This window comes from Nitratidesulfovibrio sp. SRB-5, assembly GCF_019931275.1.
GTDB lineage: Bacteria > Desulfobacterota > Desulfovibrionia > Desulfovibrionales > Desulfovibrionaceae > Cupidesulfovibrio.
In genome coordinates, this window is the sequence record NZ_JAIOTY010000002.1 from 115,344 (window position 1) to 173,014 (window position 57,671).

The 57,671-nt window shown below is 68.1% G+C and carries 45 protein-coding genes (2 of these 45 cut by a window edge); 11 read left to right on the forward strand and 34 right to left on the reverse strand.

Annotated features, from left to right (window positions below):
- On the reverse strand, window positions 1-703 hold the 5' portion of the coding sequence (locus K6142_RS07980) for an ABC transporter substrate binding protein (protein ID WP_190243530.1). It extends 2,873 nt beyond the left edge of the window; 703 of the gene's 3,576 nt are visible here — the first part of the coding sequence; its start codon is at window positions 701-703; the stop codon falls past the left edge of the window.
- 637 nt (window positions 704-1,340) lie between these two features.
- Here K6142_RS07980 and K6142_RS07985 point away from each other — a divergent pair.
- From K6142_RS07985 to K6142_RS08005, 5 genes are all read left to right on the forward strand, one after another.
- Window positions 1,341-1,973, forward strand: coding sequence for a cytochrome b/b6 domain-containing protein (locus tag K6142_RS07985; protein ID WP_190243478.1), 633 nt, complete (start codon window positions 1,341-1,343; stop codon window positions 1,971-1,973).
- Window positions 1,974-2,276: 303 nt separating this feature from the next.
- Complete coding sequence (locus K6142_RS07990) at window positions 2,277-2,654, forward strand: hypothetical protein (protein ID WP_190243477.1); 378 nt, start codon at window positions 2,277-2,279, stop codon at window positions 2,652-2,654.
- 56 nt (window positions 2,655-2,710) lie between these two features.
- Window positions 2,711-3,487, forward strand: a complete 777-nt coding sequence (locus K6142_RS07995; protein WP_190243476.1) for a class I SAM-dependent methyltransferase — start codon at window positions 2,711-2,713, stop codon at window positions 3,485-3,487.
- A 2-nt stretch (window positions 3,488-3,489) separates the two neighbouring features.
- Window positions 3,490-4,422: an NAD-dependent epimerase/dehydratase family protein gene (locus tag K6142_RS08000; RefSeq protein WP_190243475.1), complete on the forward strand. Its 933-nt coding sequence runs from the start codon at window positions 3,490-3,492 to the stop codon at window positions 4,420-4,422.
- Between the two features lie 108 nt (window positions 4,423-4,530).
- Complete coding sequence (locus K6142_RS08005; RefSeq protein ID WP_190243474.1) at window positions 4,531-5,688, forward strand: glycosyltransferase family 4 protein; 1,158 nt, start codon at window positions 4,531-4,533, stop codon at window positions 5,686-5,688.
- A 191-nt stretch (window positions 5,689-5,879) separates the two neighbouring features.
- Here the strand turns inward: K6142_RS08005 and K6142_RS08010 are convergent, their stop codons facing one another.
- From K6142_RS08010 to K6142_RS08145, 28 genes are all read right to left on the reverse strand, one after another.
- On the reverse strand, window positions 5,880-8,366 hold the full coding sequence (locus tag K6142_RS08010; protein WP_190243473.1) for a glycosyltransferase: 2,487 nt from the start codon (window positions 8,364-8,366) through the stop codon (window positions 5,880-5,882).
- A 63-nt stretch (window positions 8,367-8,429) separates the two neighbouring features.
- Window positions 8,430-9,884 (reverse strand): GSCFA domain-containing protein, encoded by a 1,455-nt coding sequence (locus K6142_RS08015; RefSeq protein WP_190243472.1) that lies wholly within the window; start codon window positions 9,882-9,884, stop codon window positions 8,430-8,432.
- Window positions 9,885-9,912: 28 nt separating this feature from the next.
- Window positions 9,913-11,031, reverse strand: a complete 1,119-nt coding sequence (locus tag K6142_RS08020) for a hypothetical protein (protein ID WP_190243471.1) — start codon at window positions 11,029-11,031, stop codon at window positions 9,913-9,915.
- 159 nt (window positions 11,032-11,190) lie between these two features.
- Window positions 11,191-12,222, reverse strand: coding sequence for a hypothetical protein (locus tag K6142_RS08025; RefSeq protein WP_190243470.1), 1,032 nt, complete (start codon window positions 12,220-12,222; stop codon window positions 11,191-11,193).
- Window positions 12,182-12,862, reverse strand: coding sequence for a cytidylyltransferase domain-containing protein (locus tag K6142_RS08030; RefSeq protein ID WP_190243469.1), 681 nt, complete (start codon window positions 12,860-12,862; stop codon window positions 12,182-12,184). The genes K6142_RS08025 and K6142_RS08030 overlap by 41 nt, the downstream gene beginning before the upstream one ends.
- Window positions 12,863-12,872: 10 nt before the next feature.
- Window positions 12,873-13,877, reverse strand: coding sequence for an N-acetylneuraminate synthase family protein (locus tag K6142_RS08035; protein ID WP_190243468.1), 1,005 nt, complete (start codon window positions 13,875-13,877; stop codon window positions 12,873-12,875).
- A gap of 17 nt (window positions 13,878-13,894) precedes the next feature.
- Window positions 13,895-14,680, reverse strand: a complete 786-nt coding sequence (locus K6142_RS08040; protein ID WP_190243467.1) for a class I SAM-dependent methyltransferase — start codon at window positions 14,678-14,680, stop codon at window positions 13,895-13,897.
- A gap of 1 nt (window position 14,681) precedes the next feature.
- Window positions 14,682-15,713: a radical SAM/SPASM domain-containing protein gene (locus K6142_RS08045; RefSeq protein WP_190243466.1), complete on the reverse strand. Its 1,032-nt coding sequence runs from the start codon at window positions 15,711-15,713 to the stop codon at window positions 14,682-14,684.
- Complete coding sequence (locus K6142_RS08050) at window positions 15,710-16,348, reverse strand: methionyl-tRNA formyltransferase (protein ID WP_190243465.1); 639 nt, start codon at window positions 16,346-16,348, stop codon at window positions 15,710-15,712. The genes K6142_RS08045 and K6142_RS08050 overlap by 4 nt, the downstream gene beginning before the upstream one ends.
- Complete coding sequence (locus K6142_RS08055; protein ID WP_190243464.1) at window positions 16,342-17,616, reverse strand: radical SAM/SPASM domain-containing protein; 1,275 nt, start codon at window positions 17,614-17,616, stop codon at window positions 16,342-16,344. Before K6142_RS08055 ends, K6142_RS08050 begins: the two co-directional genes overlap by 7 nt.
- A gap of 13 nt (window positions 17,617-17,629) precedes the next feature.
- Complete coding sequence (locus tag K6142_RS08060) at window positions 17,630-18,433, reverse strand: GNAT family N-acetyltransferase (protein WP_190243463.1); 804 nt, start codon at window positions 18,431-18,433, stop codon at window positions 17,630-17,632.
- Window positions 18,430-19,110: a WbqC family protein gene (locus tag K6142_RS08065; RefSeq protein WP_190243462.1), complete on the reverse strand. Its 681-nt coding sequence runs from the start codon at window positions 19,108-19,110 to the stop codon at window positions 18,430-18,432. The genes K6142_RS08060 and K6142_RS08065 overlap by 4 nt, the downstream gene beginning before the upstream one ends.
- Window positions 19,111-19,115: 5 nt before the next feature.
- Window positions 19,116-19,742, reverse strand: a complete 627-nt coding sequence (locus K6142_RS08070; protein ID WP_190243461.1) for a PIG-L deacetylase family protein — start codon at window positions 19,740-19,742, stop codon at window positions 19,116-19,118.
- Window positions 19,739-20,875: a DegT/DnrJ/EryC1/StrS family aminotransferase gene (locus K6142_RS08075; RefSeq protein ID WP_223290197.1), complete on the reverse strand. Its 1,137-nt coding sequence runs from the start codon at window positions 20,873-20,875 to the stop codon at window positions 19,739-19,741. Before K6142_RS08075 ends, K6142_RS08070 begins: the two co-directional genes overlap by 4 nt.
- Window positions 20,862-21,605 carry an NDP-sugar synthase gene (locus K6142_RS08080; RefSeq protein ID WP_190243459.1) on the reverse strand — a complete coding sequence of 248 codons (744 nt, stop codon included), beginning with the start codon at window positions 21,603-21,605 and terminating at the stop codon, window positions 20,862-20,864. The genes K6142_RS08075 and K6142_RS08080 overlap by 14 nt, the downstream gene beginning before the upstream one ends.
- A complete protein-coding gene (locus K6142_RS08085; RefSeq protein ID WP_190243458.1) occupies window positions 21,598-22,623 on the reverse strand; it encodes an NAD-dependent 4,6-dehydratase LegB in 1,026 nt (341 codons plus the stop codon). The genes K6142_RS08080 and K6142_RS08085 overlap by 8 nt, the downstream gene beginning before the upstream one ends.
- A 760-nt stretch (window positions 22,624-23,383) precedes the next feature.
- On the reverse strand, window positions 23,384-26,050 hold the full coding sequence (locus tag K6142_RS08090; protein WP_190243457.1) for a glycosyltransferase: 2,667 nt from the start codon (window positions 26,048-26,050) through the stop codon (window positions 23,384-23,386).
- Window positions 26,051-26,118: 68 nt separating this feature from the next.
- The gene (locus K6142_RS08095; RefSeq protein ID WP_012612960.1) at window positions 26,119-26,796 is read right to left on the reverse strand and encodes an NTP transferase domain-containing protein; all 678 of its coding nucleotides are present in this window, start codon (window positions 26,794-26,796) and stop codon (window positions 26,119-26,121) included.
- 1 nt (window position 26,797) lies between these two features.
- Window positions 26,798-27,949 carry a CDP-glycerol glycerophosphotransferase family protein gene (locus K6142_RS08100; protein WP_190243456.1) on the reverse strand — a complete coding sequence of 384 codons (1,152 nt, stop codon included), beginning with the start codon at window positions 27,947-27,949 and terminating at the stop codon, window positions 26,798-26,800.
- Between the two features lie 332 nt (window positions 27,950-28,281).
- A complete protein-coding gene (locus K6142_RS08105; protein WP_190243455.1) occupies window positions 28,282-29,418 on the reverse strand; it encodes a class I SAM-dependent methyltransferase in 1,137 nt (378 codons plus the stop codon).
- Window positions 29,419-29,476: 58 nt separating this feature from the next.
- A complete protein-coding gene (locus tag K6142_RS08110) occupies window positions 29,477-30,964 on the reverse strand; it encodes a radical SAM protein (protein ID WP_223380800.1) in 1,488 nt (495 codons plus the stop codon).
- Entirely contained in the window at window positions 30,957-32,003 is a 1,047-nt protein-coding gene (locus K6142_RS08115; protein WP_190246053.1) for a glycosyltransferase family 2 protein, read from the reverse strand. The genes K6142_RS08110 and K6142_RS08115 overlap by 8 nt, the downstream gene beginning before the upstream one ends.
- A complete protein-coding gene (locus K6142_RS08120; protein WP_223380801.1) occupies window positions 32,000-37,048 on the reverse strand; it encodes an FkbM family methyltransferase in 5,049 nt (1,682 codons plus the stop codon). Before K6142_RS08120 ends, K6142_RS08115 begins: the two co-directional genes overlap by 4 nt.
- Window positions 37,049-37,199: 151 nt before the next feature.
- Window positions 37,200-37,397 carry a TylF/MycF family methyltransferase gene (locus tag K6142_RS08125; RefSeq protein ID WP_223290482.1) on the reverse strand — a complete coding sequence of 66 codons (198 nt, stop codon included), beginning with the start codon at window positions 37,395-37,397 and terminating at the stop codon, window positions 37,200-37,202.
- Window positions 37,398-37,499: 102 nt separating this feature from the next.
- Entirely contained in the window at window positions 37,500-39,674 is a 2,175-nt protein-coding gene (locus K6142_RS08130; protein WP_223380802.1) for a cytidylyltransferase domain-containing protein, read from the reverse strand.
- Complete coding sequence (locus K6142_RS08135) at window positions 39,671-40,870, reverse strand: glycosyltransferase family 1 protein (protein ID WP_190244310.1); 1,200 nt, start codon at window positions 40,868-40,870, stop codon at window positions 39,671-39,673. The genes K6142_RS08130 and K6142_RS08135 overlap by 4 nt, the downstream gene beginning before the upstream one ends.
- On the reverse strand, window positions 40,870-42,054 hold the full coding sequence (locus K6142_RS08140) for an N-acetylneuraminate synthase family protein (protein ID WP_190244311.1): 1,185 nt from the start codon (window positions 42,052-42,054) through the stop codon (window positions 40,870-40,872). The genes K6142_RS08135 and K6142_RS08140 overlap by 1 nt, the downstream gene beginning before the upstream one ends.
- Window positions 42,051-42,713 carry a winged helix-turn-helix transcriptional regulator gene (locus K6142_RS08145; RefSeq protein ID WP_190244312.1) on the reverse strand — a complete coding sequence of 221 codons (663 nt, stop codon included), beginning with the start codon at window positions 42,711-42,713 and terminating at the stop codon, window positions 42,051-42,053. The genes K6142_RS08140 and K6142_RS08145 overlap by 4 nt, the downstream gene beginning before the upstream one ends.
- A gap of 485 nt (window positions 42,714-43,198) precedes the next feature.
- Here K6142_RS08145 and K6142_RS08150 point away from each other — a divergent pair, with 485 nt between their 5' ends.
- The 6 genes from K6142_RS08150 to K6142_RS08175 all read left to right on the forward strand — a co-directional run bounded on the left by K6142_RS08150 (window position 43,199) and on the right by K6142_RS08175 (window position 50,582).
- Window positions 43,199-44,167, forward strand: a complete 969-nt coding sequence (locus K6142_RS08150; RefSeq protein ID WP_190244313.1) for a hypothetical protein — start codon at window positions 43,199-43,201, stop codon at window positions 44,165-44,167.
- A 347-nt stretch (window positions 44,168-44,514) separates the two neighbouring features.
- Window positions 44,515-46,077: an ABC transporter substrate-binding protein gene (locus K6142_RS08155; RefSeq protein ID WP_190244314.1), complete on the forward strand. Its 1,563-nt coding sequence runs from the start codon at window positions 44,515-44,517 to the stop codon at window positions 46,075-46,077.
- A 567-nt stretch (window positions 46,078-46,644) separates the two neighbouring features.
- Window positions 46,645-47,622: an ABC transporter permease gene (locus K6142_RS08160; protein ID WP_012612947.1), complete on the forward strand. Its 978-nt coding sequence runs from the start codon at window positions 46,645-46,647 to the stop codon at window positions 47,620-47,622.
- 1 nt (window position 47,623) lies between these two features.
- Window positions 47,624-48,544 (forward strand): ABC transporter permease, encoded by a 921-nt coding sequence (locus K6142_RS08165; protein ID WP_190244315.1) that lies wholly within the window; start codon window positions 47,624-47,626, stop codon window positions 48,542-48,544.
- Window positions 48,545-48,547: 3 nt separating this feature from the next.
- Window positions 48,548-49,549 (forward strand): ABC transporter ATP-binding protein, encoded by a 1,002-nt coding sequence (locus K6142_RS08170; protein WP_190244316.1) that lies wholly within the window; start codon window positions 48,548-48,550, stop codon window positions 49,547-49,549.
- Window positions 49,550-49,562: 13 nt separating this feature from the next.
- Entirely contained in the window at window positions 49,563-50,582 is a 1,020-nt protein-coding gene (locus K6142_RS08175) for an ABC transporter ATP-binding protein (protein WP_190244317.1), read from the forward strand.
- A gap of 232 nt (window positions 50,583-50,814) precedes the next feature.
- On the opposite strand, the gene K6142_RS08180 is transcribed toward K6142_RS08175, so the two are convergent.
- The 5 genes from K6142_RS08180 to K6142_RS08200 form a co-directional block, all read right to left on the reverse strand.
- The gene (locus tag K6142_RS08180) at window positions 50,815-52,029 is read right to left on the reverse strand and encodes a MalY/PatB family protein (RefSeq protein ID WP_190244318.1); all 1,215 of its coding nucleotides are present in this window, start codon (window positions 52,027-52,029) and stop codon (window positions 50,815-50,817) included.
- A 243-nt stretch (window positions 52,030-52,272) separates the two neighbouring features.
- Window positions 52,273-52,755: a type III secretion system chaperone gene (locus K6142_RS08185; protein WP_190244319.1), complete on the reverse strand. Its 483-nt coding sequence runs from the start codon at window positions 52,753-52,755 to the stop codon at window positions 52,273-52,275.
- 240 nt (window positions 52,756-52,995) lie between these two features.
- Complete coding sequence (locus tag K6142_RS08190) at window positions 52,996-54,534, reverse strand: hypothetical protein (RefSeq protein WP_190244320.1); 1,539 nt, start codon at window positions 54,532-54,534, stop codon at window positions 52,996-52,998.
- A gap of 482 nt (window positions 54,535-55,016) precedes the next feature.
- Entirely contained in the window at window positions 55,017-57,062 is a 2,046-nt protein-coding gene (locus K6142_RS08195; RefSeq protein WP_190244321.1) for a ribonucleoside triphosphate reductase, read from the reverse strand.
- Window positions 56,962-57,671, reverse strand: the 3' portion of a protein-coding gene (locus K6142_RS08200; RefSeq protein WP_012612937.1) for a radical SAM protein. 7 nt of this gene lie beyond the right edge of the window; 710 of the gene's 717 nt are visible here — the last part of the coding sequence; the start codon falls outside the window, past its right edge — the gene reads right to left on this strand; it ends in the stop codon at window positions 56,962-56,964. Before K6142_RS08200 ends, K6142_RS08195 begins: the two co-directional genes overlap by 101 nt.

Sequence of the window (57,671 nt, forward strand, 5' to 3'; positions counted from 1 at the left end):
GCTGGGCCAGCACCTGGTTGCGGATGGCCGCGCCGGTGACCGAGTCGTCGCCGATGATCACCATGCGCCGCAGCTGCGGGTTCAGGCGCAGGGCCAGTTCTATGTTGTAGGCCACGTCGTAGTTTTCGAGCACCCCGGTCATCTCGCGCCCGGTGGCGCGCAGGGTTTCGGGCTGCACGTCGTTGAGCCCGCAGAACACGATGGGCACGCCGGGGAACAGCTCTTCGCCGAACTGGAGCAGGAAATCCACCGCCACGTTGTCCGAGGCGATGATGATGTCGAACTTCTTGTTGCGGAACTTGTCGCGGTACAGGGCGTACAGGGTGGAAACAGTGTCCTGGTAGTGGAACTTCTTGGAGTCCATGTATTCCACCTGGAACACGATGCTGTACGGGCTTTCGGCCAGCGTCTGGCGGATGCCCTCCTGGATGTGGTCGGACCAGGCGTACCCGTTGTGGTACGAGTTCAGGTACAGCACGTTCTTGCGCGCGCCTTCCTGCGTGCCCAGCGAACCGGAGGCGCCGGTGGCGGACGTGGCGGTGTCCGGCGGCTGGGCCGATTGGGCGGGGTGTGAAGACTGGGCCCAGGCGGGCGCGGGGCCGGAGGGCAGGAGTGCGCCGGGCGTGGGTGCCGATGTCGGAGACGATGCCAGACCCAGCGACAGGCACAGCAAAAGGGCCAGCGCCGCCAGCACGGTGACCATGCGGCGAAGCGGAGTGCGGCCTGCCGCGTGGCGACGCCGCAGGGCAAGGACGGGGCGGCGAGGGGGCCGGGCCGACGGGAACGGTGTGATATGCATGCGGGGGTCCGCCGAAAGGCTGTGGTGCGAGGAAGGGTGAAGCCCCGGACCGGACGGGGCGCGAAGGCCGGGCTGGCCGGAATGGGCAGACGGGCCGACGCGTCATCCCGGGCGGTGATGCCTGCGGGCGCTCCGCCGGGGGGCAGGGCTTTGTTTGACCGCGCAGTTTGCAGTAGTGCCCCCGTGAGTGCAACTAATGCTGGACTTCCACGCCAAGGTCAAGGAGTGCGCCATGCGGCGGCTCTGCGCGCGGTTTCGTCCCGTGCTCCGGCCCCTGTGTGCACTGTGCGTCCGGTGCGTGCCGGGGCACCAGGGCAGTTGGTGCGCCCTGTGCGCCCTGTGCGCCCTGTGCGTGGTGCGTGCCCGCGTATGGCCGCATGCGGGTGGCCGCCCGCAACGACCGGGTGCGCTCGATGCGTCACGTCCGGTCGTGGGCAGCGGTGCACAGTCCTATGCCACGCGCAGGGCCGCGCTTGTGCGGGCGGCCCGCCGGGGATATTCTGATGGATACGGGCATGGAACCATCCGCAAGGAGCCGACAATGACGGAACAGGCTGCGCAACACCAAGCTGACCGGAAGCGGGAGGCCGCTGCCGATGCCACCTGCGGCTTGCCGCCGGAGGCCGGAGACCCCACTGGCGGTGGCGCCGGGCAGGACGGACCGGCCACGTGCCAGCCCGACGACTACGAACGCGTCGGCCCGTCCGGGCGTGACGACACCTGCGACCTGTGCGAGGAATACCGCTTCCTGCTTCAGGTGCTGGGCAGCGAGGCCGAGGTGTGGAAGAGCCTGCAACAGCAGTTCGGTATCGTCACCCAGCGCACCCAGATGGTGTTCGGCGTGGGCACGCTGGCCATTTCCGTGGCCGGGTTTTCCGGCCACCGGATGGCGGCTGCCGGGCCGTTCAGCGGGCTGACCCTGATGGCCGGGCTGGTGTGCATCCTTGCCGGGATGTTCGTGGCGCTGTACGGCGTGGTGCGGGTGCGCTGGATGTCCAGCCTGCGCGGCGACACGGTGGAGGCCAGCTTCCTGCGGCTGCTGGCGGTGCGCAACCGCAAGACGCGCTATTTCCTGTGGTCGCTCAAGCTGGTCATCGTGGGGCTGGTGCTGTACGTGGCCGCGCTGGGCTGGTTTCTGTTCCGGGCCTCGCTGGGGCTGGTGCCGCTGGTGTAGCCCGGTCCCGCAAGCCTCGCGGACGCGGTGCGGGCGGAACCGGCAGCGAATTGCGGACGACACGGCGCGGGCTGGCGTGTGCGGGCCGCGTGCCAGCAGGATTTCGGAACGCCGTCATGGCGGCGGCGGGATTGCTGCGCCAACGGCGGCGGAATGTGCCGGGCAGTGTCGTATTCTCGACACGGCCCGGCATTTGCTTTGGGGATTATTTGCAAATACAGCATGATGTGCGCTCGGCAAGGCTCTTGCATCATCCGGCGGCGTGGCGGCATTCCGCCGGATTCAACGCAAGGAGGCTTCCCCATGCTGTTTCTGCTTGGCGGCAACGACAAAAAGGCGCGCAAGGCCGAGGCCGCGCAGACCGAAAACATCGAGCGGGTGCGTGAACTGTTCCTGTCCGGGCGCTTTCCCGTGGTCACCACCGATGGCGTGGAAGACCGCAGGATAGGCCGCGTGCTGGGCCTGGTGGCCTGCCGGGGCTACGATTCCGACGAGACGTTCTTCGGCATGGCGGCCCGCGCCGTGAACAAGGGCGCACAGGCCATCGTGGGCTATCAGGAAAACGTGGCCTTTCACCCCGACGGCTCCAAGTTCTTCTCCTGCTACGGCACCGCCGTGCAGTTCAGCCGCGAGGAAAAGGACGGCGGCAACGGCAACGGCCCGCTGCGCTTGCAGGCGTAAGGCCGTGGATTTTCTTCCCGCAGACGCGGACCCTACGGCACAGGAGGCCGATGCCGATGTTGCAGATCGCTGAGTGGTGCGCCGACCGCGTTCGGGCATCCACCTATGTTCACGACGGGAAGACGCAGTGGTATGCGCCGTCCCTGGCCGGGGCCTCGACGCTGGCCGCCGCCCTGTACAAGCCGGACGTCTACGCCGGGGTGCTCGACGTGCTGGGCCGGCTGGACGAGGACGACTACGCAGCCTACCTCAAGGGGTTCATGCGGCGCGGCATGGCGCGGTTTGGCGAATCCTGGCGCTACGCGGACATCTGCACCGTGCTGTACGTCCTGGCGGATCTGCTGGGTGTGGAATCGTACCTGGAGATTGGCGTGCGGCGTGGTCGCAGCCTTGCCATGGTGCTTGACCGCCGCCCCTCCGCCGACGTGGTGGGCTTCGACCTGTGGCTGCGCGACTATGCGGGCATGGAAAATCCCGGCCCGGATTACGTGGCCGCCCAGATGGCGCAGCTTGGCCACAGGGGTGCGCTGCGCTTCGTCACCGGCGATTCGGCCACGACAGTGCCCGCGTATTTCGCGGCGCATCCGGACGCCACCTACGACCTCATCACCGTGGACGGCGACCACGGCCCGGAAGGCGCCCTGCGCGACCTGGCCACCGTGCTGCCGCGCCTGCGCATCGGCGGGGCCATCGTGTTCGACGACATTTCGCATCCGGAACTGGGCTACCTGCGCGGCATCTGGCAGCGGGTGGTGCAGTCGCAGCCCAACATGAGCTGCCACGTCTACGACGAAACCGGCTACGGCGTGGCCTTCGCCATCAGGATGCGCTAGCCATGGCCGGGGGCACGGTGCTGGTCACGGGGGCCACGGGGTTCATCGGCAGCCATGTGCTGCGGGCGCTGCCGCCCGGCAGCGGGGCGGTGGGCCTGGCATCGTCCGTCTATCCATCGTCGCGCGATGCCGTGCGCCTGGTGCGCATGACCCTGCCGCATCCCGACCTGGACGAGCTGATCGCGCGGCTGCGCCCCGCCGTGGTGGTGCATTGCGCGGGGGTGGCCTCGGTGGGACTCTCCATGACCAGTCCCGGCGTGGACTTTCAGTCCGGCCCGCCCGTGGTGTTCCAGCTGTACGACGCCATCCGCAAGGCGGGCACCGATACCCGCGTGGTGCAGCTTTCCAGCGCGGCGGTGTACGGCAACCCCGGCGTGTTGCCCGTGGCGGAGCATGCCCCCCTTGGCCCCATATCGCCCTATGGCTGGCACAAGCGCATGTGCGAGGACATCGCGCACGAGTTTTGCGGACTGTACGGCATTTCCAGCGCGGTGCTGCGCGTGTTTTCGTGCTACGGGGCGGGGCTGCGCAAGCAACTGCTGTGGGACGTGGGGCACAAGCTGCGCGCGGGCGACGCGGTATTTTCGGGAACGGGAGAGGAAACGCGCGATTATGTCCACGTGCGCGATCTTGCCCGGTTCATCGTGCATCTTGCCAAAGCGTGGCCCGGACCCGGCGTGCACGTCTGCAACGTGGGCAGCGGGCAGGAAACCAGCGTGCGCGCCATGGTGGAACACATGGCGGCGGGCTGCGGCCTGGACCACGTGACCCCGGAATTTTCGGGGGCCGCCCGCAAGGGCGACCCGCAGAACTGGCGGGCGGACATCGGACGGGCGCGGCAATTGGGGCTGGAACTCACGGTGCCGCTGGAAGACGGCGTGCACGAGTACGCGCGCTGGTTTCTGGAGCAGGTGAAGGGCACGGCCCGGCAGTAGCCGGGCGCGTTGCGTTTTGGCATACGCCGCGTGTCTGGTGCAATTGACGCAGTTGGCGCAGTTGGCGAATTCGGGGCACGGCACTATTCGGGCAAAGGGTGGCAGCGCATGCGCATCGGCATCTACGTGCAGTGGGGAGTGGAAGGCTGGACCGGCGGCATCAACTATGTCCGCCATCTGGTGATGGGGGCCGCCGCCCTGCCGCCGCGCCTGCGCCCGCACATCGTGCTGCTGTTCGACGCCGCCCAGGCCCCGGCCCTGCATTGCTACGAGGGCATCCTGCCGCTGGTGGACGAGGTGCGCGTGGTGTCCGGCGGGCGCGACGCCGACGGCGTGTTCCACGTGCAGGACCCGGAAACGGCCTTTGCCGGGCTGGACCTGGCCTACCCCCTGCCGCACGGGTTCTGGAATCCCCCGTCCCATCTGCCGCGCGTGTTCTGGATACCCGATTTTCAGCACAAGCGGCTGCCCCGGTTCTTTTCCGGACAGGAACTGGCCAACCGGGACACGCTGTTCGCGGAGATCGCCGGTCGGGCCGACATGGTGGTGCTGAGCAGCGAGGCCGCGCAGCGCGACCTGGCGGAGTTCTATGGCGTGGAGGCCGCCCGTTCCTTTGTCCTGCCGTTCTGCACGGTGGGCGAGGCGGACTGGTACACCGGCGACGTTGCCGGGGCCATGGCGAAGCATGACGTGCCTGGCGGCTACCTGATGTGCTGTAACCAGTTCTGGGCGCACAAGGACCACCTGACGCTGTTCCGCGCGCTGGCGCGGCTGCGCGACGGTGGGGTGGAACTGCCGCTGGTGTGCACCGGCAGCGTGCACGATTACCGGGCGCCCGGCCATTTTCCCATGTTGCAGCGCGAGGTGCAGCGGCTTGGCATTGCCGGGCAGGTGCGCATTCTGGGGCTGATCGACCGGGGCGACCAGATCCAGTTGCTGCGCGGCGCCGATGCCGTGGTGCATCCCTCGCTGTTCGAGGGGTGGAGCACCGTGGTGGAGGATGCCCGGGCACTGGGCAAGACCATCGTGTATTCCGACATCGACGTGCATCTGGAACAGAACCCGCCGCACGGGGTGGCGTTCCGGGCCGGGGACCCCGTGGATCTGGCCCGTGCGCTGCTGCGATCGCGGTCCGGCTTTGGTCCCACGGCGGGTACGGAGCGCGAGGCGCAGGCCCGCGAACAGGGCGCGGAGCGTTTGCTGCGTTTCGGCATGGGCCTGGTGCATCTTGCCCGCGCCGCCGCCGCAGGGCGCGGGGCACGCTGACGGATTTTCCTTCCTGATCCCGAAACAGATAGGCCCAAGGGGCACCAACGGACAGGCCCGCCAACACGAATCGCGTGATGGCGGGCCTGTCCGTTGTGGCGTCTGCGTGCGGGTGGTGGATGGAAGGCCCGGTGGACTGTTTCGAGCCTGTTCCGGCTAGACCCGGCGCGATTCGGGCCGGGCTTGCCGCCTCAGGCCTGCGGTTTTCCGGTTCCCGGCAGGCGGGCCTGCACGGCGGCATTGGCACGGCGCAGGCTGGCGGGCATGCGCAGGTCGGGCATGCCGCCCGCGCCCTCCAGAAGCGCCACCAATGCCTGCGCGCACCGTTCCGGGCGGAAGCAGGCATCCCAGTGGGCCGCGCCCAGTTCGCCCAGGGCCGTGGCCGCGTCGGCATCGCGCAGCAGGGCACAGATGGCCTGGGGGAAATGGTTCGGCTCCGCGATCAGGCCGCCCGCCGCGTCTGCCAACGCGGTGCAGAGGGGGGGGGCGATCCACGGCGTGCCCAGGGCCATGGCTTCGAGTGCGGCGTACGGCAGGGCGGATTCCGAACCGCCGGGCAGCAGCAGGATGTCGGCGTCACGCAGGGCGGACTGCACCTGCGGGCGGGGCAACGGCCCCAGCAGGCGCACGCGCGGGTCGGCATTGGCGCGGCCGGGCACGCCGCCGCCGGGTTCGTCGCCGGGGCCGTCGCCGGTTGGGCCGCCGATGATGGCCAGTTGCCACTGTCCGTCGCCGTGGGCCAGCCCGTGCAGCGTATCGAGCCGTTTGAGTACATTCGGCAGATCGGGCAGGCCGCTCTCCGGCAGGAAGTCGGACACGGCGACCAGCAGCGGGATGTCCGGCGCAAGGCCGTGCTGCCGCCGGAAGTCGTCGGGCGCGGGCGCGGGCAGAACGGCGCGCGGTACGAAATGGCTGGTTGCACCCATGAGGTGCAGCACCTGCGCGTCGCAGCCAGATTCGGAACCACGGACCACCTCGTCCGCGCAGGCCAGCGCAAAGCGCAGGTAGGGCAGGTCGCCGCCCTGCCGGACCGTCGCAAGGTCGGCTGTGCTGATGGAGGGCAGCAGCATGGTGCGCACGTCGTGCTTGCGCAGCAGCCTGCATGCGGGCAGCAGCCACGCGCCGGGAGGGCCCGCGAGAAGGGCGGCGCGGGTGGCGCCACTTTCGGCCAGCCGGTCCAGCCGGTACAGGTCGGACAGGCCGGGGGTGGCCCATAGTCCGGTTTCGGTGACGGCGATGTCCTGCGGGGCAGGTTCCGCGTGATCCGGGCGTGGCCCGGTCACCACGTGCGGGGCATATCCCGACTGCGCAAGGGCCGCGCCCAGTTCTTCCAGGTGGCGGGCCATCCCCGATTTTTCAGTACGGGGGGCCGCCCCTCCGTGGTCGGGCGGGAAGGATTCGCCGAACAGCAGCACACGGGGCGCTCCGTTGCGGTCGGCACCGTCCCACCCCGAGCCCGTGCTGCCCGTGCTGCCTGTGCTGCCCGTGCTGCCTGTGCTGGAGGACGGGATGTCCGCGACATGGGCGGCGGCCAGCGAAAGCTGCGAGGGAAAGCCCAGCGGCGACGGCGCGTGGCGCAGCGAAAGCAGGTGGCCGGGCCTGGATGCGGCGCGGGCGATGACGCGCAGGTTCCGTTCCGCCAATGCCGCGCACGGGCCCGCGCGCAGCTCGCCCAGCGTCGTGACGGCCTTTTGCACGTCCCCCCGCAGGGCGTCGACAATGGCCAGTGACAGCCTGGTGGCATCGCGGCCGGGGGCCAGGCGCAGGGCATGCAGAAAGCAGCGGCGCGCGAAGTCCGCATCCTGCCCGAACGCGCCATCCGACCACGGCGTGAGAAATTCCAGGGCGCGCAGCCCCATGTCGTGGTGGACGTCGGCCTGTTGTTCCGGCGTTGCCAGGGGAGCGCCCGCCATGGCGTACAGTTGTTCGATGACGTCCGCCCTGCGCCAGAAACGGCGTATCCGCTCGTTTTCCTTGCGCATGGTGTCATCGCGGAAGGTAATGGCCCCTTGGTGGGCAAGGTACAGGCCCATGGCCTCGGGCACGTGCGCCACCTTGCCCGCCAGCGATGCCCGGATGGCGAAATCCCAGTCCCCGGCGGCAGAGTATGTGGCGTCGAACGGGCCGATCCTGTCGTGCAGGTCGCGCCGCCACACGGGCTGCGGGCCGAAGGGAAAATACAGCAGCGTGGCGGGCGCGAACGGCGCGGGCGTGAGGAAGGGGCGCGACCTGTCGTTCTCGGCGAAGGTTTCGTTTTCCGTGCCGGTGGTGAAGCTGGTGCCGTATGCCAGTACGTGGTCGGGGCGTTCTTCCAGCGCGGCGGCCAGCAGGCCGAGGCAGTCGGGGTGGTGGCGGTCGTCGCTGTTGGCGTTGGTCAGGTATTTGCCCCGCGCCGCCGCCGCCCCACGGTTCCACGCGGCGTAGACGTTTTCGCGCTGGGGGGTGCGCAGGTAGGTGATGTTGCCATGGTGCGCGAGGTAGGTGTCGATGATGGCGCGCTCGTTCTGGGGCGAGCAGGAATCGACGATGACGATCTCAATGGCGTCGGCGATGGTCTGGGCCAGCAGGTCGTCCAGGCACCCGGTCAGGAACCGTTCGGCCTTGTAGACGGAAACGATGGCGGAGACCAGGTAGTCCCGGTTTTCTGAAGGTAGAAACGCTTCCAGGTGGTCCGACATCGCGTTCTTACTCCGGATTTGAGAACGTTCGCGCCGTGCGGCGGCGGGGGCGGCGTGCCCCGTTCAGCAACTGCCTGCAAGGCAGTCGGTGGGCATGCCGGTGCGGGCGGGCGGGGCCTCGGGCATGGCCGCATGCGCCCCCATGCCGATGGGAAAGGGCGGCTGGGCCGGGACATCGGCAAACAGCAGGCCGCGCAAGGGCGGAAGCTGCGCGCCCGGTGCGCCGCGCAGCAGCGCCCGCGCGGTTTCCCGCATGCGCGTCAGGACATCGCGGCGCGTGTCGAAGATGTTGCAGCAGGCCTTCATGTGGTTGTCGCCAAGGCGGATGCGCTGGGCGCGGTCGGCCATGGTGAGGGACAGCCCGGGGATGTCGTGCAGCAGGTCCAGCGCGCGCCCGAAGAACGTGGCGGCCTTGGCGGAAAAGCCCATTTCGCGCAGCAGCAGCCCCAGGTTGAGGTTCAGCGCGGGGGATTCCTGCAGCATGGAGACGCGGCACAGGCTGTCGAAGGCGCCCTTGCCGTCGCCACCGCGCAGGCGGACGCTGGCGGTCTTCATGTGCAGCAGGTCCGCGGGGTACCCCAGCGCCCCGAGTTCTTCAAGGCAGGCATCGGCCTCCGCCGGGGGGCAAATGGCCAGCCGTTCCAGCAGGGCCATGATGCGTTGGCTGGGTTCGGAACAGAACATCTGGCCGAACCGGCGCAGATAGTGGCGTACGGCGGGGTGCGCCAGGTGCCGGTTGTCTTCCATGTAATGCCGGCTTCCCGCCAGCTCCGAGAAGACGATGTCGTATCCGGGAAAGTAGTGGACGTTGTCGTGGCGGCGGCAGAATTCGTTGACGGCGGCGTAGAGCGTGAACTTCGAGGCGTTGTTGCCCTGTACGGCATCTTCGTCGCGGTAGGTCACGCGCAGCGGGGTGGGACAGACGCCAACGATGATCTGCATGCGCGGGTTGAAGCGCAACAGCAGGTCGCGCGTGCTTTCGAGGTAGGCGATGTTCTCGGCCACCGTCAGGAAATGGACCTCGAGGTCGGTGGATTCGCACAGCACGCCGGGGTAGGGGTGCAGGATGAACTCGTCCGTCCGGCGGTTCTTCCACACCTCGATCAGGCTCGGCGTCAGGATGATGACCTCGGTGCGGGACAGGGCTTCCCGCACGTTGCGCTCGATGGCGTTTATCTTGGCGCGGCAGGCGTCGATATCCTGGTCGTAGACGCGATGATGGTTCAGGTCGGTGTACCCGCTGGTGCCGAAAAACAACTGCTCCCGGCTGGTCAGCCGGTTTGCGTGGGCGTTGTCTATCTCGCGCAGGATGGAGTGGCAGGAATACTTGTACCCTGCCTGCGGCTCCAGGGCGTTGAAGTGGTACATGTCCAGAAACAGTTGCAGATACTCGCCGAAGCAACTGCCAAGGTTCATGACCGGGGTGTCGTGGGCTATCAGCGGCACATGCGGCAGGTGAACCGCCCGTTCCTCAAGCGGCCATTGGCGGTATGCGGGAAATCTGTCGAAGTATTCCATGGCTCGTTTCGCTGTCGCCCGGGAAGCATCATGCCCCGGGGTGGGCCGTGGTGGACTGGATGATGTCCAGAACGCGGTGTTCAAGGTCCGGGGCCAAGGCGACGGCCTGCTCGGCGAAGCGGAGCATGTGCAGCCTGTTGCCCGCGTGATGGGCTTCTAGCGTCTTCGCCACCAGCATGAGCGCCAGCAGGCGGTTGTCGTCGGGCGCGGTGGACTGCGAAAGGCTCCATATGTCTTCCCCGAGCTGGAAGATGCGCCGGAGTTCCTCCGGCGTCTTGCGATGGCCCACGCCAAGGTGCGTGGCCAGAAAGGCTTGCTGCTCCGGAGAAATGTCTTCGCGTGGCGTCTTGAACAGTTGCGCAAGATGCTCAGTTACGGGAAGCTGTTCTATGTCGCCGGAAATCTGGCTGTAGTAGAGCTGGTGGTTGCTGTTCCACGTGGTCGTCGTGGTAATGTGAAAATATGGTTTCCCAAGACTTGTGCAGTGTCCTATACATGATCCTGGGGTCATGGATGCCGTTATGGTGGCCGGTTCGATTATTTCACGAAGGCGGCGATAGAAGTTTTTATCATATATGTGTCCGGCACATTGCACCGTGAATCCTTTCCTGATGTATTCCTCATGCAGCCCGCGCTGGATGTCCCTCCAGTACATGCACACGCGCACCGTGTCGAAATCCTTGCCCATTCGTTCCAGCGTGGCGCAGATTTCCGCAACGTCGTAATCGTTTTCCACCCAGTGCGTGGAGTGGCTGGGAAAGAACAGCAGGTTGCGTCCGAACGCGGCGTGCAGTTCCTCCAGCCTTTCGGGGCGCGGAGGGGATACGTATTCTATCAGGGGCCCCAGCGCGAAGCATGCCTTGTTCGTGGCGCTGTGAATGACGTCGAACCGGCTGGGCGACCAGCAGCAATAGACGAAGAACGGCGCGTTGATTTCCGTGGCCCAATTGGAATTTCCGAACCGTACGCCATGTTCGATGATGCTCCGTAACGGCTTTTCGCCCGCAAGGCCGACGTAGCGCTTGAGCATGGAGGCATGCCCGTAGAAGTCGTTGACCTGGAAGGTTTCCACCGTCTTGAACGGTCGCTCGGCGGCAAGGCGGGCCAGCGTTGCGCTTGTGGAAGCTGCGGCGGACAGGGTGTACATGTAAACTCCACGGATACGGGCGAATCGTTTGTGTGACGCCGAGGGGGCAGCGATCAGAGGGGACGCGGGAGGCCGTCCGAGCGCAACCGGGCAGGACGTGTGGGGCATGCGCGAACATGCCGGACGGACGGGTCTACCGGCATCCTGCCGCCCCATGGATCATGCCGACGGCAGGATGCGTCGGAGCGTTCGGACGAACAGCCCTACGTCCCATGCGGCAAGGCCCGCTGGTAACATTCCCCTGGCCAGAAATGCCGCGATGACGGCGGCTTCGTTGTCGGTGCTGGCAATGGCCAGCGTGGTGAGCCCGAGCGCCGTGCATTCGTACAGCGTGCGCCCACCCGCGCAGAGCACCAGATCCGCGTCGCACAGAATGGGCAGCAGGCGTTCCGGCGCCCTGATCACCGTGGCTGCAAGAGATTCCGCCAGGGGTTCGATGGGGTTTTCGGCTGCAAAACCCGGACCAAGGATGACCGTCAGGGAAAGCGGCAGCGCGGCCTTCTCCAGCGCGGCAAGCACCTTGCCGGTAAGGCCCGTGGGGTCCGACCCGCCGAAGGTCAGGACCACGCGCGGTCGGGTGTCCGGGCTGGGGGGAGAGCTTGGGCGACCGGGCCGGACGGGGCTGGACTGGGAGTCTGGCATGGCCGGGGCGCCCGGTACACTTGACGCGGCGCGGCCACGGCAACGGCGGGAAAGCGCCATGTCTTCCGGCGGCATGAGGAAGTGCTTCGGCCCCAGCAGCGCCGTGCGGACCAGGGGGTACATGCCCGGCGTCGCGAGGATGGAGGAATTGAGCACCACGTCTGCGGCGATGTGCGAGCGCCCGGTATCGTCAAGGTACGCCAGCAGCAGGCCCGCCGAACGGGCAGCCTCCAGCAGGTCCGGCTCCGGGTCGTAGGGCAGGTCGATCACCAGCGTCCGGGCGGACGTCCGGCGCAGCGCATCCGGGGTGGGGGGAAGCACGCGTTCGCCCTGGCTGCGGGCGTAGGCCACGCCATCGGGCAGGCCGCCCATGAGCAGGGCGGTATCGGTCCCCCGCTGGCGCAGCTCGCGCGAGAGCATCAGGCAGCGCGACAGGTGGCCGTACGACAGCCCCGGCGCGCGCCCCGCGTCCACCCGGAAAAATATCGTATCCGCCGTGCCGGTGCCCTCAAGCAGCAGGTCGCGGAATTCGGGCGAGGATGTCGTCAAAGTCCAGCAACTCCTCTGGGCTGCTGCCCCCGGCTAGGCGCAGCGCGGCGGCGTAATCGTCGGGCGTGTCCACGGTCAGCCGGACGTCCGGTCGTTGCCACGCCGTGGGAATGGAGGGGGTGCGGATGGCGAACGCCCCCGGCTGCCGCAGCATGCGCAGGTTGATGTGTTCGCGCTCCGCCGGGTCCGGCGCCGTTGCGGCCACCCGGCGCAGCGCCCCGGCGCTGAAGGCGTCCACGCCCGCGCCATGGGGGCACCCCTCTGGCAGGGCCACGTAGTCCGCGCCTTGGGCAAGGCCATCCAGCGCAAGGCGCAGCATCTCCAGACTGGTGAAGGGATTGTCCGCCGTCACGCGCACCGCGCCAGCCGGGACAAAACAGTCCAGACAGCGCAGGTAGCGGGACAGGACGTCTTCGCATTCGCCCCGGACCACGGGCACGCCGAGCGATGCGGCCAACTCGGCCAGGGCATCGTCCTCGGGCCGGGTCGTGGTGGCCAGGCAGCAGGGCGCATCCAGCCCGCCAGCCAGCAGGCGGCGCAGCAGAAAGGCCAGCATGGGCACCCCGGCAAGGGGCTTCAGGGCCTTGCCGGGCAGCCGTGTGGAGGCCGCGCGGGCCTGGACGACCACGATGGCGCGCATGCGGACCTTCCTAGGCGTTCCTGCCGTCCACGTCGCCCGGGCTCAGGGGGGCATGGGCGGTGAGCGGTCGTACGACCCTGCGCCCCAGCACGGCTTCGACGGTGCGCGGCGTCAGTTCCGATTCGGGGCGGCAGAACAGCAGGTCGGCCATGGTCAGGGTTTCGCCGGGGGCGATGTCCCGCGCCGCGTACACGCCGCGGCGGTAGGCGGCGGCATGCTGGCGGTCGGGCCGCCGGTTGAAGAAGTCCTGTCCGCCGAACATGGGGGCCATGCGGCGCATTTCGTCCACCAGGGCCTGTATGCCCGCAGGGTCCAGGGAGTGGCCGTGGTCGCCGCCGGGAGTGGCAGTGTCCAGCGTGAAGTGGGTTTCGATGATGTCCGCGCCCACGCAGAAGGCCGCCAGGCAGGCGCTGGAGCCGGGGTAGTGGTCGGACCAGCCCGTGGGCAGTCCGAAGGCGCGCTTCAGCTCGCCGATGGCGGCCAGATTGCAGTCCCCGGCCTCTGCCGGGTACAGCGACAGGCAGTGCAGCAGGGCGATGTCCGTGGCACCGGCGCGTCGCAACTGGTCGATGGCGGTGCCGGTTTCGTCCAGGGTGGCCATGCCGGTGGACAGGATGATTGGCTTGCCGGTACGCGCCACGGCGTCCAGCAGATAGGGCGTGGCCAGGTCCATGGAGGCGACCTTGTAGGCCGGTACCCCCACGGCTTCCAGCATGGCTACGGCATCCAGGCTGAAGGGCGTGGAAAAGAAGGCGATGCCCGCCTCGCGGGCCGTGTCCGCCAGCGCGCGGGCCTGTTCCGGGCTCATTTCCGCAGAGCGGATCAGCTCGAAGTGCGGCGCAGTGGGCAGGGCCAGGTCCGCCGCCCGGAACGTCTGGAACTTGACGGCGTCGGCGCCGGATGCGGCAGCCGCGCGGATCATGGTCCGGGCCTGGTCCAGGCTGCCTTCGTGGTTGAACCCCACTTCGGCAATCAGCAGCGGAAGTCCCGTTTGCTCGCGCTTGCGCAGATTCATGACATGCTCCGTGGCGATCAGAGATCGAAGACGTAGATGGTGTACTTGTCGGCCCCTTCGAAGCCTTCCCAGCGGTCCAGCCGGGTGGATGTCCGGCGCTCGTGCTCGCGGAAGGCCTGGCCGAAGTCGTGGTAGGTCAGTATCTTTGCTGGCTTGACGCCCAGCGTGGCGTACAGGTCGTCGTAATCGTGGGAGACGATGTTGGTCTTGAAGGCGCGCTTGTCCACCAGGTCCTTCGTGGCGTGGCGGGCGGACCATTCCACGTGCACGATGCGCCTGCGGCACACCCGCACCATTTCGGACAGCGCGTGCAGGATGATGCCCGGATGCAGGTTCATGAACACGCCAAGGGTGAAACCGACGTCGAAGGCGTCATCCTTGAAGGGCATGGCGCAGGCATCCGCCTGGGCGGCACCGATGTCCAACTGGGGCTTGTAGTCGCGCATGTTGCGCAACTGGGGCAGGCTGAAGTCCAGACCGCCCACGCGCATCCAGGGGAATTCCTCCTTGGCGCGCTTGACGTTCCAGCCGAAGCCGCAACCGGCCTCGAAGGCCGATTCGTAGCGCTGCTCGGCCAGTTCCCGCATGATCAGGTCCTGAAAGAACACCTCGCGGTCAAGGTAGCCCGACGCCAGGATCTCGTCGCGGTAGGCGTTGCCGCGCCAGGCCCAGTAGTCGCGCTGGTCGCGCAGCTTGGGCAGGGTGATGCCGAAGGTCTTGTACAGGAATTCCTTGAGGCGGTATTCCACCTTGAACAGCTCGATACCGCAGACGGTTTTCCAGTGCTTGTCCTGCGCGCCCATATCAGGCCTGTTCCTTGCTTTCGTAAGTGTAGTCCTCGCGGCGTTCATCACCCAGCTGGACGGCTTCCTTCTTCTTCTTGGCCCCGTGGTGGCACGCGGCGCAGACAGCGCTTTCCAGCCGCCGCCCGGTCAGGTGCAGGGTGCGCTGGTGCTCCTGCAACACGTCCCATGCCTGCTTCACGCCGGTTTCCCGCACGTTGCCCAGGATTTCCTGCATGGTGAAGTCGGACGGACACTTGAGGTAGTTGCCGGAACTGGTGATGCACAGGCGGTGCCACAGGCGCGGGCAGACGAAGGCGGGGTCCGGCACCACGGTGTTGTGGTCGAAATGCATGTCCGGGTTGTAGGCCACGCGGTCCACGATGCCCTTCATGGTGCGGATGTAGGCCTGCGGATCGTCCTTGATGGCCGACCAGATGCCCTGCACGTTGAGCAGGGTGTGCGCGCCCAGTTCGTCACGCACGCGGCGCAGGGTCTTCAGCTTGCGCAGCGAGTCCTCGTACTTCAGCGGAACGCGCACGGCTTCGTAGTTGGCGCCCAGGCCGTCGAAGCTCATGGTTATCCAGTCCACCCCGGCGCCAATGATGCCTCTGGCCAGGTCTTCGGTGATGGGGCCGCCGTTGGTGTTGATCCAGACTTCCCGGACGCCCGCCGCTTTGGCCAGCCGGACCATTTCCACGATGTCCGGGTGCAGCAGCGGTTCGCCGCGCATGCTGAACTTGAGGGTGAACAGCCCGTGCCGACCGCACTCCTCCACGATGGAACGGTACATGTCCAGCGGCATGAAGCCGTTTTCGCCAATGTCCATGTACTGGCGGAAGCAGTGGGTGCACTTGATCTGGCACACGCTGCTGACCTCGATGTCGACGTTGAGCGGGAACGGGGCCACCTTGCGCTTTCTGGGGTAGGTGTTCCAGGCGTAACGGTTGGCAAGGTAGGCCAGCCGCTTGCCGCTGCTGCGGCGCCATTCGTTCCTCAGGTATTCCCACTGCGTTTCGCAGCTGAACTGGACACGGGTCTCGGACGTTTTCATGAGGGACTTCCTTCCATGACAGGGGCATAGGTGGCCAGGGACGCATCCTGCGGCACAGGATGGAACGCCGGGTCCAGCAAATTTTCGACAGTGCCGCGCACCAGGGGCGCGGCGCCTTCCTTCAGGGTGTCCAGCAGGTCCCCCAGGGTTTCGTCCCCGCGCAGGGCCAGCCGTACCTGGTGGATGATGGGGCCGGTGTCCACGCCGTCATCTACGAAATGGCTGGTCAGGCCGGTTGCCGGATCGCGGTTGCGCAGCACGTGGTGATGCGGCGCAGGCCCCCGGTAGGCGGGCAGAAGCGAGGCGTGCACGTTCACCGTGCCCAGCCTGGCGGCGGTGTACACCGGGCGCGGCAGCAGGCGCATGTAGGCGTGCAGCCACAGCACGTCCGCCTTCAGGTCGCGGACCAACTGGCCCAGGTCGGCTGGCTGCACCTGCCGCTCGTCCCATACGGACAGCCCGGCGGCCCTCGCCCGGCGGCATGCCGCGTCGGCCCACGGGTCGTCCGCCACGGGGGCGCACCGGGTGACCACGCCCAGCAGGTCCACCTCGGGGCAGGCCAGCAGGGCATCCAGCAGCCGTTCTCCCAACCCCCAGTTGGCGGCCAGCAGCACGCGCAGGGGGGCGGTTACCATTTGCGTTCCACGATCTGCGCAATGGTGACGTTGGGGTCGCTTTCCGAGCCATGGCGGCATTGCTGGCAGCTGCCGATATCCATGCGCCGGCCTTCGTGGTGCAACTGACGGACCTGGTCCATTTTTTCCGAGTGCCACATGTCGCGGATGGACAGGCTGCGGGCGTTGCCGAGGGCGATGTCGGTGGCGTTCCAGCCCGTGCAGCATTGCCCCACGCCGTCCCAGCCGATGACGATGCGTTCCCACGGGTACTGGCAGACAAAGCCTTCCTTCAGCACCATGGGCCCCTTGAAGTTGATGTACGGGTTCTTGACCATGTAGTCCGCCACCTCGGCCATGGTGCGCTGGTAGGCGCCGGGGTCGTGGCTGATGGCGGGCCAGACGGTGCACGTGCGGATTTGCGGCAACGACGAACCGGCGGCCTCGCGCTTGCGGCGCAGCAGACGCAGGCGGTCCATGCTTTCGGAAAACCTGGCCGGGGCGCGAATGGTTTCGTACACCTCGCCGATGCCGTCGAAGGAAACGGCCACGTAGCTCACCCCGTTTTCCACCAGGCAGTCGCTGATGCGTTCGTCGATGTAGAAGGCGTTGGTCAGGAACGACACGTTGGGAATGCGGGCCGCCGCGTAGGCGATCATTTCCGTGATGCGCGGGTGCGTCAGGGTTTCTCCGCGCCAGGAAAGGCGCACGGAGTACAGGTCGTTGGCGGCGCACTCGTCGATGAGGTCGCGGAACAGCCCCATGTCCATCTGGCCGGTGCTTTCCAGCATGTCCCGGTAGCACATGGGGCAGCGCATGTTGCAGGTGCTGGCCGATTCCAGGTCCACGTGCAGCGGGAACGGCGTGACGATCCGGTGCGTGGGCGCCAGGTGCCAGGCCAGCCGGTTGAAGACGTAGTCGACAAAGCGGCCCTGGTTCAGCGTGAACAGCCAGGCCCGTTCGGGGGTGTCGAAGGGGTGCTGGTGAAAGTTGACGTGCAGCCCGTCGTTCCGGGGGGCGGACGGCTGCCCGGCCAGTTCGGCGGCGCAATGGCGGTGGCAGGCCGCCACGCCCGGCGGCAGCAGCGGGGCGAAAGCCTCCACGAGGGGCAGGTAGGGGGCGTGGAACGACGTCTGGATACCCCCGGGGCCCGGGCGCAGGCCGGGTACGTCGGCCAGGCGCGACAGGAACAGCTTCAGCTCGGGATGCTCCTGGACCGCGGGAGACGGAGGATTGTCCCAGGAAAGATGCAGTTCGCCCGAGGTTCCGGCGTAGGTGCAGCGCAGCATGAAAAACGACCCCTTACATGGTGAACGTTAGGTTCCGGAAATGGAGCACGTCGTACCGGCGCAAGGGGCGACACCCCACCGCACCGTACAGCGCGGCCGCCGCACGGTTTTCGGCGTGCGCCTCCACCAGCAGGGATCGCTGGTGCCCATGGCGGGCGATGACCGCTTCCAGCAGCCGCCGACCGACCCCCTGACCCCTGGCCCAGGCCAGTACGCCCACGATGTGCAGGCGGACGGTTTCCGGATCAAGGTGCAGCGTGGCAATGCCTGCCGGTCGGCCCCCGAGCGTGGCCACTGCCGTCTCCTGGGCGAAGCCCTGGCAATGGTCGGTGATGGAAGCTTCCCACAGGGCAGCGGCACGGGTGGTACTTATTTCCGGATCCAGGTGATACCGGCTGTATAGCATGTCCCATGCCAAAGGGAGAAACGGCGTGGGATCAGCTGTGCCTGCGTAAAGCGTGACGTCGTCCCGATCATCCCTGTCCCCCCGTGCGTCACGGGTGCCACGGACGCCGGACGCGCTGGCGGGGCGGTGGTGCACCACCTCTACGCCCAGCATTTGCACGCGCCACCCCGGCAACACGGCCTGCATTGCAGACGGTTCGCAGAGTCCGGCAGGCAGTTTTCCGACCACAAGGGCCGTATGCGCGGCGTCATGCAGTGCGGTCGCCATCGCCGTCAAAAGTTCGTCTGGCAGCCATTCGTCCGGCCACGTGTCATGCGGGCGGGCCTGTACGGGGGGCTCCCAGTCCAGGCGGGAGCACGGCAGACCGAGTTGGGCGGAATCCCAGGGCAATGGCGTGAGAATGGCGTTCATGCGGCGGCCCCGGAGGCGGACGGCGCGCCATGTCCCATCATCAGGCCGTCCAGCGCCGAGAGCCCCGCCTCGAACGCGCCATGCAACTGCGGATACACGGGATGCTCGAAGGCCTGCCATTCGACGCGCACGCCGTGTTCCCGGAACAGCGACTCGTCCAGGTACGCCCGCGACCCTGTGCCCGTGAGGTAGGCGGTTGCGCCATACAGGCGGCATAACTCCACGAGCCGCGCCGTGCCCTGCTGCCGCACCGCGCAGGCCGAGGCCAGCGCCATGGGCGTGGTGATGCCGAAGTGCGCGGCAAGCCAGCGCAGCAGATCCACGTTGAGGTCCACAAGCCGCTGGTGGGGGCGCGCGTAGAGGGATTCCAGCTGCGGAAACAGTTCCGCGAAGCGCGGGGCGCGGCCATAGGCGGCGCGGATGGCCGCAAGGTGCTTGCGTTTCCAAGCGTCGCCGTCCAGCTCCACCTCGTTGATGAGCTGGTCGTAGCGGCCCTTCTGCTGCACGGGCACGGTGAGCCAGGCCGGACCAGCGGCGGTCTTGATCCTGTCGCGGTGGTGCCAGCCACGCCGCAGGAACTGCACGTCGTCGAGCACGATGTACAGGTCGCTGGCGCGCCAGCGGTCGAAAAAGCCCAGCCAGGGCATGAAATCGGGCTGGTGGATGGTGACGCGCATGCGGTTCAGATGAGATAGCGGACGATTTCGAAGCATTCCGCGTAGTCAACGCCGATCTTCTGTCCGTCGTTGGAATTAAGTCGGGTGAAGAAGTCGACCCACTGGTAGCGCACCCGTTCCAACTCCGACTTGTGGGACTTGATGACCTCTATCTTCCGGTCCATGACCCCGGAAATGTCGGAGTAGATGTTGCCCGCGAAGGTGTGGGGGGTGTCGTAGTGGTTGCTGCGGTACATCAGCACGCGGGGCACATGGCGCGAGGCCATGATGGTGTTCTGCGCGGCGCATTGGTGGTCGCGGTGCAGGTCGTGGATCCAGTGGCAGTAGACCGTGTCTATCTTGCGGTCCTTGATGAGCCTGTTCAGGGACATGGTGACTTCTTCGTTGAACGGCAGGTAGAACGTCCTGTAGTCCAGCGTCAGCAGTTCCGCGCCCATGATGGCGGCAGCGGCCTGGCCTTCGGCCAGTGCAATGTCGTCCGAGCGCACCATGTTCCCGTTGGGGTCGGTGTAGCCGGAACTTGTCAGCACCAGCAGGGTGACGTTGTCACCCTTGCGGACGTGATTCATCAGGGTGCCGCTGCATCCCAGTTCCACATCATCGAAGTGTGCGCCGACCGCCAGAATGTTCATGTCGCGTCCTGCTGCAAAAGGTGTGTCCGCAACGCGCCGACAACGTCATGGATCATGGATTCGGTCATGGAAGGAAACAGGGGGAGTGTCAACTCGCGGGCGCAGATCCCGGCGGCGACGGGTGTCTCGCGAAACTGGTCCGCATAGGCGGTGAAGGACTGCGGGGCAGGGTAATGGATCGACGTCTGTATGCCCTCGCCGCGCATGCCAGCCATGACGGCGGCCCGGTCCGGGCCCTGCGGCAGCAGCACGGGCAGGATGTGGCAGGAGGACTGGCGGGTGTCGTCGCTGCTGTCCCAGGGCCGGGACAGGCCGGGCACGGAATCCAGGGCGCGGGCGTAGCAGTCCGTCAGGTGCCTGCGGCGGTGGTTGTTGGCCGCCAGCTTTGCCAGCTGCACCCGGCCAAGGGCCGCGCCCATTTCGGTGATGCGGCAGTTGAGCCCCGGCGAGAGCACGTCGTAGCTGTCCGCGCGGCCCTTGTGGCGGTCGAGGGTCAGCGTGGTCATGCCGTGCGAGCGGAACAGGCGGGCCTGTTCGATGCGCCGGGAATCGCGCGATACGAACATGCCGCCTTCGCCGCAGGACAGGTTCTTGTTGCTGAAGAAGCTGAAGCAGGCCATGTCCCCGAAGGTGCCGCACTGCCTGCCGTCAAGGGTGGCGCCCACGGCGTGGGCCACGTCTTCCACCAGTACCAGACCGCGCTCGCGGCACAGGGCCACGATGGGCTCCATGTGGCAGGGCTGCCCGGCATAGTGCACCACCACCACGGCACGGGTGCGGGGGGTAAGGACGCGGGCGATGGTGTCGGCGTTCATGTTCCAGTCGCGCGGCGAGGCGCAGTCCGCCAGCACGGGGGTGCCGCCGCACATGGCCACCACGTTGGCGTCGGCCACGAAGGTCAGGGCCGGGACGACCACCTCGTCGTCGGGGCGCAGCCCCAGCTGGTGCATGGCGGCATGCAGGGCGGCGGTGCAACTGGACATGGCCAGGCACTGGGCGCCCTGCCCCAGCATGGCGGCGAATTCCTCTTCGAACAGCCGGGTCTCGTCGCCCATGGTCAGCCAGCGCCGCCGCAGCACGGCCAGCACGGCGTCCTCCTCGCGGGCGTCGAAGTCCAGGTCAAACAGCGGCACGCGCCACACGCGGGGCTCCTTGTCTGAGGAACATGGTGGGGTTGGCCTCGAACATGTCGATGGCCGTCATGTAGTCGTCGGGGCGTCCGATATCCAGCCAGTACCCGTTGTAGCGGTAGACATGCACGGCGTGCCGGGCACGCATCATGTCCAGCACCAGGTTGTCGAAGCCGTAGGCCTCGTCGTCGGGGATGAAGTCGAGGATGCGCCGCGATGCCATGTAGATGCCCATGCTGACGTTGTAGTGGACCACGGGCTTTTCGCGGAATCCGTGCAGCGTGTCATCGCCGTTGAGTTCCAGCACCCCGAATTCCGAGCGCATTTCACGGGGGCAGGTGGCCACCGTGAAGGTGTTGTCCCGCGTGGCGTGGTGGGTGTACAGGGCGCCGAAATCCAGGTCCGTGAGCACGTCGCCGTTCATGATCAGGAAATGTTCCGGCATGTCGCGGATAAGCTTGAGGGGGCCCATGGTGCCCAGCGGCTTCTTTTCCATGGAATAGCTGATGTGCACCCCCCAGCGCTTGCCGGAGTTGCAGTAGGCCTTGATGATTTCCGCCTGGTGGTTCACGGCCAGGGTGATGTCGGTGAACCCGGCTGTGGCCAACTGGCGGATGACCACCTCGAGGATGGGGTACGGGCCTATGGGCATCAGGGGCTTGGGCAGCACCACGGTATAGGGCCGCAGCCTGCTGCCAAGGCCGCCCGCCAGGATGATCGCGTGCTTAGACATTGTACGCTCCCGCGGTGTACCGCTTGAGGTTGCCGGGGTCCTGGAACCATTGGGCAGTGATGGCAAGGCCGCTCCGGAATCCTTCGCGGCCCGCGTATTCGGGCGTCCAGCCCGCCAGGGTGCGGGCCAGTGTGTTGTCGCACCACAGGCGCTCCACTTCGCTGCCCGTGGGGCGCAGGCGCTGGGCGTCGCAGACGATCTCGAAGTCCACGCCCATGGCTTCGCCGATGAGCCGGGCCGTGTCCTCTATGGAAATCTCGAAGTTGCTGCCGACGTTCACCACCCTGCCCAGTACGCCGGGGGCCTTGGCCATGGCCATGAACCCCCGCACCGTATCCGCCACGAAGTTGAAGTCACGCGTGGGGGCCAGCGCGCCAAGCTTGATCCGCCGCTGTCCGGCGGCCAGCTGGGTGATGATGGTGGGGATCACCGCCCGGGTGGACTGGCGCGGGCCATAGGTGTTGAACGGGCGGATGACCGTCACCGGCGTTCCGAAGGCGTGGTGGTAGGACAGGGCGATCTGGTCCGCCCCGATCTTGCTGGCCGAATACGGAGACTGCGGTTGCAGGGGGTGGTCTTCCGTGATGGGGACGAACCGGGCCGTGCCGTACACCTCGCTGGTGGAGGTGTGCACCAGCCGGGGCACGTCCAGGTCGCGGCAGGCCTGCACCACGTTCAGGGTGCCGATGACGTTGGTGTCCGCATAGGAGCGGGGCGCCACGTAGGAATAGGGAATGGCGATGAGGGCTGCCAGGTGGAAGACCACGTTGCACCCGGCCACGGCCCGGCGCATGAAGTGTTCGTCGCGCACGTCGCCCGCGATGATCTCCATGTCCCGCGCATGGGGCGAGCCGTCCAGCCAGCCGTTGCTGCTGAAGGAGTTGTACTGGACCATGGCGCGCACGTTGTCGCCGCCAAGCAGCAGGGCTTCGGCTAGATGGGAGCCGATGAAGCCGTCGGCTCCGGTGACGAGTACGGTGCGGCCCGTGGCTGCGAGTGGCGATGCGGTGTTTTCCACGACAGGCGGCTCTCTTCAGGGTGATTTGGTTGGCTGCGGGCCCATGCTGCGGGGCTGCGGCTGATTCTGGGGGATATTTTGCAAAAACCGGGCCGCTGTTGCGGCGGCAGGCCGGATGCCGTTACGCCTTGCGCTGTGCCAGAGCGCCGGATGCGCCAAACGCGGTGCGGCGCACCGTGACGAGCGGGCGGGCAAGGCGGGCGGCCCGGAACGCTACGGGATGGTGCGCCTCCCCTGCGGGGCGCGTGCGGGCATATGCGGGGAGGCAAGGTGCGTGGGGGGAACATTCTTCCGGCGTTCGCGTGTGCGGTATTACGTCGGGCCGTCATTTCTTCGACGCGGGGTTGTTCCGGAACGGCTGCCAGCCCCGCCCGCCTCGCCAGCCCCGCAGGGCCCGGCAGGCGCGTGGCAGGATAGGCCGAAGTCGGAAAGCGCCCGCTTCCCCTTCTTGCTGTCCCTCACGGATGGGAGCGGTGTGGTCCGGGTGTGGGATTCCCATGGAAATCAGGTGCTACGGTTCGCAGGGGGAAGGTACCGACTACACCGGGTGGGCGTGCGCCCGCAAGCTGGGGGTGGCGGGAGACAAGAGCAGGGGCAAGAGGGAAGGCGTTGGGGGTGGCGTGCGGCCAGCGCGCGCGGCGGCGCGTAGCGCGTCTTCAGGCCGGGTCTGGTGCGGGGCCGACGTGGGCAGGGGGGCGGCTGTTCGGCCTGACCCAGGTGTTCGGCCCTGACTAGGTGTTCGGCCCTGACCCGGCGGGGCTCACACTCCCAGCACCGCATCCGCCAGTTGCTGCCGTGCAGTGCGCAGGTCGTCGGGCATGCGTGCCCCGGCGGGGATGGAGCCGTTGCGCACCAGCGCGTCGAACAGCGGGGCCACCGTGGCCCAGCGGAAGCAGCGTTCCCAGTGCGCGCGACCGTTGCGGGCCAGTTCGTCCGCCAGGTCCGGTCGGGCCAGCAACCGCCCGATCACGCGGGGAAAGTCCTCCAGCGGGGCGATGACGCCGCCGCCTTCGTCGTGCACCGCGTTGCATTGCGGCGTGGCCACCCACGGGGAGCCAAGGGCCATGGCCTCCAGCACCACCAGCGGCCCCGCGCTTTCGCCCTGCGAGGGCACCAGCAGCAGGTCGGCGTCGCGGATGAGCGCGGTGGCCTCTTCCGGCGGCAGGGGGCCCAGCATGCGCACGCGCGGGTTCTGCCGTGCCAGTTGCCAGCATTCCTCGAAGTAGCGGCGTTCCTTTTCCCACGGCAGGGCCCCCCCGGCCAGCACCAGCCGCCAGTCCGGGGTGCCGTCAGAGAGGGCATCGGGGGGGGCGTCGGCCAGGCGGCGCAGCAGGGCCAGCTGGTTTTTCACCGGCCAGAAGTTGCCCACGCAGGCCAGCAGGGGCACGTCGCGTGGCAGGCCCAGGCGCGCGCGCATGTCCCATGGCGCGGGAGCGGGGTCCATGGCATGCGGGACAAAGGCCTGCGGCACGCCAAGCTCGGTGAACAGGCGGCTGTCATGCCCGTTTTCCGAAACGGCCACGCAGACGTCGGCGGCGCGCAGGGTGCGGGCAATGTCGTCCAGAACGCCGCGCTCAGCCCAGTGTTCCATGTTTTCGGCGTTGATGCTGGGCAGCATGATGATGCGCGGGTGCGGCTGCGGCAGGCCCGCCAGCAAATGGCAGGCCCAGTTGTCCGGGTGGGCCAGCACGATGACCGCGTCGTAGCCGCCGTTGCGGACCAGGGCGCGGTACCGTTCCGTGTCCGGCCCCATGGTGGGGTCCGTGAACTTGCCGTGGCAGCGAAAGGCGTGGATGGGCATGCCGTGGCGCACTTCCGAGGCCCGGTTCTCCTGCCAGCGGCAGGCGACTTCCACATGGTGCCCCTGTGCGCGCAGGTGCAGGCCCAGGGTTTCGATGAACAGTTCGGTGCCCCCCACCGAAGGCCAGAAGAAGTTGCAGGCCAGCAGCACGCGCTTGCCCGCGCGGGGCGGCGCGGCGCAGGGCTGCGCCATGTCGTCCGTCGTTCCGTTTGGCGTTCCGTTTGGCGTTCCGTTCGTCGTTTCGCCCGGCGCGGCATCCGGCGCGGCACCCCGCGTGCCATCCAGATTCGGAAGGGGCGGGGCGTCGGGGCAGAACCTGCGGATGGTGTCCACTCCGCACACGCCGATGGTGTCGTGAAAGAAGCGGATGAACAGTTGCGCGGGGTACAGCCGGGCCGCGCATTCCTGCATGGTCGCGCCGCGTTCGGCGGCGTGCAGGACATCCAGGACCATGCGTTCCACCCCGTCGATGACCTGAAGCAGTTCGCGCGTGCGCAGTGGCCACAGCCCCAGGCAGAGGCGGTGCATGTCGTCGTGGTCTTCGCGGCGCAGGTAAGGGGCCGTGGTACCCTCCGGAGCGGTGGCCGTGACGGGGTCCGGCGCGGGCCGCAGGTCTTCCGTCCGGGCCAGCACCGCGTGCAGTTCGCGCATGCGTTCGGTCACGCGGGTGGGCAGGTTGCGCCAGTAGGCCACGTCGCGCGCGCCGATGCGGGCGTAGTGGGGCGAGCCGCCGTGCTTGGCGAACAGCCACACCGCCCCGCCGCCCCGCACCAGCGCGGTGCGCGCCAGCCCCTCCACGCCCACGTCGTGCACGTGGACCGAGCGGCTGTCGTCGCGGAACAGCACCGGCACCGGCAGCGCGGCCAGGCGCATGCCGAACTCCATGTCCTCCGCGCCCCACTGGCCGCCGGTGAACGCCTCGTCGAAAAGCCCGGCCTGCACCAACTGCTGCCGGGGCGTGCTGATGTTGCAGGTATAGTACGAGGTGTGCCCGTGCAGCCCGTTGTGGGTGAACGTGGGGTAGCGGAACAGCAGGTCGCCGTGTTGCAGGGTGTAGCCCCACAGGGTGTCGGTGAAGGGCGGGGCGAAGTCGAACCGGCCCAGCACGGAAACGGGCGTGTCGGCCAGGGCCTCGTGCAGGGTGGCGTGCAGGGCAAACACGTGGGGCTCTATCAGCGCATCATCGTTGAGAAAATGCACGATGTCGCCCCGCGCCGCGCGGATGCCCGCATTGCGCGCCTTGCCCGGTCCGCCCCGCCTGGGCATGGCGATGGTCCGAAGGGTGAACGGCGGGTGGTGCCCGGCCAGGAAATCTGCGGTCCCGTCGGTGGAGGCGTCGTCCACCACGATCACCTCGAACCGGTCGCGGGGCAGGGTTTGCCGTTCCAGGCAGTGCAGGCAGCGTTGCAGGATGTCCAGCCGGTTGCAGGTGGGAATGACCACGGAATAGCCCGGCGCGGCAAGCGCGGCGATGCGTTCACGCACGGCCAGCGCCAGGGGCTGGCCAGCGTGCAGGGACAAGGCCCGCGCAGCCAGGGCGCTGGCGGCCTGCACGTCGCCGCGCGCCATGCTGCGTTCGGCTTCCGCCGCCAGCGCGGCGGCCTTGTGTTCGACGAGTTCCTGCATCCTCTCCGTCCGTGTGGTTCCGCATTGTGGCCACATGGGCCAGTGGGCCCTTGGTGGCGGTGGCGCCGTTACCCGTTGGCGAAGGTGGCCTGCACCTGCTGCCAGTCTTCCAGAAAGTCCACTTCGATGCAGCGGTACGCCGAAATGTCGTGGGGCTTCCACGCCACGCCTTCGCGCAGGCACAGCTCCATGCCCTTTTCGAAGTAGTCCATGTCGTCGCAGCGTTGCAGCGCATCCACGAAGGCGGGCAGGTCGGCGCGGGAAATCATGTTGATGCCCACGGCCTCGCCCTGCGGGTTGGCCACGGTCTTGGATATTTCCGCGATGTTGCCCGTGCCGTCCACGCGGTACTTCACCTCTTCTTCGGCACAGCGCTTCTTGTCCACGCACACCAGGTTCTCTCCGGCCCTTGCCATCACCTCGGGCAGGATGTCGCCGTCGAACACCACGTCACCGTTCATCCACAGCACGTCCTCGTCCAGGCGGGACAGGCAGTGCAGCAGGCTCTTGGAGGTGTTGGTCACGTAGTACACCGGGTTGTAGCAGTACAATACGTCCGGGTACTCCTCCATGATCAGGGACATCTTGAACCCCACGACCACGATGACCTTGGTGATGCCCGCCTCGCGCAGCAGGCGTATCTGGCGGCCGAGGATGCGTTCGCCCGTGGGCAGCACCGACAGCGACTTCGGGAACGGGCGGCCAAGGCGTGTCCCGACCCCCGCGGCAAGAATGACGGCGTACATCTCAACACTCCTTGTTACTGGTTACCAGGTCCTTGATGTGCTTGCACACGCGGTGGGCCGACTGGGCGTCGACCCGTGCGAAGACGGTGTCCCGCAACCCGCGCCTGGCTTCGGCATGCGGGTCTTCCCCGTGCATGGCGGTGCGAAGGATGGCGGAAGCGAGTTCTTCCTGCGAACGGACGTGCAGCCCCGGTGTCATGGAGGCGTAGTCGTAGAAGAGTTCCCTGTCGCGCGAGATGTACTTTTCCTTGTCGTAGGGAAAGAAGATCAGCGGTTTGTCCAGCAGCATGAAGTCGAAGTATATGGAGGAGTAGTCCGTTATCAGCGCATCGGCCATGGGCAGCAGGGGATAGATGTCGCTCGCGCTGTCGTGCACGATGAAGCCCTGCAACTTGCGGAAGGACTCCACCCTGACGAGATGGTGGAACTTGGCGAGGAATATGATGTTGTGGCGAACGCAGAAGGCGTTGATGAACAGGGGGGCGATGATGCCGTCTTCCAGAAACGAGCCGCCCGTGTCGCGGAAGGTGGGCATGTACACCACCACCTTGCCGCCCGCCTTGCGGTGGCGCGCCACGTGGGCATACAGGTCCACGTCCGCGCCCAGCATGTCGTTGCGGCCGGGGGCACGCAGGAGCACGTCGTTGCGCGCGAAGCCCAGCTCCGGAAAGGCATCCGCCTGGAATACCCTGGAGAACAGCTGCTCGGTCATCCAGGGTGAAGTGGACGGGACGGAGGCATAGCCGGAGTACCGCCGGGTGAGCCAGGCGGCCTTTTCCGGTGTCATGTTCACGGCGGAAGAAATTTCCGGGAAGCCGATTTTTTTCAGGGGTACCCCGTGCCACAGCTGGATCACGGGCACGCGGGGCAGGGGCATCTGCTTCAGGGCCGTGTTGTCCACGAAGTCGTCCAGCACGATGGCGGCGGCGTCCTCCAGGTCGGCGGGGGTGCAGCGGGCAAGCACGGGCAGGCCCGCCTCTCGCAGTTGCTTGTGGTCGTCGCCGGGGTCCGCCGCCAGCAGGGGGTCGAAGCCGTAGTCGGCGGCAACCGCTTGCAGGAAGGCATATTTGACGTTGAGAAGGCCGCCCATCTTTCCGGCAAAGACCACCTTGGGGCGATTGGCCGGGCCTTTCTTTCCGTCTGTCGCGAGCATGTGCATCTCGATGATCTCGAACGCGGGTGTCCCTGCCTTCCGTCAGGACTCCGGCGGACGTCCTTTTCCGTCCGGAGTCGTTGTCGCTTCCGTGTCCCCCAGCCCTGGCAGAACGTTTGCGTGCATCTACAGGGGCATGGGACAGGTGCGGGGCGCCCTGTGCGGAACCACGGCGCGGCGGTGTCAACGCAGCGTGGCGGTGCCGGTCCGGGCCGGTGGCCGGTATTGCGAAATGGTATGCAAGTAGTGTGCAAGCAATGCGCAAGTGCCGGACCTGCGGAGGAGCAGGAACCGTCCGCATGGCGGAACGCGTGGCCGGGTTCCGGGCGGGTCTACACCCGCCGCGCGTCGAACACGCTGATGTAGTGCGGCCCCCGCCCCCCGCGCGAGCAGTCGTCGATGTAGGCGCACGATGCGGCGATGGTGGCGTCGAACAGGGGGACCAGCTCCGGCATGCGGCACACCTCGCCTATGTAGGTGCGGGTGGAGTCGTGGAAGAAGGTGGGCGGCAGGGGCGATTCGCCGTGCAGGTACTTCAGCGAGGCCAGGGTGGTGTTGGCGTAGACGGCGGTGTCGAATCCGTGCGCCCGGCAGCGCGCGGCGATTTCCACGGGGTGGAACAGGTGCTTGTCTTCCGCCGTGCTCTTGTCGATGTCCTGGCGGCAGTAGAATTCCACCATGCGCCGGAACAGGTCGATCAGTTCCAGTTGGCGCGGGGTCACCTCCACCCCGCGCGCGGCGGCCAGCTCCGGCATCTGGGCCACCAGCACGCCCATCAGCAGCAGGGCCTCGCGGCAGGGTTCCTCGAACACCAGATGCCCGCCGGGGCGCAGCACCCGCGCGGCCTGGGCCAGAAAGGCGTCCACATCGGCCACGTGGTGCAGGGTGGCGCGCATGGCGATGCACGACAGGCTGGCGTCGGGGATTTCCTGCATGGCGTCGCCGGACAGGATGCCCAGCCGGACGGTGCCGGGGCCGGACATGTCGGAGCCAGCCATGCCGGGAATGGTCATGCCGGGGGCGGCAGGGGCGTTGTCGTCCGCCCGCCATGCCACGCCGTGGGCATCCAGCCGCTGGCCCAGAATGCGCAGGAAGCCCGGCGAGGTATCGGTAAGCAGCAACAGCGGAAAGGGATTTTCCTTGGCCAGCCCCAGGCTGAGATAGCCGAAGCCGCAGCCTATCTCCAGCGCTGGGGCGGACATGTCCGCGCCCGTGCCCCGCAGCAGGGCCGCCAGCCCCTGCCCCGTGTCGAAGGGGGCGGGGTCTTCGCCGTGGTGGGCGGTGTAGGTGGCCTCGTCGTGAAAGAACGGGCGGGCATCGCCCAGCAGCAGCATGCCGTCCTGGGCGCGCTGGGTGGCCAGCCAGGCAAGAAGGGGATGCGTGGCGTCGCCGGGATGTGCGTCAGAGGATGCCGCGTGGCGGGGGGCGCCCGCCATATTGCCGTTCGGGGTGCTGCAATCCTGTGTCATGCGGGCATCTCCTGCTCGTGGGGTTGTGCGAAAGGGGTGAGGGCCGGGGCGCGGCGCGTCAGGCATGGCCGTGTTCCAGAATGTCGGCGCAGCGGGCCAGTGCCGGGTCGGGGTGGGCGGCGGCCAGCGCGCGCAGCCGGGCCAGCGCGTCCGGGTCTGACGGAAGGGCGCGGGCCTCGGGGTGGTGCAGGGCGGCCAGTTCCACGGGCAGGCGGCGCTGGTCGGCGGGCAGGAAGAATTCGCCCGGTGCGGCGGCCAGGATGCGCACCACCCAGTCCGGTGCGTTGCGCAGGATGGCGCGCACCTTCTGCACGAATTGCAGTTCCTGCGCCACAGGCAGGGGGCAGCGGTCGCAGACCGTGCCTGCCGTGCCGCCGGTGCCGGAAACATCGGACGCCGGAGCGTGGTCGACGCCGCTATTCCTTCCGTTGCCGCCATCGCCCGCCGCAAAGGCCGCGCGGGTGCGGAGAAAGGCCGGGGCGTTCCACGCCGCGCCGAAGTCGGGGTGCGCGTCCAGCCGGGTGAAGTCGTCGTCGGCGTCGGTGGCCACGCAGCACGGCCCGAACGCGCCGTCCGGGTAGATCATGCCGCTGTAGTACAGCCAGTCGCAGCGGCGGCGGGGCTTGTCCTTTCCGCCGCGCCCTTCTGCCCCACGGCCTTCCGCAGTGTCCCCCGCAGTGTCTTCCGCAGTATCCACGGGGGCGGGTGCGGGCGGCATGCCGTCCGCCGCCAGCCGTTGCACCAGCGTTTCGCGCCGGGTCAGGCCCGCCTCGTACGCCGGGCCGGAAATGGGCCGCTGCGGCATGGGGATGGTCATGGGGTGCACCCCCTGCTCGCCGGGGTCGCCGGGGGGCAGGGCGTAGCCGGGAAAGAATTCCAGCAGGTCCAGCCCCATGTCCGTGGCCATGGCGCGGGCTGCGTCCACCTCGTGCTGGTTGTGGGCAAACAGCAGAAAGCGCCATTCCAGCAGGGGGAATTGCAGGCCCATTTTCCGCTTGCGCCGGGCCAGTCCCGCCAGGTTGTCCATGACCAGCCCGAAGTCGCCCCCGCGCCGGTATTGGGCATAGGTCGCCGCGCTGGCCCCGTCCACCGATGCGCTGAGCATGCCGAGGCCGGAACGCAGCAGCGCCTCCTGCCGGGCCGGTGACAGGGGCACGCTGAGGTTGGTGGAAACCACGGTGAACGCCTCTTCGCCGGCGGTGCGGGCCAGGTGCTCGTGCAGGCGCGGGTGCAGCAGCGGTTCTCCGGCGCTGAAGTACCAGGCCAGGAACAGGTCCGGGGCCACGTCTGCGGCCAGCCGTTCGTGCAGGGCCGCGTCCATCAGGGACCGGCCCCGGCGGATGGTGGCGTTGCCCACGGCGCAGTACGGGCAGTGCAACTGGCACAGGGTGGCGCAGTCCACGGTGAGGTCGAAGGGGTGGTGCGCCACGCGCGCGGCCCCGGCGCGGCGGGCGCGCAGGGCCAGCAGGAAGTTGGCGTACTTGCGCGCCTCGCGCCGGGCATCGCGCACGCGGGGCAGGATGTGCGGCAGGGCCAGGTCACCCACGGCGGGCCTCCGTATCGTTGTCTGACGGCGGTTGCGGCGCGGTCGCGCCGTGTCCTTCCGTGAAAAAGCTGCGTTCCTCGTCGGTCAGCACCACCCGTTCCGCCACCGGATGCGGGGCGTTGGCGCCCTGTGCTCCCGGTACGCCCGGTGCGTCCGGTGTGACGGGGCCAACCGTACTCACCATCTCCTCGCGCCACGCGCCGGGCGGGGCGGGTTCCCGCTCGCGGGCCATCAGGGTGAGCCGCTTGGAATGCTCCAGCAGCCGGGCGAAGCGCCCCGGCGCGTGCAGGCCGTTTTCACGCCCCTCGTGGCTGCGCACCGAATACAGGGTGTGCGGCACATGGATGAAGCGCGCCCCGCCCAGGGCAAAGCGCAGGAAGCATTCGTGGTCGTCGGCGTCGGCGGTTTCGTCAAAGGGGCCGAAGCGGTCGTGCAGGGCGCGGCGGTACAGCTTGGCCACCCCGCACAGGTACCAGTTGCGGAACGAGGCATCGAAGGAATGCTCCGGCAGGCGGAATTCGCGCAGGATGCGCATGTCGTCGTCCACCACGAACATGTCGGCGTAGGCGAAGTCGGCCACGTCATCCAGCAGGGGGCGGGCCAGGGCGGAGAACAGCTGCGGGTGGCAGATGTCGTCCGCCGGGACGAAGGTGCAGTACTCGCCCGTGCAGTGGGCAAGGCCCCGGTTGTAGTTGGCCGTGGAGCCGCCGTTGGCCTCCGCCCGCAGGAACACGATGCGTCGGCCCGTGCGCGCGTAGCGGGGGTGCACGGCGCGCTCGATGACGTCCTCCGCCGCGTCGTAGCGGCAGGCGTACGAGGCGGTGGCCCCGGCCACGTCGCGCAGAAAGCGCCGGATCACCGCCACGGAATCGTCGGTGGAGGCGTCGTCGGTGATGACGATTTCCAGCTTGGGGTAATCCTGGAACATCAGCGAATCGAGGCAGGCCCCGATGTACCGCCCATGGTTGTAGCTGGGCACCACCACCGAGATCAGCGGATGGCCGGAGCCGACGGCGGCGTGGTGCTGGTCCGTGCTCATGGCTGCTCCGTGGCGGGGGGTGCCGCGTTGTCCCCGGTGGCATTCCCGCCGGGTTTTTCCGCACCCTGCATGCCGTAGTAGCTGGCCCGGAACGGCGCGGTGTAGTCCCCGGCGGCAAGCAGGGCGCGGGCCAGTCCTGCGGGCGGGGCTGCGGGCGTGCAGGCCAGCAGGGCGGCGTTGATGGCCGCCGGGTCGCGCATCAGGGGTACCGGCAGGCGCAGGCCGTAGTTCCACGCGGCCATGCGCTCGGCGGGCGCGCCCAGGTCGAAGGTGACCGGGTACAGTCCGGCCAGCACCGCCTCGGACAGGGTGTAGGAATATGTTTCCGGCCACACGGCGGGCAGGAAGGCCAGGTGGTGGCCGCCGTGCCCGCTTCCGTCCGCTCCGGTTCCGTTTGCCGAGCCCAGCAGACCGGGCAGTTCGTCCGCGTCGTAGCGGCCCGTGACGGTCACCCCAAGCTCGCGCAGCACGTCGTCGCGGTCGGTGTAGCCCACCACCGTGAAGTGCAGGGGCAGCCCGGCCTCGCGGGCGTGGCGGGCGCAGGCTTCCAGCACGTGCGAGCCCTTGTGCGGGCCGATGGCCCCGATCACCGCCACCCGCAACACCTCGTCGGGCTTGCGGGGGGCGGGGGTGGGGGCGTCGCCTTCGGGCCGGGCCGTGGCCGCATGGGGCCTGATGGCACGGGTCAGGGGCGAGGTTTCCTGATGGGGACGCACGGTGATGCGCGCCGCGCAACCGGGGAAATGGGCGGCCAGCCGCCGCGCCGTGTCGTTGCTGGGCGTGAAGACCACGCGGGCGCCATCCAGCAGCGTGCCCCATGCCGCGCGCCAGCGCACGATGTCCGTGTTGCCCAGTTGCGGCGTTTCCGTCGCGATGCACGCCCCGCAACGCCACGGCGCGCCGTGCGCAGTCCCCCCGTCTCCGTCCAGCGCGGTGGGGCAGGGGTAGCCGTCCGGGCCGATGCAGGTGATGCGCGGGCACAGGGCGGACAGGTCGTGCGCGGTGACGTCGTAGGGGATTTCCAGCAGCCGGGCCAGCAGCGGCAGCAGCTCCGGCGCGGCGTGGGGGTACCCGGCCAGGTTGTGCACGTGGATGTGGGCCACGCGCAGGTCGGCCAGCACTTCCAGCAGCGCGCCGAAGTCGGGCGGCAGGTCGAAGGCCAGGTTGGGCAGGTGCAGGGGGCCAGCGTCGCAGGTGGGAGCGGTCCCGCAGGCCGGACCAGCGCCGCAGGCAGGTTCAGGCAGATTCAACGTCCACACGCAGCCCGCGTCGTTGCCGCGCGGGCGCAGCACCAGCGCGGGCGTGCCCTCCGCCGCCAGCCGGTCGCACAGGTCACGCACATGGCGTTCGGTGCCGCCGCCCCAGTTGTGGGTGACCATCAGCACCGGGCGGGTCGCGTCATTACCGCGTGCTTGCGCCGCAGTGCTGCCGGGCGCTTGCGCCCCGTCCGTGCCGGGCGACCACGTCGTGCCGGGAAAGCGCCGCGCCAGTGCGCCGCGCAGCCGCGCCAGGTCCAGAGCCCGGCGGGCCGGACGGGCCGGGTCCGCCGCGCAGTGGGCGGCCACGGTGCGCAGGTAGTCCGGGTACATCCGCTGAATGGTCGCGAAGGCCGTTTCCTTGAGCGGCGCGGCATCATCGCCGAAGGACATTTCGCCCGCGTGACGCACGAAGACATCGGCGGCCAGCAGATGGCGCCAGCCCAGCGCGGCGGCGCGCATGCAGAAGTCATTTTCCTCGCCGTAGCCCCGGCCGAAGGTGGCCTCGTCGAAGAGGCCGGTTTCCGTCAGGCAGGCCCGGCGGATCAGCATGCAGAAGCCCACCGCCGTGGGAATGTCCACGGCCACCCCGGCGTTGACCGTGGCGGCCAGCGCGTCCAGCGCGGCGCTGTCCAGTTCCAGCCCGGCGCGGTTGTCGCGTTCCGTCACCGGGTAGCTGCAAATGGTGGCGTTGTTGGACAGCGGGGTGACGCTGCCCGCGTCGGGCCGGGCGTCCAGGTGCGCCGCCAGACGGCCCAGCCAGCCGGGAAAGACCACGGTGTCCGAGTTCAGCAGCACCACGTCGCATTCCGGGTGCAGGGCCATGCCCGCGTTGACCGAGGCCACGAAGCCCCGGTTGGCGGAGTGCTCCACCAGTTCAACCAGCCCCAGCCCGGCCAGGCGGCGCAGTGCCTGCGCCAGGTTCGGTTCCGGGCTGGCGTCGTTGACCACCACCACACGGGCGCGTGGCGCGGCGGCGTCTGCAGGTTCAAGGTCCGCGACCAGCACGGAATGCAGGCAGGCCAGGGTCTGGTCCGTTCCCGCGTACACCGGCACGATGACGTCGATGACCGGGCGGTGCGGCGTGCCGCCTGATGCATCAGACAGCGCCGCCCGGCGCGCCGCCAGTGCCGTCCAGATGGTTGCATCCGCAAGGTCGGGCGGTGCGGGCCACGGCTCGCGGGTGTCCGGCTCGCTGATGGTCGGGCGTTCCGGGGCGGTGGCCTCCAGCGCGTCCAGCAGGCGGGCGCGGGCGTCTTTCGTGACGGACGGAATTGTCGGTGATACCGGGGCAGTCGCCTCCATTGCACTGTCCAGCCCCGCCAGCAGGGCTTCCGCCGCGCTGGCTGCCGTGCGCAGGGTGGTGATGCGTCCGTGCTGGCGACCGGAGCGGGCGTTGGCCGCCACGCAGTGTTCCTCTGCCCGCTTGCGGCGCAGGTCGGACAGGGCCAGGTCCAGCCGCACGGCGGCGGGGATGCGCTCTTCCGGCTGGCCGTAGGCGCGGGTTTCCAGCAGGGCGCGGGCAAGATGGACAGGGTCGCGGATTTCCGTGCCGCAGGGCGCTGGCAGGCTGCCGTCTTCCAGCCGTTCGCGCGGGATGCACAGCAGCGCGCCCTCTTCCGCCGCGCCGAACACGTTGCGGCTGGCCCCCCGGAAATTGGCGGGGTTGAAGGCGGGCAGGCGCAGGTGGAACACCGCGTAGCCCCAGGCCAGCGCTTGCCGCGCGCAGGGCCAGGCCCGTGCGAAGCCGGGGCATTCCAGATGCAGCACCGGGCGGCAGGCCCGGATGGTGTCCGCCGACCCGCGCAGGATGGCGGCCTCGTCCCCTTCGGCGTCAATTTTGATGAGGTCCAGCCGCCCGGCGGTGTCCGCCGTTCCGGCTTCTGGCCTGATGATCTCCAGCCGCCCGGCGGTGCCCGGCCTTTCCGGCGCGGGCAGGTGCAGCCCCAGTCCGTCGATGGTCAGCAGGGGGATTTCGTCAGCGGGATGCGTCGCGTCCTGCGGTACATTGCCCGTATCCAGCAGGCGCACTGCGTTCAGGTTCTGCCCTTCCGGCGCGACAATGCGCGGCACCCGCGCCGTGCCTGCCCGGCCCGCCGCCCCGGCCCGCACCGGGGTGACCACGCCCGCAAGGTTGTTTACGGCCACGGTGCGTTGCAGCAGGGAGAACACCTCTGCCTGCGGTTCCAGCGCGGTCACCTGCCCGCTTGCCCCCACCATGCGGGCAAAGGCCACGGCGTGGCTGCCCACGTTGGATCCCACGTCCAGCACGCGGCCCCCGGCGGGCGCGTAGGGGGCCAGCGCATCCAGTTCCGCCTGCGCCCATTCGCCGTAGATGGCCAGGGCCATGCCCACCGGGCCGTCGAAATCGAAGTGATGGATGACGCCCTGTCGGCACGGTGTGGCCATGACGTGGTCTTCAAGGTGCGGGGGCAGGCCGCCGGTCGGGATGTTGCCGGATGCCATGCTGCCGGTTGGGGCGCTCCCTTCCGGGGCATCCGGCGTGGGGGCCACGTCGGCTCCAACCGCCGTCATGCCCCGGCCCCTGGGCCGCGCGTCTGCGTCCGTCGCACATGCGCCGTCCCCGTCTTCCCCACCTTCTGCCGCGTCGTCGTACAGGAACAGTTCCAGCGGCCCCACGGTGAACAGGTCTCCCTCCCGTTCCGAAGGGTCGAAGCGGACGGAGCGCAGCACGCCTTCGCCGCGCATGGCGGTTTCCACGTCGGCGCGGGTGAAGCCGTTCATGTGCGGCACGGAGTGCAGGGTGCGGTCGGCGTACACGGCCCCGCTTTCCTCCAGCCGGAAGTAGGCCTTGGCGAAGTTGTGCTCGCGGAATTCGCTCAGGTTGGCCGAGCGCACGTTGACCATGGCGATGCGCTGCACGTCCACGCCGGGCAGGCGGTAGGTGATGCCGGGGTCGCCGGTGACGGCGCGGAACACCGGCTGGATGGCGCCCAGGCGTTCACGGTCTGTCCCGCCGTCAAGCCCGGTGGGCAGCGCGGCATTCGGATCGCCGCCCGCCACGGGCACGGCGTTGGCGATGCGTTCCGGCCATACCAGCAGATGGCGCAGGGGCCGCGTCTTGCGCAGTTCCGCCGCGAAGGAGATGCCCGATTCGTCGCGCAGGTTGATGCTGCACAGTCTGGGGTCGTCCGAGGCGGCGCAGGGCGTGCGCCGGGCGGCAAAGCCGCACTCCTCCGCCGCCCGGCGCAGGCTGGTGAAGTCGTGCAGCCAGCGGTGGCCGCCCATGCGCAGGCCGGTGTTCACGGCGTCCATGCCGTTGCGGCAGCGCATCACGTCGGCGAAGTAGTCGCCGCTGCCCACAAGCACGGCGGGGTCGAAGCGCTGGCCGTAGGTCCACAACTGGCCGATGTCCGGGGTGAGCAGCCGGGCCACCCCGCCGGGCCGCAGCAGCACGTTCATGGAGCACAGGATGTACAGCTGCTCGGTAAGGAAGAAATGCTCGATGACGTCTTCCGCGTAGAAGGCGGCCACCTGCCCGGCAAGGCGGCGCGGCCACACGTCCAGCAGGCGGCATTCGCGCACCCGCTCGTCGTGGGGCAGGAAGTCCAGATTCACGAAGCCGTCCAGCACCGCGCCGCCGCAGCCCAGATGCACGTATGCCCCCGCGGCGTCCGCGCCCTGCCAGTCGTCGTGCGACCAGGCGAACCACGCGGCCAGGCGGGGATTGCAGCGGGATAGACCCGCCATATCGGGAAGGCTGGCCGTGTCCGGCGTGGCGGAGGCGTGGGGAGTGTCGGTCATGGTGGCGATGTGGGGGCTGGTCATGCGGGGCGGTATCCTGCAGGTGCGGGCGGTTATGTGCGGCGGTGGATGGTGCGCGGGGTCCGGCCAGATTTGGACCCGGTCAAGTCCGGTCAAGTCTGGCCAAGTCCGATCAGTTTCGATCAGGGCCGGGGCCGGGCGCTTGGGAGCGCGTTCAGGCGCGGGGCTTCACGCCCATGCGGCCCGTGTAGTCGGTGCGGGTCAGCAGCGGCGGGGTGCCCCCGGCGCGGGCAAGGTCCGCGAAATAGGCGTCCACGGCGCGGCCCACACCGGGAAAGTGGCCGTAGTCGTCGATGCACAGCACCCCGCCCGGCGACAGGCGCGGGTAGAGGTGGGTCAGTTCGTGCAGCACCGAGGCATCGCGCCACGCGAAGCAGGCGTCCCAGAACTGCGCGTCGGTGATGCGGGGTAGCGGGAGCGAGGGCGCCCCGTTCTGGGTTGATTGAGGCGGTGTTCACGGGGTGTTTCCTGTGGCGGCTTGAGCGGTGATGTCGGGGTGTCCGCCATGGACGGCCAGGGCCATGCCCCGCGCGGCGTCCAGGCGCGAGGCCACCAGTGTGGCCTGGGCGCGACCGATGGGGATGGGGTGATAGGCTAGGCTGGCGGATTCGTCGGGGCCGGAATCGTGCGGGGCGGGGGCGCCATCGACGATGCCTTCCGTTGTGCTTTCTGTGGTGCCGCCCCCAACGCGCAGCAGGGTCAGCGCGCCGTCGCGGCACAGCACACCGGGCAGGTCCTGCCGCCGGGCGGGCACGCCCGGTGCGGAAAGCACGGAACCTACCGCGTCCACCCGCTTGAGGTGCGCGGGGTGCACCGGCGCGGGCGATACGGAACATGCGGGCAGGTCGCGTCCGGCGTTGGCGGCGGCAAGGGCTGCCCGCGCCGAGCCGACGAAGGCGCGCAGGGTGGCCGCATCCAGCAGGGCGGCGCGTCCGTCGATGCACAGGATGTCCCGCCCGAAAACTTCAGGTGCATGGGTGACAATAGCAGGCCCGGCCGTGCTTGCCGCCGCAAGGTCGCCAGCGTTCAGCAGCGGCACAGGCCACGCGGCGCGGCGAGTGGCGAGAAATTGCGGCAGGGGCAGCAGGTCCAGCCCGTAACGGTGGGCCACGGCACGGGCCATGGCCCCTTCACCGCACACGGCCAGCGGGACGTGGGGCAGGGCGGCGCGTACCGCGTCCAGTACCCGGCACGGCGCGGGTATGCCAGCGATGCGCAGGTACGGCCCGTCCGTGCCTTCCGCGTCTTCCGGCGCATCCGGCACATTCGGCACATTCGGCACATCCGTCATGTCCGGCGCATCCGGCGCATCCGGCACATTCGGCACATTCGGTACATCCGGCGCGCCGGGCGGCTCCAACCCTTCGGGCGGCAGCACCACAACGCAGGCCAGGTCGGCAGGGGCCGCCATGTTCTCCATGCCGGGGGTAACGGGCGCAGCCGGTACACCGGGCCGGGCGTCCGTCCCGCCGTTTACTGCGGCGTGGTGCGCGCCATCGTGCGCGGCCACGTCCGCCGGGGTGCACGCCGGAAACGGGTCGTCCCCGTCCAGCAGCAGGCGGCAGGTGGCGAGGTCCCACGGCTCGTCGATGTCCACGCCCTGCCGGGCGGACAGCACGTGGGCCAGGGGTTCCGCCGGGGGCGCGGGAATGTCGGTCATGTACTGCCGGAACCACGGCTGCACATGGTAGTACGGGCGGTTGCAGGTGATGGAAAACGCGCCGCATTGCAGAAACCGCTCGTCGTCCGGGTAACCGTGTTCCGGGCGACCATGTCCCGGGCAGCCGTCTTCCGGTCCTGATTCGTTCGTGCCGTCGCCTTTCGTCGGGGCCGGTCCGCCGTCAAGCGGGCGGAAGTCCGGGGTCAGGAATTCCAGCGACACGGCGGGCAGGCGGGCCACGGTCTGGAGCGAGGGGCGGTTGGCCGCCGCCAGCCGGTCCACGGCGCGGCGCATCTCGTCCGGGTGCAGGCAGGGGTGGGTGGCCGAGACGGACAGCAGAAAGTCGGGCACGCGCCGCTCCACCAGCAGCATCCACACCTGCGCGTAGACCCAGACGTCCAGCGGCGACGCCTCGTCCGTGGCCAGTTCCGCCGGACGCAGGAAAGGCACGTCCGCCCCGGCGGCGCGGGCTGCCGCGGCGATGTCCGGGCAGTCGGTGTTGACCATGACCCGCGTGATGGACGCCACCGACCGGCAGGCCGCCACGGCCCGCGCGATGAGCGGCGCGCCGCCCACCGTGCGCAGCGCCTTGCGGGGCACCCCGCGCGAACCGCCGCGCGCCGCGATGACGGCCACCACGTCCCATTCCGCGCGCGGGATGTTCACGTCGCGCCGGGCCGGGTCGCACAAATGCTGGTGACGCACCCGCCCGCAGTCCACGATCCAGTCGTACAGGACGGAGGATGGCAGGCCGTGGGCCAGTACCCGGTGTACACCGCTGTCCGCGCGGCCCAGCCACGATTCCGTCACCGCCAGCACGCACTGTTCGGCGGGCATGATGGCCTGATCGGGTAAATGGGGAAGGCCGCGCGAAGGGGCAAGGTCGGGCAGGCGGGACTGGTCGGGACGATGGGGACGGACACCGGGCGCGCCGGGCTGCGCGGGCGAAAGGGGATGGCGCGCGCTCATGGCCGGTCTCCCCGGCTTTCCCGATCACCCTGCCCGCTGACGACGGGCGCGGCTTCCGGAATGGCGGTTGCCGCATCGGCGGGCGCATCACCCAGCGCCGCCTGGTGCCGCGCCGCGTGCACCACATCCGGCAGGGTCACGGCAAAAAAACGTTCCGCCGGGGTGTCCAGCGCAAGATCCGGCTGGCGCCAGTCGCGGGCGGCGGCCACGGGGTCGTGGGCCAGCGATGCGTAGGCCGCGCCGTATGCGGCGGCGATGCGTTCCGGCTGCCAGTGGGCTTCCATCCAGGCTCGCGCGGCGCGGCCCGCCCCTTGCGCGTCTGCCGGATGGTCCAGCAGGTGGCCCAGCACGTGGGCCGCATCCTCCAGCCGCACGTCGATGAACGGACAGCCATCCGTTTCCGCCATGCGCGCCAGCACCCGGCGGCAGCGGCCATCCAGGTGGGCCAGAACCGGCTTGCCCTGGGCCAGCCCTTCCAGCCCGGTCAGGTGCCAGCTGCCGGTGACCAGGTCGTCCACCACGATGCGGGACAGTCGCTTGGCGGCAAGGGTGGCGGCCAGCGGCGTCTTGTGCACCAGGTGCCAGCTTGCCCCGCGCGGCAGGCACGCGGCGCGCACGGCGGCCTCGGCCTCTGGCCGGGCCTTGGTGTTCCAGCGGTCGGCCCAGGCCGAATGCAGCCGGGTGGGCGACAGGAACACGTCGTGGCGCAACGGGCCGTGCAGGGCAGGGTCGTGCGGCAGATGGTCCGCGTCGTGGATGGGCAGGGGATTGGGCACCACCCGCGCGCGGGGGTAGCAGCGTTCCTGAAACTGGCCCACCACCAGCGCGGGGATGGACTGGGCCAGCAGCGCGGCGGGGGTGATGTCCATGCGGCCCGCCACCAGCCCCGGTTCGCTGTGGAACTGGCGGATCACGAGCGTGCCCCTTTCCGCCAGCGCGCGAAAGTCGATGGGCGCGAAGTGGCGCGAATCCAGGTCCAGATAGTTGTGGAAGTGGATGATGTCGGCCTGCTCCGCCAGTTCGCGGGCGAGGCCCGGCGTTTCGTCGAACACCACGTCCTGCCCGAAGTCCTCGCTGCCGTATCGCGTCAGGTCCACCAGCCGGGCCGTGCAGCCGGGCAGATGGGCGTTCAGCGCCCGCACCAGGCGCAGCGGCGCGCCCGCCAGCGGGGTGACGGCGAAATGGACCACGCGCATCACGCGGCCCCGGCCTTGCGGCGGATTTCGGACCCGGCTCCGGCCCCGGATTCGGACCCGGACGGGGCTTCCGGAATGTCCGGTTCGCCCGTGTGCACCGGCATGGCCAGCATGGCGGGCAAAAGCTGCCCGTCGCGCGGCAGGGCCACGGTCAGGGCATTGCCGATCACCGCGTCCCACAACTCCGGCGACAGGCCGTCGCCGGGGCTTTTCACGGTCAGGTCGTCCGGGGCCAGCACCGTGCCCGCCGCAAGGTTCCGCGCGGCCACCAGACTTTTGCGCAGCTTCACGGCCATGGCCGCCTCGTGTGGGGTGACGCGCTTTTCGGCCACGCCCATGGCCTGTTCCACCTCGCGGATCATCCGGACCATGAGGGCCAGGTCGTCCGGTTCCAGCGATGCCTGATGGTCGGTGCCGCGCTGGGTGCGGTCGAGGGTGAAGTGGCGCTCCACCAGACACGCCCCGCGCGCCACGGCGGCCACGCTGGGGCCAATGCCCCGCTCGTGGCCGGAATAGCCCACGGGCAGGCCGTAGCGCCGGGCCAGCTGGTCCATCACCGGCAGGGCGATGTCCGCCTCGTCGCAGGGGTAGCTGGAATTGCAGTGCAGCACCACCACGCCGCCCCGCCCGGCGGAAAGCTCGGCCACGGCCCGGTCCACCTGGGCAAGGGTGCTCATGCCCGTGGACAGCACCACCGGCAGCCCCAGCGCGGCCACCCGGCGCAGCATGGGCACGTTGACCACGTCGGCGGAGCAGACCTTCAGCAGTTCCACCTTCAGCTCGGCCAGCACGTCCAGGCTGGGCGCGTCCCAGGCGGAGGCGAAGAAGACCATGCCCAGGGATTCCGCCAGTTGCTTCAGTTCTGCGAACCGGGCGGCGGAAAGTTCCAGCGCGTCGCGGTGTTCGCCGTAGGTGGGGCCGAAGCTGTTGGGGCCGCCGTAGGCGGCGCGCGCGCCCTCTGTGGTGAGCAGGGCGGAAGTGTCGCGCTTCTGGAACTTCACGGCGTCGGCACCGGCGCGGGCGGCCTCGCGCACCATGCGCCGGGCGGTGTCCATGTCGCCCTGGTGGTTGTTGCCCACTTCGGCCACCACAAGGCACGGGCTGCCGGGGCCGATGCGCCTGCCGGAAGCCAGGGTGATGCAGGGGGCGGCGGAGCCGCCCGCGATGTTGGCGGGTGCGTTCATAACAGCACGACGACCTCCCGCGCCGATTCGGGCATGCCGGGCATGGCCAGCAGCTGTTGCTGGATGGTGCGCTGGTGCGCGAACGAGGCCACCACCACCGCGTCCACGGCCAACTGGCCGGGTGCGGCCAGCAGGGCCGCCGGGGGCTGCACGGTGTGCCCGTGAAAGGGGGTGCCGTGCTTGGCGGTGTCGTTGTCCACCACCAGGGTGACGGCAAAGGGGGTGCCTTCCAGCGCCGCAAGCACCACTTCGCCCGTTTCGGCGGCCCCGAACAGGGCCAGATGCAGCGGGGCGGGGCAGGGGGGCGCATCCGGCGCGCGGCCTTCCGCCAGCGGTTCCAGCCGCCGCCGCACCAGTTCCTTGATGGAGGCGAACCCGCGCACCATCTCGGCGCAGTACTGCTCCATCATGTGGCGCCGTGCCTCCTGCCCCTTGTCGGTCAGCCGGTAGGCAAAGCTCTTGCGGTTCACCGGGGCGAACTGGACCATGCCCTCGCGGTGCAGTTCCGCCAGGTACTGATTGACCATGGCGCTGCTGGTGCGGCTGAACCGGGCCAGCTGGGTCTGGCTGAGCCTTTCGTTCTCGGTCAGCGCCTGCACCACGGACAGCAGGCGCAGCTTTTTGGACGGACGGATGTAGTCCTTGCCCTGGAAGAACATGAGGCCCCCGAAAAATCGTTCAGTATGTTTATGATCGATTTTCGCAGGCCGAGGGGGATGTGTCAAGCAGGGTGCGAAAAAATCACGGCTGGCGCGGGTTGGCGGGGAATGTGCCATGCCCGCGCGGGGTTGCGTCGGGTGCGGTGCATGCCGTCGGGGCGCCGGGCGCAAGGGGACGGGGAGCGGATGAAGGGGGGCGGCCACCCAGCCGCTCCGGCATCGTGGCGGCCCGGCACGGCACCGGCGTTGCATGCGCGCGGTGCGGCGGCGGATTTTGCCGCGTGGCCGTGCCGCCCTTCCGTCGGTCTGTCCCTTGCGCACAGCGGTTATTCTTGACGCATGGCGGCTTCCGGGGCAGTGCTCATGAACGCGCGGCACAGGGGCAAGGCCCCGCTCGGGGGAGTTCGGGCCGCCGCGCGTGAGACACCACGGACGCACGAACATTCGGGGCATGCCACGCGCCAGGGCATGTTGCAGGAGCATCAATGGCATTGTTCGGCAAGAAGGACGAGGAACACGCGGCGAACCTGGTGTTCCAGCAACTGCGCCTTGCGGCGGACCGCCGGGCGCGATTCTACGTGGTGGTGCGCACCCGTGACGGCAAGCAGCATTCGCTGCCGGGGCTCATCGAATCGTACGAGGGCCCCACGCTGCTCATCGACATGTCCAGCGGGGTGCGGCTTTCATCGGCGTGGAAGGGGCAGACGGTGGAATGCTACTTCCGCATAGTGGCCATGGCCCCCCAGCGCACGGAACAGCATTTCATGTTCGCCTCGCGCATTCTCGACATCCGCGCCCTGTTCACCGGGCTCATCGTGGAATTGCAGAAGCCCGCCGCCATCGAGTCGGGCCAGCGCCGCCGCAGCGTGCGGGTGCGCCCGGTGCCGGAACTGGTGGGCCTGCTGGAAATGCGCCGCGACCAGTCACCCGATGACGGCCCGCTGCCCCTGGCCGCGCTGGACGGCTACCAGCGCATCATCGGGATGGCTGCCCAGAATCCGCTGGAGGGCGAGGCGCCAACGGTTCCCCCGGCCCCCGCACCCGCCGCCGACCAGGCCCCCGTGCCCGCCTCCAGCCCGGCCAGCGACCCGCAGCCCGGCCTTGTGGATATTTCTGCCGGGGGGCTGCGCGCCTGCATCGCCCCCCGCGCGGGCGAGGACGGGGAAAAGGGGCCGCTGGCGCGTGGCGACAGGGTGGTGCTGCGCGCCATCCTGCACTGGCCCGGCGGCGCGCATCAGCCACTGGACGTGCTGCTGAAGGCGGAGGTTTCCACACGCATGTCCACGGGCAGCGTGGCCGGCGGGGCGGATGTGGGCGTGGAGTTTCTGGCCGACGGCAAGGTCGACGCCGACGGCACGGTGACCTGGGTGCCCGTGCGCGACGGGGTGTACCGCATCGCCCAGTGGGTGAATGCCGTGTACATGGAATACATGCGCAAGGTGCGTTCGCAGTAGAGGCGCGGTGGACGTTCCGCCGCCCGGGCGCGCGGCACGCCTTTTCCCGCCATCCGGGGTTTTCTGCCGGGGCCGTCGCACCCGTGCTGGGCGCGGCGGCCCCGGCATGTTCCGGCTACAGGCTGATTTCACGGTACATTTGTGTAACGTGATTTGACAATATTCGCACGGCGCGTGGCTTGACGCACTTGCCGCCGGATGGTCTACAGGACTGTCGGTCTCATTGCACTGGACAACGCATCGCGGGCATCACTGGTGCCGACAGGACGGCCACGGGACGAGCCGTCCGCACAGGCCATGCCGGGCCCGCGTGGCGTCATTGTAGCAACAACCGCTGGAGGTACTGGATGAAACGGACTCTCGTACTGCTTCTGATGATGTTGGCGGCCGTGCTGGCGTTCGGCCCCAAGGCCGAAGCCGCGGAAGGCAAGACCTTCCGCGTCGGCATCTCGTCCGACCCTGAATCGCTCGATCCGCACATGCAGCTTTCCGGGCCCATGCTGGCATACTCGCACTGGGTGTTCGATCCCCTGGTGCGCTGGACCCAGGACATGAAGTTCGAGCCGCGCCTGGCCGAAAAGTGGGAGCAGATCAACCCCACCACCATGCGCTTCCACCTGCGCAAGGGCGTCAAGTTCCACAGCGGCAACCCGCTCACCGCCGCCGACGTGGCCTGGACCGTCAAGCGCCTGAAGGAATCCCCCGACTTCAAGGGCCTGTACGTCAAGTTCGCCGAGCCCAAGGTGGTGGACGACAACACCATCGACATCATCACCACCGAGCCCTACGGCCTGGTGATGAACCTTGCCACCTACATCTTCCCCATGGATTCCAAGTTCTACTCCGGCACCGACGCCGCTGGCCAGCCCAAGGGCGCAGTGGTGAAGAACGGCGCCTCGTTCGCCAACGAGAACGCCTCGGGCACCGGCCCGTTCATGGTGGCCCAGCGTGAACATGGCGTGAAGCTGGTGCTGAAGGCCAACCCCAACTACTGGGGCAAGCACGGCAACGTCGAGACCATCGAACTTACCCCCATCAAGAACGAAGCCACCCGCGTGGCCGCCATCCTGAAGGGCGACGTGGACTTCATCACCCCCGTGCCCGTGCAGGACTACGACCAGCTGGCCAAGAACCCCGATGTGGAGCTGATCACCATGGCCAGCACCCGCATCATCACCTTCCAGCTGAACCAGAAGCGCAACCCCGCCCTGGCCAACCCCAAGGTGCGTGAAGCCATCATCGCCGCCACCGACCATGCGGGCATCGTGGCCAAGATCATGAAGGGCTACACCGTGGTCACCCAGCAGCAGGCGCCCAAGGGCTACCCCGGCTACATTGCCGACCTGAAGCCCCGCTTCGACCTGGCCAAGGCCCAGAAGCTGATGAAGGAAGCGGGCTACGAAAAGGGTCTGGAACTGACCATGATCGCGCCCAACAACCGCTACGTGAACGACGAAAAGGTGGCCCAGGCCTTCGTTTCCATGATGGCCAAGATCGGCATCAAGGTGAACCTGAAGACCATGCCCAAGGCCCAGTACTGGGATGAGTACGACGCCCAGGTTGCCGACATCCAGATGATCGGCTGGCACCCGGATACCGAAGACACCGCCAACTACGGCGAATACCTGCTGATGTGCGCCAACAAGGACACCGGCATGGGCCAGTACAACAGCGGCAACTACTGCAACAAGAAGTACGATGCGCTGATCGAGGAAGCCAACCGCACCACCGATCCCAAGAAGCGCGACGCACTGCTGCAGGATTCCGAAAAGCTGGCCTACGACGAGGCCGCCTTCGTGCCGCTGCACATGGAACCGCTGTCGTGGGCTGCCCGCAAGACGGTGACGAACGCCAAGGCGATCATCAACGTGCAGGACTTCCCCTATTTCGGTGACGTGGTGATGAAGTAATGACGAACGGGCGCGGCTGGTTACCAGACCACCGCGCCTTTTCGACGGTTTTGTGAAGGCGGGCGGGCAGGGGAACACCCCTTGCCTGCCCCGCCGAAATTTTGTAGCCCACCGGGCGGGGATCACCCCGTTACCGACGCGCGGCATTCCGCCGCCCTCCGCATTCCGGCTTTCGGCTGGGCATTCTGCCAGCCTGTCCGGACCCGCGGCGAGCGTTCCCAGCAGGCCCACCGGAGCACGGTGCGCTGATCGAGGCCGGGTTGCGGACAACGCCGCGCACGCCGTTTCGCGCCTTCGCGCTTTCGTGGCCGCCGCCTGCGGACCCGCTGCCCCTGCCCCGCAGGGCGCCATGGATCAAGCCGTGGCCGGGACGCACGCATGCACGGGCCCCGCAGCGCGCGGGCGCTGCCGCCGTCAGTCCGACCCCGTTTCCGTGGCGTGCGGGGGGGCACCGTGTGGCGCCCGCATCGAACGGGCCCGCATGGTGTGACCCGCATCGTGTGACAATGACGCGCGGCACGCGGCACCGCGGCAACCAGCAACGCCGTTACCGGCAACGAGACGCACATGTTCGCATTCATCGTCCGCAGGGTGGCGCAAGCCCTGCTGGTCATGTTCATCATCAGCTTCATCGGGTTCGCCATCAAGCAGTCCGTCGGCGACCCCACGCGCGAAATGGTGGGCGTGTCCGTATCCGTCAAGGAACGCGAGGCCCTGCGCGAAAAGCTGGGGCTTAACGACCCGTACCTGGTCCAGTGGGCGCGCTTCACCAAGAACGCCGTGCAGGGCGACCTGGGCACCTCGTACTTCTACCGCAAGCCCGCGCTGGACGTGATCCTGGCCAAGGCCCCGGCCACGCTTGAGCTGGTCTTCGTGGCCCAGTGCATCATCGTGCTGATCTCGGTGCCGGTGGGCGTGTATTCCGCCTGCCGCCCGCGCTCGGTGCTGTCGCGCCTGTTCATGGGCATCAGCATCGTGGGGGTTTCGGTGCCGGTGTTCCTGACGGCCATCTTCATGATCTACATATTTTCGGTGCACCTTGGCTGGCTGCCCTCGTTCGGGCGCGGCAACCCGGTGGAGATATTCCCGGGGTGGACATCGGTGCTGACCACCTGGTCCAACTTCAAGCACATCATCCTGCCGTCCATCGCCCTGTCGTCCATCATGCTGCCGCTGTTCATCCGGCTGATCCGTGCCGAGATGAAGGAGGCGCTGGAGACCGAGTACGTGAAGTTCGCGCGGGCCAAGGGTCTGCCCGAATGGCGCGTGGTGATGGTGCACGCCTTCAAGAACACCCTGTTGCCGGTCATCACCGTGGGGGGCGTGCAGCTTGGCATCATGATCGCCTTCACCATCCTGACCGAGACGGTGTTCCAGTGGCAGGGCATGGGCTTCATGTTCGTGGAGGCCGTGGAGCGCGCCGACACCGCGCTGCTGGTGGCCTACCTGATCTTTGTCGGGGCCATCTTCGTTACCGTGAACACGGTGGTGGACCTGATCTACGGTTTCGTGAATCCCATGGTCCGCATCGCGGGGAGGAAGTAGCATGGCCGGTCTTCTGAAACGTTTCCGCCAGTCGTACTTCCTGTATTCCTTCCTGCGCGACCCGGTGGCGGTGACCAGCTTCGCCCTGTTCGTCATCCTGGCCGCATCGGCCCTGCTGGCCCCGGTCATTGCCCCGCACAACCCGTTCGACGGCGCCAACATCGACATCATGGACGCGGAAACGCCCCCCCTGTGGAAGGACGGCGGCAACCCGGCCTTCCTGCTGGGCACCGACAACCAGGGGCGCGACCTGTTCTCGGCCATACTGTACGGCATGCGCGTTTCCCTGCTGATCGGGGTGGGCGCCGTGGCCATGCAGGCGTGCATCGGCATCATGGTGGGCCTGCTTTCCGGCTACGGCAGCCGCAGGCTGGACAACATCCTGATGCGCATAGCCGACGTGCAGCTGTCGTTTTCGTCGTACATGGTGGCCATCTTCCTGGGGGCCATCGTGCAGATGACCTTTGGCGTGGGCCGCTACGAGCAGGTGGCCGTGCCCTTTCTGGTGCTGGTCATCGGCCTTGCCGAATGGCCTCAGTACGCGCGCACAGTGCGCGCATCGGTGCTGGCCGAGAAGAAGAAGGAATACGTGGAGGCGGCGCGGGTCATCGGCCTTCGTCCGTTCCGCATCATGTGGCGGCACATCCTGCCCAACACGCTCACCCCGGTGCTGGTCATATCCACCGTGCAGGTGGCCAACGCCATCATGAGCGAGGCGGCGCTGTCGTTCCTGGGGCTGGGCATGCCGGTGACCAAGCCTTCGCTGGGCTCGCTGATCAAGTCGGGCTTCCAGTACTTCTTCAGCGGCAGCTGGTGGATCACGCTGTTTCCCGGCGTTGTGCTGATCCTGCTGGTGCTGTCCATCAACCTGCTTGGCGACTGGCTGCGGGACTTCCTGAATCCCAAGCTGTACAAGGACTAGTCCATGCAACCGCTGCTCGACGTATCCAACCTTACCGTCAAGTTCGCGCTGCGCGACACCGCGCTTACCGCCGTCAACGACGTCTCGTTCACCCTGGCCAAGGGCGAGCGCCTGGGCCTTGTGGGCGAATCGGGCGCGGGCAAGTCCGTCACCGGGTTCTCCATCCTGAACCTGGTGTCCAAGCCCGGCTTCATCGCGGGCGGCTCCGTTCTGTTCGAGGGCAAGGACCTGACCACGGCCAGCGCGGAAACCCTGCGCGACATACGCGGCAACAGGATCAGCATGATCTTTCAGGATCCCATGATGACCCTGAACCCGGTGCTGACCGTGGGCACGCAGATGATCGAAACCATCCTTGCCCACAAGAAGGTGACCCGCAAGGAAGCCGAGGCCATTGCCCTGGACAAGCTGCGCAAGGTCTACATTCCCTCGCCGGAGCGCCGTCTGGCCCAGTACCCGCACGAATTTTCGGGCGGCATGCGCCAGCGCATCGTCATCGCCATCGCGCTGCTGACCTCGCCGTCGCTGATCATCGCCGACGAACCCACCACCGCGCTGGACGTGACCATCCAGGCCGAGATCATGGACCTGCTGCTGGAGCTGTGCCAGTCGGAGGACATGGGCCTCATCCTGATTACCCATGACCTTGGCGTGGTCTCGCAGGTTACCCAGAAGATCGCGGTGATGTACGCGGGGGGCATCGTGGAAATGGGCGACACCGCCAGGGTGGTGGGCGAGCCGCTGCACCCCTACACGCGGGGTCTGCTGGGCGCGCTGCCGCAGTGTGCGGACAAGGCCGACTGCGGCCTTGCGGATGTGGCCGCACCCCGCGCGCGCCGCCGCCTGAACCAGATCCCCGGCAGTATGCCCAGCCTTTCCGACGTGCCGCGCGGCTGTCCGTTCAACAACCGCTGCGAACTGTGCGAAACCGTGTGCACCACCACCCGGCCGCTGCTGGAAAAGAAAAGCGACGGGCGGATGGCTGCCTGCCACATGGTAGCCTAAGGGGGACACGGGAATGACCAACCAGATCACCGCACTGCTTTCGCTGCGCAACGTCGTCAAGCATTTCGACATTTCCGGCGGGCTGCTGGACCAGCTGCGCATTTCCGGCGGCCGCATCACCCGCAAGCGCACCGTGGTGCATGCCGTCAACGACGTGAGTTTCGACATCCTGCCCGGCGAAACCCTGAGCGTGGTGGGCGAATCGGGCTGCGGCAAGTCCACCCTGGCGCGTACCGTCATCGGCCTGTACCGGGCCACCGGCGGCGAAATCCTGTACCGGGGCGAACGCATCGACAACCTGAGCGACAACGGCATGCTGCCCTACCGCACCCGCATGCAGATGGTCTTTCAGGACCCCTACGCCTCGCTGAACCCGCGCATGAAGGTGCGCGAGATTCTGGAAGAGCCGGTGCGCTTCCACAACCCCGGCATCTCCGACGCCGACGTGCGTTCCCGCGTGGCCGACGTCATGGAACAGGTGGGCGTGAACCCGCTGTGGGGCGTGCGCTACCCGCACGAATTCTCCGGCGGGCAGCGCCAGCGCATCTCCATCGCCCGCGCCCTGGTTGTAGACCCCGAGTTCATCGTGGCGGACGAGCCCATCTCTGCGCTGGACGTGTCCATTCAGGCGCAGGTGCTCAACCTGATGATGGACATGCAGGAAAAGCGCAACCTGACCTACCTGTTCATCAGCCACGACCTTTCGGTAGTGGAGCACATCTCCACCCGCGTGGCCGTGATGTACCTGGGCAGCCTGTGCGAACTGGCCAGCGCCGAAGACCTGTTCGGCAACCCGCGCCACCCGTACACCCGGGCCCTGCTGTCGGCCATCCCGCGCATCGGCGGCAAGGCCGCCGGGCACATCAAGCTGTCCGGCGACGTGCCCACGCCCATCAACCTGCCCACGGGCTGCGTGTTCCATGGCCGATGCCAGCACGCCAACGCGCGCTGCATGCAGGAAGTGCCCAAGGCCCGCCAGCTTGAAGGCGGCGCGCAGGTGGCCTGCCACGGCGTGGAGGAAGGGCGGATTTAGCGAGCGGTGTAGGTTTTATAGATGAATTAGGGAAGGGGCCCCTTTAACGCTCTGCGGTCCTCATCCGTAAGCTTCGCGCGTTGCGCTCACCTAACGGCTGAGGCAAAGGGTCTCCCTCCCCGAACCCCTCCCCCCAAAATTTTTTCAAAGTCCCCCGCCGCGCTGAAGCGGCGGGGGACTTTGCGTTACTGGGGGCGGTTCTGTGGGAACCTCTGGCGAGCCTCGGTGCTTGCTAGGCCAACACATCCGCCATGCGCTCAAGCGCGGTGCGCAGCAGGGCACGCGGGCAGCCCAGGTTCAGGCGCAGCCAGCCATCGCCCTCCGGGCCGAAGCTGGAACCGGGGCTGGGCACCACGCCCGCATCAAAGCGCACGCGGTGCAGCAGGTCCGCCTCTGCAAGGCCCAGCGGGCGAAAGTCCACCCATGAAAGGTAGGTGCCCTGCGGCTGCATGACCCGCACGCCGGGCAGGCGCGCGGTCAGCACGTCGCGCACCAGCGCGGCGTTGCCCGCGATGTAGTCCATCAACGCGTCCAGCCACGGGCCGCCGTGGCGGCAGGCCGCCTCGGTGGTGGCCAGCCCGAACATGTTGGGGTGGCGGATGCCGAGGCCCGTCAGCTCCGCGCGGAAGGTGCGGCGCAGGGTGTCGTCCTCGATGACCACATGGGCCAGCCCAGCGCCGGGCACGTTGAACGCCTTGGCGGCGGACACGGCGGTGATGGTGCGTTCGGCCACTTCCGGGGCCAGGCTGGCCAGCACGGTGTGCGTGTGGCCGGGCAGCAGCAGGTCGTGGTGAATTTCATCGCTGACCATGAGCGTGCCGTGCTTCAGGCACAGTTCGGCCACGCGGGTCAGTTCCGCGCGGGTCCACACCCGACCGCCGGGGTTGTGCGGGCTGCACAGCAGCAACACCCTGGCCCCGCGCCCGCCATCGGCAAGGGCCGTGTCCAGCGCGTCGAAATCCATTTCGTGGAAGGGGTTGCCCCCGGCATCCGTGGTGAGGGCCAGCGGGTTGGCCAGCACCCGGCAGCCCGCATCCTGCACCGCCGCGCGGAAGGGCGGGTAGATGGGCGTCTGGATGACCACGCCGTCGCCGGGCCGGGTGAACAGGCGCACCGACAGGCACAGCGAGGCCACCACGGTGGGCAGGGGCAGCAGGTGGCGGGGGTTCACGGTCCAGCCGTGGCGGGTGGCCAGCCAGTGGGACACGGCCTCGCGGCAGGCTGTTCCATCTGCGGGGTAGCCGAACACGCCACGCTCGGCCAGCCGGGCCACGGCATCGCGCACCGCCGGGGGTGAGGCAAAGTCCATGTCGGCCACCCACAGGGGAATGGCGTTGGCGGCTTCATCCGGCGAAAGGTTGAACATGCGCCCCATGTCGTCCCATTTCAGGCTGCCGGTGTTGCGTCGGTCGGGGGCGTGGTCGAAGTCGAAGCTGTGGTCGGGCATGGCGATGGGTGACGCGGTCGTCGGGTTTGCGGGGCGGGTGGTGTGGTTCGAAAAGGCATCGGGCGGCGCGCCGTGTGCGGCGCACTGCCTCTGCCGGATCCAGACCCAGCGGAGGCCGCGGCTGCCGGGCTTTGCCGGTCGTGTCGGTCGTAGCCGGTTGTTGCCGGTCGTAGCCAGCCGTTGCCGGTAGTGCCGGTCACGGTCGGGAGCCGTCGGGATGTCCCTTGCGAGGTCGTACGGCCCCTATACGCGCAGCATGGCTCCGTGGGGCAGGGGCGGGACCGCCTCGTTGTCGGACGCGGCGCCGACCACGTTGTCCGGCTGTTGCCCGGCTAGGCGTCCGCACTCGGCGCGCCAGTGCCGCCCCACCTGCACGAAGTTTTCCAGGATCCGCAGCATGACCTCCACGTCCAGCAACCGCAGGGGCAGGACCATCTGCAACAGCACGGACCCCGCCTCGGCATTGACGGAAAGTGTGGCCCCGGCGGTGTCGCGGAAGAAGGTCTGCCCTTCCAGCAGGGCGGCATACAGGGCTTGGCGGCCTTCAGCGGGCAGCGGGGCCACCTCGGTGTACAGCAGTACCTGATCCGGCCCTTCCAGATGATAGGCGCTGACCAGCATGTCGTCGATGCCGATCACCACGCTGACGCCGTTGTCGATGGACAGTTCACCCTGAAGCAGGCGTTCGCCCACGCCGCGCATGAGGCTGCCGAAAGCATCTTGCATGATATTCTCCTGCCCGCGCGGCAGGAACGCGCGCGGTGGCTGTGTGTGACTGGGCGACGGGTGCTTGCGGGGGCATGCGCCCCGACCGGGTTCCGGCAGCAACGCGGGCTGTCGGGGGGGCTGGCCCCGTCAGGCCCAGGCAACCCCGGTCAGGCCCGGTATCCCCGGTCAGGCCCGATCAGGTCCAACGGGACCAGCCGATCGGGCGCGTCCGCCTCTACGGGGCACGTCCGCCGTCCGCTACGTGTGGCCGCTCATCTGAAGGTGCGTCAGTTCGCTGGTGCCGTCGGGGTGCACCACGTAGTCCATCTCGCAGTCGAACGGGGTGCCGGGCGGCCTGCGGAATTCCATGCGGATGTCGCCGTTGTCCTCGCGGTGCAGGCTGATGTTCATGGCGCAGTGCTCCGAACGGGGCGCCCCGGTCATGAACGACAGGTTGCGCACCAGTGCAAGCCCGGCTTGCGACATGCCGAACATGACCACCAGGGCCTGGCCGGGGTTGCCTTCGCCGCACAGGGCCACGACCTGTTCGCGAATGTCGCGGGTCATGGCGTTGGGGTTGCCCCCTGCGTATCGGGCCTTGTCGGCGGCGTCCATGTGGGTGTCGTCGTTGACGTCGATGCTGTGCTGGCCCTGGGGGGTGGTGAAGGTGAACGTGGAGTGCACCCCGTCTTCCTGCCCCATGCGGTGCAGGTCCGCACCAAGTTGCGCCTCGGCGGCGTCCAGGGTGCCGTGCGGCGTCAGGGAGTACAGGGGGGCAGTGCTGACAAGATCGTGCAGCGCGATGGGGCCGGGTTGCAGGGCAAGCTGGGCGGCCACGTCGTGCCGCATGCCCGCGCACATGGATAACAGGACCAGTACGGGGACATCCGGCCTGTCCTGCGCGGCCTGCTCCATTTGCGCACGCAGGAAGTCCGACAACGCCCCGCCGAGTTTCAGGGGGGAATCGCCCATCCCTTCGGGCATGGGGGCGTTGTTGGTGCAGGCGTTCCATATGGTGGCCGCGGCAAGGGGGCCTTGGGGCTGGGCGGCGCGCATTGTCGGCAGCTTTTCCAGCATCAGGGCCACCGTGCCCATGTCGGTGCTGTTGCCGCAGAACATGGCGCGCATGTAGCTCATGTCCTTGGCCAGTTGCGGTGGCACGCGCTCCATCACGTCGCGGTAGCTGCGGTCCGGGGTGTGGTCCACGGCGGCGCGGTAGGCGGCAAGGCAGGGCAGCTCGCCGGAGCTGATCTGCTGGAACAGCTTGTCGGGGGTGAAGAATTCCTTGCCGCTGTGGCCCGGACCCTGCGCAAGGTAGTCCTGGGTCAGTTGCCTGCATTCCGCCTTTTGTCCTTCCGTCCAGTTCTTTCCGGCGAAAAAAGCGTCCATGGCGGGGGTGAGCGTGGCCCCCTCGAAAAGGGGGTTGTCGCCGGTGAACTGCTGTACCAGCGTGGAGTTCATGCGGGCCACTTCCTGCCTGCCCGCCTCCACGTCGCGCAGCAGGTCGCGCACCACGCAGGCCCGCAGCGGCTTGCCCTGGGCCTGCAAGTGTTCCAGCCTGGCCTCTGCGATATTGGCCACGTCCGGGCCGTAGAGCGACAGGATGGCGCTGCGCAGGCTGTCGATGGTGGCGCGGTGCGTGGCCTGCCCGGTGAAAAACGCGCCAAGGCGCCCGGTCTGCTCCATCCGTCCGTTCCGGAACACCACGCTGCTGGTTGTGTCGTTGCCCTGCGCCGCATGGGCGAACGCGTCGAGAACCTGTGCGGCATTGTCCGGGTGCATGGTAATGGGGGCCATGGTACGTCCTTTCTGTCTGCTGCGGTGGGGTGCGTTCCTTCCGGTTCTGGCACTGCGGAGCGCAACGTTGCGGAGGTGGCGCGGGGTTCGGGGGCGCCGCGCCTGTGCCATGACGCGGAAAAAGCAAACGCCGTGCCGGGTTTGGGGTCATGGAGCCGCCTGCAACGTGTCTGCGGGGACAGTACGGCAAAAATTCCGGGAAATGAACGTGGCCGGTGGCGCCCATGCCGGATTTTTCCGTCGTTGTTGCAGGGTCTCGCCCGTGCAGGGGGCACCGGGCGGCACCGGGAAGGCGGCACGGGCAACAGCGGTGGCATTGCCGGGTGCGGCATGTTGCTGCGTTGCAAACGGTGTTGGCATGACGGACCCCCCACGGGTGCAGTCTGCCCCTTTCTCCACCCGCAAACGCGAAAACCGCCGATGACGGCGGTTTTCGCATTGCTGGGTCGGCCCGCAGGGAGCGGGGCGGGCGGAGTCGTGGCCTAGAACCCGTTGTAGCAGACGCGGTCGTCGTATTCGACCTGCTTGCCCTTGTTCCACTGGGACACGGGGCGGTAGTAGCCCACGATGCGGGTGTACACTTCCGTGGCCTGGCCGCAGTCGGGGCATTCGTGCTGTTCGCCTTGGAGGTAGCCGTGGTCCTTGCACACCGAGAAGGTGGGAGTGACAGACAGGTACGGCAGGCGCGTCTGGGTGAAGGCCTTGATGATGAACTTCTTCAGGGCCTCGGTGTCGGCCACGGATTCACCAAGGTAGGTGTGGAACACCGAACCGCCGGTGTACAGCGGTTGCAGCTTGTTCTGGTGGTCCAGCGCGGCGAACACGTCTTCGGTCATGCCCACGGGCAGGGCGGTGGAGTTGGTGTAGTACGGCGTGCCGTTGCCCGAGGCCTTGATTTCGGAATAGAGCGACTTGTCGATCTTGGCCAGCCGGTAGCTGGTGCCCTCGGCGGGGGTGGCTTCCAGGTTGTACAGGGTGCCGGTTTCTTCCTGGAAGCGCGCGGTCAGGTTGCGCAGGTGGTTCAGGGTGCGCTGCATCAGCCGCACGCCCGCCTCGGTTTCAATGCCCTTGCCCAGCAGGTTCTGGCAGGCCTCGTGCCCGCCCACCAGGCCGATGGTGGAAAAATGCCCGGCAAAGCCGTGCTTGAGGTACCGGCGCGACCACGGGAACATGCCGCGTTCCAGGTTGGCGGTCACCAGCTTGCGCTTGAATTCCAGCGAATCGCGGGCCAGTTCCGCGTATTCGGTCACCATGTCCAGAAAGTCCTCTTCGCCCTGGGCAAGGTAGGCCAGCTTGGGCAGGTTCAGGGTGACCACCCCGATGGACCCGGTCAGGTCGCCCGCGCCGAACAGCCCCCCCACCTTGTTGCGCAACTGCCGCAGGTCCATCTGCAACCGGCAGCACATGGAGCGCACGTCTTCGGGGTTGAGGTTGGAATTGATGAAGTTCTGGAAGTAGGGCGCGCCGTACTTGGCGGTAAGCTTAAGCAAGAGGTCGCCGATCTCCGAATCCCACGGGAAGTCCTTGGTGACGTTGTACGTGGGAATGGGAAAGGAAAAGATGCGGCCATGGAAGTCGCCGTCCAGCATCACTTCCAGGAAGGCGCGGTTCAGCATTTCCATTTCCGGCGCGTATTCGCCGTAGACCGAATCCCTGTATGCGCCGCCGATGATGACGGGTTCGGTGGCGATGTGCTTGGGCGGAACGAGGTCGAAGGTCAGGTTGGTGAACGGGCTCTGGCCGCCCCAGCGCGAGGTTGTGTTCAGGTTGAACACGAACTTCTGCATGGCCTGGCGCACCTGCTTGTAGGTCAGGCCGTCGTTGCGCACGAAGGGGGCAAGGTAGGTGTCCACGTTGTTGAAGGCCTGGGCGCCCGCCCATTCGTTCTGCAACGTACCGAGGAAGTTGATCATCTGGCCCATGGCGGTGTCCAGATGCTTGGCGGGCCCGGCGCTGGACCGGTTTTCCAGGTTGAACCCTTCCAGCAGCAGGTCGCGCAGGCTCCAGCCTGCGCAGTAGCCCGCAAGGCCAAAGGACAGGTCGTGGATGTGGAAGTAGCCGTGGTCGTGGGCCTGGCGCACTTCCTCGGGGTACTTCTCGAGCGCGTACTTGGCCTGCAGGGTGCCGGAAAGGTGCAGCATCAGGCCCTGGAACGAGTGCGTCATGTTGGCGTTCTCGTTCACGCGCCAGTCGGCCTTGGTGAGGTAGTTGTCGATGGTCTCGGAAATGTCGAGGAAGGCGGCCTTCTGCTCGCGCAGGGTGCGGCGCGTTTCGCGGTAGATGATGTACCGCTTGGCCACCGCGTACAGGCGCGATTCCATCAGCACCTGTTCCACGGTGTCCTGCACCTGTTCCTGCTCGGGAATCTCGCAGTCCGCGAGTTTCAGCTCCACCCTGTGGGCGATGCGCCTGGAGAGCAGCGGGTCCTTAATGCCGTTGGCTTTCAGGGCCTTCAGGATGGCTTCCGCGATGCGGTCCGTGGACCACGTCTCCAGCCGTCCGTCGCGTTTCAGAATCTGCTTCGGCATGCTTCCTCCGGGGGGGCACGTAATCCTGTATCTTCAGGTCGAATCCGGCGGGAAGCTGGCTGCGGGCCGCTTCCACGTCGTCATCGGAAAGCACGGGAACGCGGGTGAGGCGGAACATGAAGGCATCGGGCTGCGCCTGGGCCAGCGCGAAGATGCGCGAAAGCGCGGTGCGGGCCTCGTCCGGGCTGGTGGTGCCGCCGGACAGGCGCGGGTAGAGGGCAAAAGGCCCTTTGACGTCGATGGAGAAGGCGTCGGCCAGCCCGTCGCGCAGCAGCAGTTCCACCACGTCGGGGCGCAGGCCGTTGCTGTCCACCTTCACGGGCAGGCCGAAACGGCGCAGGCCGCGCAGCATGTCCGCGAAGCCGTCGACCATGGTCGCTTCCCCCCCGGTCACGACCACCCCGTCCAGCCAGTGGCGGCGGGCTTCGATGTAGGATTCGATGGCGGCGCGGGAGAGCAGGGGCAGGGTGTCGGCATGCCAGGCCAGCTGCCAGTTGTGGCAGGTGGGGCAGCGCATGTTGCAGCCGCCCAGAAAGATGACGCAACTACTGTAGCCGGGCCAGTCGCAGAGGCTCAGGCGCTCGAAGCCATGCACGTGGTTCCATGCGG

What these genes read in the sequence shown, in the direction of transcription:
- K6142_RS07985 (WP_190243478.1), top strand. Translation starts at nt 1,341, where the DNA reads ATGACGGAACAGGCTGCGCAACACCAAGCTGACCGGAAGCGGGAGGCC.
- K6142_RS07990 (WP_190243477.1), top strand. Translation starts at nt 2,277, where the DNA reads ATGCTGTTTCTGCTTGGCGGCAACGACAAAAAGGCGCGCAAGGCCGAG.
- K6142_RS07995 (WP_190243476.1), top strand. Translation starts at nt 2,711, where the DNA reads ATGTTGCAGATCGCTGAGTGGTGCGCCGACCGCGTTCGGGCATCCACC.
- K6142_RS08000 (WP_190243475.1), top strand. Translation starts at nt 3,490, where the DNA reads ATGGCCGGGGGCACGGTGCTGGTCACGGGGGCCACGGGGTTCATCGGC.
- K6142_RS08005 (WP_190243474.1), top strand. Translation starts at nt 4,531, where the DNA reads ATGCGCATCGGCATCTACGTGCAGTGGGGAGTGGAAGGCTGGACCGGC.
- K6142_RS08010 (WP_190243473.1), bottom strand. Translation starts at nt 8,366, where the DNA reads ATGTCGGACCACCTGGAAGCGTTTCTACCTTCAGAAAACCGGGACTAC.
- K6142_RS08015 (WP_190243472.1), bottom strand. Translation starts at nt 9,884, where the DNA reads ATGGAATACTTCGACAGATTTCCCGCATACCGCCAATGGCCGCTTGAG.
- K6142_RS08020 (WP_190243471.1), bottom strand. Translation starts at nt 11,031, where the DNA reads ATGTACACCCTGTCCGCCGCAGCTTCCACAAGCGCAACGCTGGCCCGC.
- K6142_RS08030 (WP_190243469.1), bottom strand. Translation starts at nt 12,862, where the DNA reads ATGCGCGCCATCGTGGTCGTCCAGGCCCGCGCGGCCTCCACACGGCTG.
- K6142_RS08035 (WP_190243468.1), bottom strand. Translation starts at nt 13,877, where the DNA reads ATGAATCTGCGCAAGCGCGAGCAAACGGGACTTCCGCTGCTGATTGCC.
- K6142_RS08040 (WP_190243467.1), bottom strand. Translation starts at nt 14,680, where the DNA reads ATGGGCGCGCAGGACAAGCACTGGAAAACCGTCTGCGGTATCGAGCTG.
- K6142_RS08045 (WP_190243466.1), bottom strand. Translation starts at nt 15,713, where the DNA reads ATGAAAACGTCCGAGACCCGTGTCCAGTTCAGCTGCGAAACGCAGTGG.
- K6142_RS08050 (WP_190243465.1), bottom strand. Translation starts at nt 16,348, where the DNA reads ATGGTAACCGCCCCCCTGCGCGTGCTGCTGGCCGCCAACTGGGGGTTG.
- K6142_RS08055 (WP_190243464.1), bottom strand. Translation starts at nt 17,616, where the DNA reads ATGCTGCGCTGCACCTACGCCGGAACCTCGGGCGAACTGCATCTTTCC.
- K6142_RS08060 (WP_190243463.1), bottom strand. Translation starts at nt 18,433, where the DNA reads ATGAACGCCATTCTCACGCCATTGCCCTGGGATTCCGCCCAACTCGGT.
- K6142_RS08065 (WP_190243462.1), bottom strand. Translation starts at nt 19,110, where the DNA reads ATGCGCGTCACCATCCACCAGCCCGATTTCATGCCCTGGCTGGGCTTT.
- K6142_RS08070 (WP_190243461.1), bottom strand. Translation starts at nt 19,742, where the DNA reads ATGAACATTCTGGCGGTCGGCGCACACTTCGATGATGTGGAACTGGGA.
- K6142_RS08080 (WP_190243459.1), bottom strand. Translation starts at nt 21,605, where the DNA reads ATGTCTAAGCACGCGATCATCCTGGCGGGCGGCCTTGGCAGCAGGCTG.
- K6142_RS08090 (WP_190243457.1), bottom strand. Translation starts at nt 26,050, where the DNA reads ATGCAGGAACTCGTCGAACACAAGGCCGCCGCGCTGGCGGCGGAAGCC.
- K6142_RS08095 (WP_012612960.1), bottom strand. Translation starts at nt 26,796, where the DNA reads ATGTACGCCGTCATTCTTGCCGCGGGGGTCGGGACACGCCTTGGCCGC.
- K6142_RS08100 (WP_190243456.1), bottom strand. Translation starts at nt 27,949, where the DNA reads ATGCTCGCGACAGACGGAAAGAAAGGCCCGGCCAATCGCCCCAAGGTG.
- K6142_RS08105 (WP_190243455.1), bottom strand. Translation starts at nt 29,418, where the DNA reads ATGACACAGGATTGCAGCACCCCGAACGGCAATATGGCGGGCGCCCCC.
- K6142_RS08115 (WP_190246053.1), bottom strand. Translation starts at nt 32,003, where the DNA reads ATGAGCACGGACCAGCACCACGCCGCCGTCGGCTCCGGCCATCCGCTG.
- K6142_RS08120 (WP_223380801.1), bottom strand. Translation starts at nt 37,048, where the DNA reads ATGACCAGCCCCCACATCGCCACCATGACCGACACTCCCCACGCCTCC.
- K6142_RS08130 (WP_223380802.1), bottom strand. Translation starts at nt 39,674, where the DNA reads ATGAGCGCGCGCCATCCCCTTTCGCCCGCGCAGCCCGGCGCGCCCGGT.
- K6142_RS08135 (WP_190244310.1), bottom strand. Translation starts at nt 40,870, where the DNA reads ATGCGCGTGGTCCATTTCGCCGTCACCCCGCTGGCGGGCGCGCCGCTG.
- K6142_RS08140 (WP_190244311.1), bottom strand. Translation starts at nt 42,054, where the DNA reads ATGAACGCACCCGCCAACATCGCGGGCGGCTCCGCCGCCCCCTGCATC.
- K6142_RS08145 (WP_190244312.1), bottom strand. Translation starts at nt 42,713, where the DNA reads ATGTTCTTCCAGGGCAAGGACTACATCCGTCCGTCCAAAAAGCTGCGC.
- K6142_RS08150 (WP_190244313.1), top strand. Translation starts at nt 43,199, where the DNA reads ATGGCATTGTTCGGCAAGAAGGACGAGGAACACGCGGCGAACCTGGTG.
- K6142_RS08155 (WP_190244314.1), top strand. Translation starts at nt 44,515, where the DNA reads ATGAAACGGACTCTCGTACTGCTTCTGATGATGTTGGCGGCCGTGCTG.
- K6142_RS08160 (WP_012612947.1), top strand. Translation starts at nt 46,645, where the DNA reads ATGTTCGCATTCATCGTCCGCAGGGTGGCGCAAGCCCTGCTGGTCATG.
- K6142_RS08165 (WP_190244315.1), top strand. Translation starts at nt 47,624, where the DNA reads ATGGCCGGTCTTCTGAAACGTTTCCGCCAGTCGTACTTCCTGTATTCC.
- K6142_RS08170 (WP_190244316.1), top strand. Translation starts at nt 48,548, where the DNA reads ATGCAACCGCTGCTCGACGTATCCAACCTTACCGTCAAGTTCGCGCTG.
- K6142_RS08175 (WP_190244317.1), top strand. Translation starts at nt 49,563, where the DNA reads ATGACCAACCAGATCACCGCACTGCTTTCGCTGCGCAACGTCGTCAAG.
- K6142_RS08180 (WP_190244318.1), bottom strand. Translation starts at nt 52,029, where the DNA reads ATGCCCGACCACAGCTTCGACTTCGACCACGCCCCCGACCGACGCAAC.
- K6142_RS08185 (WP_190244319.1), bottom strand. Translation starts at nt 52,755, where the DNA reads ATGCAAGATGCTTTCGGCAGCCTCATGCGCGGCGTGGGCGAACGCCTG.
- K6142_RS08190 (WP_190244320.1), bottom strand. Translation starts at nt 54,534, where the DNA reads ATGGCCCCCATTACCATGCACCCGGACAATGCCGCACAGGTTCTCGAC.
- K6142_RS08195 (WP_190244321.1), bottom strand. Translation starts at nt 57,062, where the DNA reads ATGCCGAAGCAGATTCTGAAACGCGACGGACGGCTGGAGACGTGGTCC.